Consider the following 57,671-nt stretch of genomic DNA (forward strand, 5'->3'; position numbering starts at 1 on the left):
GCGGAGGCATGCCGCCATTGCCCTCGTCGTCGTCATCTTCGTCCGCAGGGCCCGCAGCATCACCGGCCTGGACCATCTGCGGGGGCATACCGCCATTGCCTTCGTCGTCGTCATCTTCTTCGGCCGGAGGCGCACCAGCTTCACCCGCCTGGGTCAGCTGCGGGGGCATACCGCCACCATTGCCCTCGTCATCGTCATCTTCTTCGGCCGGGGGCGCACCAGCTTCACCCGCCTGGGTCAGCTGCGGGGGCATACCGCCACCATTGCCCTCGTCGTCGTCATCTTCTTCGGCCGGGGGCGCACCAGCTTCACCCGCCTGGGTCAGCTGCGGGGGCATGCCGCCGTTGCCCTCATCTTCGTCGTCGTCATCGGCCGGCGGTGCGGCAGGCTCGCCCGCCTGGACCATCATCTGGGGCGGCATACCACCCTGTTCTTCCTGTTCATCCTCGTCCGGTGCCTCGGCACCTTCGCCCATGCCCTGGGCTTGCGCGGCGCTCAGGCCACCGAGGGCGAACAGGGAACTCATGGCGATGGCAAGAGCAGATTTACGGAAAGTCGACATAGTGCTTCTCTCCTTCATTTGAAGTTTCAGCACAGTCAACGGAATGGGCTCGATTGGCTTTCGGTTGACTGCACCCAAGGAGATAGCAGGGCCCGTGCCAACAACGGCCAAAGAACTCGAGATCGTTTTTGTTCAGATACTTACAAATACACACGCTTTCACGGTGCGGACCTGGGTCACGGGGAAGCCCGGGTCAAAATGACACATGGGTCAGGGCGACCCGGGTCAGTACGGCCCATCGAGGGCAAGGGTCAGTCTGACAGGACGCACGACCACAAACACAGGCGCTCATTCCCGGGGAGAATCTGCCTCGCTCTCGCCGAGCTTGCGATAGAGCGTCTTGCGGCCGATCCCCAGTATGCGTGCAGCGCGCTGCTTGTTGCCCTCCACATGCTCCAGGACCCGGCGTACATAGGCCTGTTCGACCTCGGCCAAACTGGGCCAGTGACTGTCATCGCCGGTTCCGGGTACCGGCAGACCGGCGCCGGAAACAACCCCGGACGATTCATGCGATCCGCTCGTGGCCTCTGACTGGCGCACACGCTCGGGCAGATCCCGCAGCTCGATCACCTCGCCGGTTGCGAGGGTCGCCGCACGCTCCATCAGGCTGGCCAGCTCGCGGACGTTCCCGGGAAAGCTGTAGCGCAGCAAGGCGCGCATCGCCTCGGGACTCAGCTCACGCGCGGGTAGCCCGCGCGCCAGCGCCTGTTCGCGCAGGAACTGCTGCGCCAGGCGCTCGATGTCATCCCCCCGTTCGCGCAGGGGCGGTATCTCGATGCGAAAGGTTTCGAGGCGGTAATAGAGGTCCTCGCGGAATTGTTCCTGGCGGATCCGTTCCTGCAGGTCCTGGTGTGTGGCGGCCACGATGCGCACGTCCGTCTCGATCTCCTCGTTCGAGCCCACCGGGCGGACCCGCCCGTCCTGCAGCAGCCGCAGCAGCTTGCTCTGCATCGCCACCGGCATCTCGGCGATCTCGTCCAGGAACAGCGTGCCACCATCGGCTTCCGTGAAAAGACCCCGGCGCGCGCCCTTGGCCCCACTGAAGGCCCCGGCGACATGCCCCAGCAGCTCCGACTCCAGCAGGGTCTCCGGGATCCCCGCGCAGTTCAGCGCAATGAACGGCCCGTTGGCGCGGTCACTTTCCGCATGCAGGGCGCGGGCAACCAGCTCCTTGCCGGTCCCCGATTCGCCGGTAATGAGCACGCTGCCATCGGCCGCGGCGATCCGCCGAATCAGGTCGTGCAACTTGAGCATGGCCGGGCTCTTGCCCTGCATTCCATGGAAGCTCTCGTCGGCAGCGAGGACCTCGCGATACTGGCGCACCTCCGCCCGCAGGCGGCGGGCCTCGGCGACCCGCTCGGCCGCCAGGCGCAGGTGGTCCAGATCGACCGGCTTGGTCAGGAAGTCATCCGCACCCGCCTTCAGTGCCGTCACGGCCTGATCGATGGTGCCGAAGCCAGTGAGCATGATGAACCCGGGTACCGGCACCGTGTCGCGCGCCACCTCCAGAACGCGGAAGCCATCGGCACCGGGCAGACGCAGATCACTGACCACCAGCGAAACGGTTTGCTGGCGCAGGACCTGCTCGGCCTCCTCGGCCGACTCCACCGCGGTGACCGTATAACCCACCTCGGCCAGTTCCTCGGCCAGGAGCTCGCGATGGCCCCGGTCGTCCTCGACGATCAGCACGCGATCGTTCAGTTCGTCACCCCGGGACATGCTCATGCCGCTCCTCCACCTGTTGCCTGCGCGTCCTGGACCGACTCCGACCCGGACGGTTCCGACTCCCCTTCGCGACAGGCGCCGGAAGCGAGCGGCAGCGTGACTACAAAGCGCGTGAGTTGCGGGTCGTCGCGATCCAGCCTTACCTGACCGCCATGATCCTCCAGCGCCACCTGTGCGACCGCCAGCCCCAGGCCAGTCCCCTCGCCCGTCGGCTTGGTCGTAAAGAAGGGTTCGAAAAGGCGTTCGGCCTGCTCATCCGAGATGCCGCGCCCCACGCGCGGGCCGTCGTCGGCCACCACGAATTCGAGCGTGTCGCCCTGGCAAGACCAGCTCACCCGTACGCATTCGGCAGCGGCCTGCGCGGCGTTGTCGATCAGGTTCTCCAGGGCCTGCCCCAGACGCAGCCGGTCGGCCGCCACGGTCAGCGGCCCTCCATCCAGATCAAAGCGTACCCGCTCGCGGCCCTTGCCACGCTCCTGCACGCGCGCCACGATCTCGCGCACCAGCCCTTCCAGTTCCAGCGGGCGCTGCTGCAGTGGATTGCGTCGCGCGAAATCCAGGAGCTGGCGCACGATAATCTCCACGCGCTCGAGTTCGGTCTGCAGTTCCTTCATCTCCTTGTGCGCGGGTTCGCCCTCGGGAAGTCGTCGCGCGGCGCGCTGGGCGCGCCCGGCGATAATCCCCAGGGGCGTGCCCAGTTCGTGCGCGACCCCGGCCGCCAGCTGGCCGATGGCCGCCAGCTTTTCCGAGTGACGCAGTTTTTCCTCCAGCCGCGCCTGCTCCTCACGCTGGGCCTGCAACGCGGCCTCGGAGGCCTCGCGGCGCTCCAGCATCCCGTTCATCGTGATCGCCAGACGGCGCAGTTCCCAGGGGCCCTTCTCCGGGGCTCGCAGCCCGCGCTGGCCCTCGCCGATATCCCGCATGGCGCCGATCAGGCGCGCCACATGACGCCCGACCGCACGATGGTGGCCAATCAGCACCACCAGCAGGAACAGCACGCTGACCGCCAGCATCACCATGCCTCCCTGCCAGCGCAGCTGCGAGACATAGGCGCGGAACGGCGAGACGTCGCGGGTCACCTGCAACAGACCGACGATGCGCCCGGCGGAGTCCGACAGCGGCAGGAAGAACGAGAACACCTCGCGTCCCTGGTGCTCGTCGAACGCACCGAGGCTGCCGGTCTCGCTGATCGCCTGGGCCTCGCCCGGGTGGCGGATCGTGGGGCTGGGCGGTCCGCTGGTAGCGACCATGTCGCCCTGGGCGTCATAGACGTAGACGCCAAACACCTGGTCGATCTGGAACAGCGAGTCCAGTGACTGCTGCACCGTGGTCACGTCCTGATCCATCATCGCGGTGGCTACCGGCAGGCGAATGGAGCGTGCGACCAGCTCGATATCGGCCTGCATGCGGTTTTCCATCTGGGTCTGGAACTCCTGCAGCCCGAGCGTCACCGTACCCCCGACCACCAGCAGCAGGGGCAGCAGGACAAACAGCAACACCGCATTGCGCAGACTGTTCAGGCGTGTGGGCATCGGACGTTCGGGGGCCAGGACATCGCTGCCATGTTAGGCAGGGCTTTGGCGGGATGCGAATTCCGGGCAAAAAAAAAGCGCGGGTCGAAGCCCGCGCCAAGAAAACCACCAAAGGAGGATGGAGGAGTCCGCTGATGCTGACAGGGGGTCAACAAACAGCGTATGCAAATCTTCTAATATAGCGATCTTCTTGTCAAGCGGCCTCGTACGCAGGGGGTCGTACTCGTGGGCCACTCCGCTCGACCGCTTTTTTCAAGACCTGCACACCCTTAAGGACGCAGAGGCGCGCGTTCTATTCCCGGATTCTCGTCACGAACTGAAAAAAGGCACAATCGTGTTCTCACTACGGATTGATGCAGCCCTATGCTCCGCCACTTGAGCCATCCCGTGACCGCGCTGGCCCAGAACGCCACCCTGATCTGGTGCGACCGGACACTTGCCGCCGCCTGGGTGGACCCCGGGGCCGAAGCCGACACGTTGATCGAGATCGCAAGGCGAGAAGAAGTACGGCTGGACTGCATCCTGCTAACCCATGGCCACCTCGACCACGTTGGTGCGGCTGCCGAGATGGCCCGGCGCTGCAACATCCCGATCCTGGGCCCACAGGCCGAGGATGCCTTCTGGCTGGATCAGCTGCCGATGCAGTGCCAGATGTTCGGTTTTCCCGAGATGCCTGCGCTGGTACCCGACCGCTGGCTGCACGATGGCGAGAAACTATCGCTGGGCGAGACAACGCTGGAGGTACTCCACTGCCCGGGGCACACCCCGGGTCATATCGTGTTCTTCGATCGCGAAAGCCGCCTCGCCCTGGTGGGTGACGTGCTGTTTCATGGTGCCATCGGGCGCAGCGACTTCCCGCGCGGCAACGGACCGCAACTGATCGAATCCATCACCCAGCGCCTCTGGCCGCTGGGCGACGATGTGCGCTTCGTCCCCGGACACGGTCCGGAGTCGACCTTCGGGGAGGAGCGCCGCAGCAACCCGTTTGTCGGGGATGCGGCTCTCGCCGCTGGCGGCCAGCCTGGCCGCGGACGCTATTATTGATGCGTTTCGCTTCGCTCAACGCATCCTACGAGCGGACCCGCCCCCAAACGAAGAAGGCCGCCCTGTGGGCGGCCTTGCCGATTCCTGCCTGACGACCCGATACGGATCAGCTGTTTGCCCGCAGCGCCGCGATGCGCTGCTCGATCGGCGGGTGGCTCATGAACAGCTTCTTCAGCCCCTGGGCCATGCCCCCACGGATGCCGAAGGCGGCCATCTGATCGGGCATGTCCACCGGACGTCCCGACGCGCGCGCCAGCGACTCCAGCGCACCGATCATCTTGTCGCGACCGGCGAGCTTCGCGCCCGCCTCGTCGGCCCGGAACTCGCGCTGACGGGAGAACCACATGACGATAATCGAGGCGAGGATCGCCAGGATGATCTCGGTGACGATGGTCGTGATCCAGAACGCCGGGCCATGGCCCGCCTCGTTCTTGAACACCACGCGGTCGACGAAATGACCGGCCACACGTGCCAGGAAGATCACGAAGGTGTTCACCACGCCCTGGATCAGCGCCAGCGTGACCATGTCGCCATTGGCCACGTGCCCGACCTCGTGGCCCAGCACAGCCTCGACCTCGCCCTGGCTCATGTTCTGCATCAGCCCGGTGCTGACCGCGACCAGCGCGTTGTTCTTGCTCATGCCGGTAGCGAAGGCGTTCGGGTCCGGGGAGTCGTAGATGCCCACCTCCGGCATGCCGATCCCGGACTCGCGGGCCTGGCGCTGCACCGTCTCCACCAGCCACTGCTCGGTCGCATTGCGCGGCTTGTCGATCACATGGACCTTCATGGTCTTCTTCGCCATCCACTTGGAGATGGCCAGCGAGATGAAGGAGCCGCCAAAGCCGAACACCGCGGCAAAGATCAGCAGCGCATTGAGGTCGAGGTGGACCCCCTCCTCGTCGAGGATGCGCTCCACACCCAGCAGGCGCAGGGTGATGCTGAGCACGATAATGATGGCGAAGTTCGTCGCCAGAAACAGCGCAATACGTTTCATGAAGCCTTCCTGTACTCCATCAATTAAATCTTCGGGATGTGCTTATAGTCGGGGCATGGCCGCAAAATTCAAGCCCGACCCCCTCCACAGACCACGGTTGGTCCCCGCGGTTCAGGCCGGACGCACCTCCATCCAGTCGGCGTTCTGGTAGCCGCGCGGCAGCTGGCGCCCGCGCCGGGCGCGCTCGCCAACGTACTCCGCCCACTCGGCCGGGGCCAGCGCCTTGAAGCGCTTGCCGGCGTGCACGACCAGGGTGTCCTGCGGCCCCAGCACGGCCACGTCGAGCACCCGTTCGGAGCTATCCTTGAGGGCCGCGGACGGGATGCCGATCAGCTTGTTGCCCTTGCCGCGCGCCAGCTCCGGCAGCTCGGTGGCCGGGAACAGCAGCAGATAACCACGCGTGGTGACGACGGCGATGTGATCCTCGTGCGGGTTGCGCACCGGCGCCGGCTGCAGCACGGCGGCCCCGTCGGGCACCGTGAGCACGTTCTTGCCGGCCTTCTGCCGCCCCAGCAGATCGCCCAGCTTCGCGACGAAGCCGTAGCCGTGATCCGAGCCCAGCAGCCAGCGGTCTTCCTCCGCCCCGGTGGCCATGCCGACAAACCGCGCGCCCTCCGGCGGATTCACGCGGCCGGACAGTGGCTCGCCCTGCCCGCGCGCGGACGGCAGGGTATGGGCGGGGATGGTATAGGTGCGGCCGGTGGAGTCGATGAACACGACCGGCTGGTTGCTGCGCCCGGTGACTGCGGCCTGGAAGGCATCCCCGGCCTTGTAGTTCAGGCCGCGGGCGTCCACGTCGTGGCCCTTGGCTGCGCGCGCCCAGCCCTTCTCCGACAGCACGATGGTCAGCGGCTCGGTGGGCACCAGCGCGGATTCGTCCAGCGCCTGCGCGGCGGCGCGCTGGACCAGCGGCGAGCGGCGTTCGTCGCCGTAGTCCGCGGCGTCCTTCTCGATCTCGCGGCGCACCTGGGTGCGCAGGCGACGCTCCGACCCCAGGGTCTTCTCCAGCTGGTCGCGCTCCTGCGCCAGTTCATCCTGCTCGCCACGGATCTTCATCTCCTCGAGCTTCGCCAGGTGGCGCAGCTTCAGCTCCAGGATCGCCTCGGCCTGGATGTCGGACAGGCCAAAGCGGCTCATCAGCTCGGGCTTCGGTTGGTCGTACTCGCGGATGATCGCGATTACCTCGTCGATGTTGAGATAGGCGATCAGCAGGCCTTCCAGCACATGCAGTCGCGCCTGCACCTTCTCCAGGCGCCACTGCAGGCGCCGGCGCACGGTCTCGATGCGGAAGTCCAGCCACTCCGACAGCAGCCCGGCCAGGTCGCGCACCTGCGGGCGCCCGTCAAGGCCGATCACGTTCATGTTCACGCGGTAGGTCTTTTCCAGGTCCGTGGTCGCGAACAGGTGCGCCATCAGCGCCTCGACATCGACGCGGTTCGAGCGCGGGGTGATCACCAGGCGGGTCGGGTGCTCGTGGTCGGACTCGTCGCGCAGGTCCTCGACCATTGGCAGCTTCTTCGCGCGGATCTGGCTGGCGATCTGCTCCAGCAGCTTCGCCCCGGAGACCTGGTGCGGCAGCGCGGTGACCACGAGGTCGTCGCCTTCGCGTTCATAGCGTGCCCGCGCGCGGATCGAGCCCTGCCCGGTCTCGTAGACCCGGCTCAGCTCGGCGGGCGGGGAAATGATCTCGGCCTCGGTGGGAAAGTCCGGCGCGGGCAGGTGCTCGCACAGCTCCGCGACCGTCGCCCTGGGGTTTTCCAACAGGTGCACGCAGGCCGCGGCCACCTCGCGCAGATTGTGCGGCGGGATGTCGGTGGCCATGCCCACCGCGATCCCGGAGCCGCCGTTCAGCAGCACGTTCGGCAGCCGCGCCGGGAGCATCTTCGGCTCCTCCAGCGCGCCGTCGAAGTTCGGCACCCAGTCCACCGTGCCCTGCCCCAGCTCCGAGAGCAGCAGCTGTGCGTAGCGCGACAGGCGTGACTCGGTGTAGCGCATCGCGGCGAAGGACTTGGGATCGTCCGGCGAGCCCCAGTTGCCCTGCCCGTCGACGAACGGGTAGCGGTAGGAGAAGGGCTGCGCCATCAGCACCATCGCCTCGTAGCACGCCGAGTCGCCGTGCGGATGGAACTTGCCGAGCACGTCACCGACGGTGCGCGCCGACTTCTTGTACTTGGCCGTGGCCGAGAGCCCCAGCTCGCTCATCGCGTAGATGATGCGGCGCTGCACGGGCTTGAGTCCGTCGCCGATGTGCGGCAGCGCACGGTCCAGGATCACGTACATGGAGTAGTCCAGGTACGCCTTCTCGGTAAAATCCTTCAGCGGCAGCTGCTCGCCACTGTTGGCGAACAGGCTGGGGGTCTCGATATCGGTCATCGGCTCTCTCGAAGGGCGGATGGATCACCATGGCGGCCTTTTACCGCACGCCCGGCCCGCGTACTGTAGCGATCACGCCGCCACCGTTCCATTCCCGGGGAGAATGCCGTGCTGGGTACCGGCTGGACCGCCAGTATCACTGCCTTTGCCGCTTTTGCACTGGCCGCCGCCAGTGTGATGCACGCACTGCTCCAGCGCCGCGAGACCGGCACTGTCATCGCGTGGGTGGGCCTGATCGTTCTGCTGCCGGTGGCAGGATCGATCCTGTACTGGATGTTCGGGGTCAACCGCATCCGGCGCCGCGCCCACGCCCTGCGCGAGGGCCATCTGCTGGTCGACCCCGCGGCGCACAACACCAACGAGACGGGCATTCCGCCACGCTGGTCACGACTGCTCGGCTGTGGCGATCGGCTCGCGCCGTTTCGCGCCAGCACAGGCAATTCGGTACGCCCGCTGCTCAGCGGAGACCAGGCCTACGCGGCGATGCTCGAGGCGATCGATGGCGCGTCACAGAGCATCACCCTGGCGACCTACATCTTTGATTACGACGTGGTCGGACAACGCTTCGTGCGCCACCTCAAAGCGGCCCGCGACCGCGGTGTCGAGGTGCGTGTGCTGATCGACGGTATCGGTGCCCGCTACAGCCGCCGCAATACCCTGCGTTTTCTCAGGCGGGCCGGCATCCCGGCCGCCGCCTTCATGCCCGTGCATCACCTGCCGCGCACCCTCGCCGCATTCAATCTGCGCAATCACCGCAAGATGCTGCTGGTGGATGGCGAACACGGCTTCACCGGCGGCATGAATATCCGCCGCGGGCACAGCGCGAGCGATCCGGGACCGCACCCTATACAGGATCTGCACTTCGAGGTTCGCGGACCGATCTGCCTGCAGCTCCAGCGGATATTCGCGGAAGACTGGCAATTCAGCACCCAGGAGAAACTGGAAGGTGCACCCTGGTTCCCGGAGATGTCGCGCCCGGCCGGTGCGCTCTTGTGCCGCGCCCTGCCGGACGGCCCCGATGAGGACTTCGAGGTCATCAAGTTCACCCTGCTGGCCGCAATCGCGGAGGCGCGCGAACGCATCACCGTGGTCACGCCCTACTTCCTGCCCGACCTGGAGCTGCTGGGGGCCCTCAAGGCCGCAGCGTTACGGGGTATCGAGGTTGATCTGCTCCTGCCCGCACGCAACAACCTGCGCCTGGTCGAATGGGCCGGCCGCCCGCTGCACGGAGAGATCCTCACGCGCGGGTGCCGCATCTGGCTAACGCCCCCTCCGTTCAACCACTCCAAGCTGATGCTGGTCGACCGTGAATGGATCCTGGTGGGATCGGCCAACTGGGACCCGCGCAGCCTGCGGCTCAACTTCGAGTGCAACCTCGAATGCCTGGACCGCGAGCTGGCACAACAGCTGGCCGACTGGGCGGAGGACCTGCGTTCGCGTTCCCACCCGCTGACGCTGGACGATGTTCACGCCCGCAGCCTGCCCGCCCGACTGCGCGACGGCGCCGCACGCCTGCTGACCCCGTACTTGTAAGTCGCCCCCGCGGCGCGCAAACCGGCCCCGGCTGTGCTTAACTCTCAAGAGAGTATGGGTTTTCGCCGCTAACACTAAAGGGAAAACCCTGACCCAGGGGGTCGATCATGGACGGTCCACTGATCGCAGCGCTGTACCTGCTCGCCGGGCTATGCGTATACGCCACGGCGACCCACCTGCTGCACGCCACCCAAAGCCTGCGCCGCGCGGAACACCTGCTGTTTGCCGCGATGTGCCTGCTGGTTGCAGGTGCCGCGATCAGCGTTGCCCTGTCGTACCAGGCAGCAACCATTGAGGCCTATACCGGCCCCATCAAGGCGTATTACGCCCTGATCGCGCCTCTGTATGTGCTGTTCGCTGCCTTCATCGCCCGCTATACCGGCACCCCCGCGCGCGGCCTGCTCGTAATCCTGGGGGCCCTGGTGGTCGTCGTCTGGGTCGTCAATGTCCAACAGCCCTATGGGTTGCAGCTGGGCGAGGCCGCGGAGCTGCGCACGGTGACCCTGCCCTGGGGCGAGACGGTATCGCTCGCGGCAGGCCCCTCGAGCCCGTGGTTTCTGCTGGGGCTGTCCGGTCTGCTGCTGGTGTTCGGCTTCGCCCTGTGGGCACTGTTGCATCGGTGGCTGCGCGAGGGTGGCACGAGCCCCCTGGTCCTGCTGGGAGCGATCGTGCTGTTCCTGCTGGGGACGGCCCAGGGCGCCCTGGTACGGCTTGGTGCCATCGATTCCATTCCCCTCGCGGTGTTCGGCTATCTGGGTATGATCCTGGTCATGAGCCTGGCGCTGCACCGGGAGACCCAGGAACGCGTGCGTGAATCGGAACACCGCTTTCGCGACCTGGTGCAGCAAGCCCCCGTCGCGGTAGAGGTGCTGACGCCCGAGGGCCGAGTGCGCCAGGTGAACGCCGCCTGGGAAGCGATGCACGGGCGCGATGGCGAACGCGTGCGGGATTCCAGCGTGTTGCACTGCCCTGATCCCATCGACGGACGCATCACCGAGGCGGTCCGCGCAGCGGCTCGGGGCGAACGGCAGTACATCGGGCCGTTTGCTGATCGAACGGGGCTCGACCCTGTCACCCAACAGGCGGGGAACCGCTGGTTGAAGGGTTGCGTTTACCCCCTGAAGGACCACCGGGGCGAGGTGCAGGACGTCATCGTGATGCAGGAGGACATCACGCTCGCCCGGCGTGGCGAAGAGGCCCTGCGCGTGATCGCCCAGGGTTTTCGCGCCCACGACCGGGAGAGCTTCTTCCAGAATCTGGTACTGCGGCTGCGCGAGGTCTTTCGTGCCGACTATGCCCTGGTGGGTGTCAATGTCCCGGACATGCCTGGCCATATCGAGACAAAGGCACTTTGTCAGGGTGGCGAGCTGGTGGACAACATCCGCTACGCCCTGACCGGAACCCCCTGTGACGAAGTGCTCGCGCGCGGCCTGTGCGTCTACCCCGACCACGTTCAGGAGCTATTTCCGCAAGACGGGCTCCTGGTGGAGATGGGGGCTCGCAGCTATCTCGGGGCTCCCATGCTCGACAGCCAAGGGCGCGAGCTCGGACACATCGCCATCGTCAATCGCTACCCGCTGGACGAGACCGAGCAGGCAGCCGGCATCCTCGAGATCTTTGCCGACCGGGCCGCGGCCGAACTCGAACGACTGGAAGGCGAGGAACATATCCGCCGACTTGCCTATCACGACCCGCTAACCGGCCTGGCCAATCGCACCCAGCTGCACGATGCGCTGACCCGGGATCTGGATCTGGCCTATCACGGGGGCCTGCATGGCGGGCTCATCCTGATCGATCTGGACCACTTCAAGACCATCAACGATGCCCTGGGGCACGCGGTCGGTGACACCGTGCTGGCCGCGGTCGCCGACCGCCTGCGCCAGAACGCACCCGAAAAGGCGCTGGTGGTACGCCTGGGCGGAGACGAGTTCGCCACCCTGATCCATCCCCGACGCGCATCACGTCAGGCGACCGAGGCCACGGTCAACGCCGCGGCCCACCGGCTGCTGGACGCCCTGCAGCACCCGATTGTGGTGGGGGAACGCACCTTCAGCGTCGGCGCCAGCCTGGGCTGCGTGCTGTTCCCGGACGCAGGTCAGACCTCCTCGGATGCCTTGCGCCATGCCGACATCGCGCTGTATCAGGCGAAGCGGGCGGGACGCGGTGGAGTGCAGTTCTACCGCCATGCCCTGCAGGACGAGGCTCACGCCCGCCTGCAGATCGAGGAGGGGTTGCGCCAGGCCCTGGCGAACCGGGAGATGCATCTGGACTACCAGGCCCAGTTCGATGCCCAGGGGCATTTGATCGGTGTCGAGGCACTGTTGCGCTGGACACACCCGGGACTGGGCCCGGTCAGCCCGGCACTGTTCATCCCCATCGCCGAGGAGACCGGGCTGATCCACTCCATCGGCACCTGGGTCATCGAACACGCCCTGGATAACCTTCGGGGCTGGCACGCCCGGGGCCTGCCGCTGCCGCCTCGCGTGGCCATCAACATCTCGCCCTGGCAGCTGGCCCGCCCCGATTTCGTCGAACAGCTCAGGGAGCGCGTGGAGGCTACCGAGCTGGACCCCGGCCGGATCACCCTGGAGGTGACCGAGTCGGGTCTGCTGCGCGACCTGTCCGACGCCATCGCCAAGCTGCGGGCCCTGCGCAAGTTCGGTGTCCAGGTGGCACTGGACGATTTCGGCACGGGGTATTCGTCGCTGGCCTATCTGCGCGATCTGCCGCTGGACGAGCTCAAGATCGACAAGTCGTTCATCGACGAGCTGGTGCACAAGGGCGAACAGATGCTGATCGAAAATATCCTCGATATCGGCCACAACATGGGCCTGCGGGTGATCGCCGAGGGCGTGGCGCAGGAGGCCCAGCGCCAGCGCCTGCTGGCCCTGGGCTGCACACGTTTCCAGGGGTTCCTCTACGGCGAACCGATCGCGGAAGACGAATTCGCGGCCTGGCTGGAACGTAACGTCACCCCGGCCGTGCACCGCCAAGGCTGATTAGCGAGTCTCCAGACCAAGGCCACAGCCCAGTGGCCCGCGCCGGCGATGCCGCGTACCCGCCTGGCTGACGCGGCTGACATCGACCTGTTCGTGCAGCACGATTCCACCGCCCCCGGCCTCCTTGGCCGCATACATCGCACGATCCGCCTGCAACATCAGGCCCTCCGGGTCCGCACTGTCATGCGGGTACAGGGCCGCGCCCATGCTGAGCCCCACGTGCACCGCCTCGCGATTGACCTCGATGGGCTCGGCAAAGCGTTCAATCAGTTTCAGCCCGACCCCGAGCAGGGCATCCGGGTCGTCCATGTTCTCCAGCAGGATCACAAACTCGTCACCGCCCATGCGGGCCACCACATCGCTCTCGCGCACCCCTTCGCGCAGGCGCCCGGCCACCGTCACCAGCACCACATCGCCCGCGTCGTGACCCAGGCGGTCGTTGATTGGCTTAAAGCCGTCCAGGTCGCAGACCACCAGGGCCAGCCCCGTCTCGTTGCGCTGGGCACGGCGCATGGCCTGGCGCAGGTGTTCCTGGAACAGGCTGCGGTTGGCAAGCCCGGTCAGCGAATCGTGATGGGCCTGATGCCAGAGGCGTTCCTCGGAGGCCTTCTCGAGGGTGACATCCCGCACCATTCCCAGGACCTGCAATGGCCGGCCCGTGTCGTCACGGGCGATCTCGCCTTCCACGCGCACATGACGCACCCCACCATCCGGACGCACGACCCGGTGATCGACGCGATACACCGCCTCGCTGGCCAGCGCCTGGTTGATGGTGCGCCGTGCGCGCGCGCGGTCATCGGGATGCACCGCATGGATGTAGGACTCGAAGCCCGCCTCGTTCAGTCTGGGATCCAGCCCGAAGAGTTCGAACACATGGGCGGACCAGTTCAACTGACCGTTGCGGATATCCCAGTCCCAGAACCCCGCACCTGCGCTGCGTTGTGCCTCTTCCAGGCGCGCCGTGGTCTCCTCGAGCTCCGCCGTGCGGCGCGCCACTGCCGCCTCCAGCCCCCCCTGGGTCTCGCGCAGGCGCGCCTCCACTCGCGCACGCTCGCGCAACTCTTCCTGCAGCGCCTGGTGGTTGCGCCGCAGGCGATAACGCACACGCCCCCCGAGCAGAACGATCAGAACGGCCGCCAGAACAGTCGCCCAGAGCATCCATTCCTGGCTTTGTTCATGGCGTTGCGCCATGGCCTCGATCGCCTGGGCGTTGTCGCGGTGAAAGTTCTCCAGGATGCGTTCCATCTGCCCCAGGACTTCCTCCTGGATCGGCATCAGATCGGCGTACAGCATGCCCAGGGCCTCGTTACGGTCCCCGACCAGCGCGAGATCGACAATATCTTCGAGCAGCGGGGCGCCGATCGAAGTCAGCTCGCGCAACTCCTGCATGCGCTGGCGATCCGCGGCCCCTTCCGCCTGCGCCTCGGCCGCCGCCAGCGTCTCGACGAACTGGGGCGCGAGATCGCGAAACTCCCGGTGATAGCGCTCCTGCAGCGCGGTGTCCTCCGCGCTCACCACCAGCGAGGCGCGCAGCACTCGCTCGCGCACCAGGCTGCGCATGCGGTGGACATGGTCGACTTTCTGGATGTGTTCCTCGGTGAGGGTCTGGATGTCCTGCTGCAGGTGTTGCACCCGCAACCAGCTGAAGACCGCGATTGCCGCGACCAGCAGCAGCACCAGCGCAAACACGCTGGTGATTCCCGGGACGCGCAGGCGATCAACGGACACGATCAGCCCGCCGGCCTTCCGGCCCCCGGGGCATGCGCCCGCGCAATCGTCGGGTCGTCACCGACCGCCCGGCAGGTCTGAGTCCAATCCTTGACGCGCATGCTGTCCCCCTGTGTGATCGTGAATCCACACGACCACACGCGAGAGTGCCCCGGGATGGCGTCAAACTCAAGAGGGGACGGGACACCGATCGACACGCCCGAGACAAAGGTGGCGCTGACCCGGGCCTACGCCGCCACGCACTACCGGATCGAGGCCCCCGGGCAGACGTTGTTCCTGCGCATCGGCCAGCGCGACCCGCGTCTCGAGGCCGCCCTGCAGGCACAGGGGGTGAGCCGGGCCAGCCTGCTGACCGCATGGAACCCGCGCAGCCACCTTGTACCGGAGCCGGAGAACCGCGCGCGACAGGCCCGCCTCGAACGCGATCTCGCGCAGGCCGGCTGGCACTGCTGGCCCACGGTCCACCGGGACCCGGCCGGCCACTGGCCCGACGAGCCCGGCTACTGCGTGCTGGGGATGGGCGCCTCCGAGCTGGATGCCTGGCTGGTCGGATTCGACCAGAACGCGGCCGTAACGGTCGAACCGCCCAGCGTGCCACAACTGGTCTGGCATCCGGCCCTGCGGACAACGGATTGAGAGGACGCAACGCGGGCAACGCTGCGCCGGACAGCCGGCTGCCCGGCGCAGGCCTTATTGCGGCATCAGCGGACCACCGGAGGCCACGATGATGGTGACCAGCCCGATCAGGGTGTTGATGCCCACCAGCCGGCGGATCTGTCCCAGACGGCGCAGGCCCTCCGCGGTGTCATTGGCCGCGATCGCCTGGCGCATACGGCGGTACGGGGCGAATACCACATGGGCGAAGATCGCCATCATGATCAGGCCCAGCGCCAGCATGGTGTGCACGCTGGGATGCACGCTGTCCATGCCGCCAAACACCAGGAAGATCATGTGGAAGCCGGTGATCAGCAGCGCCACGACCGCCGCCCACACCCAGGGGAAGAAGCGCTGGAACACCTCTTCCCACAGGCGCAGCCGCGCCATGTCGTCGAGCTGCCGTGCCGCCGTCGGCCGCAGGAACATCCAGGCGAAGAACATCCCGCCCACCCAGATCACGACCGCCAGCACGTGCACCACGGTGGCCAGTGCATACCCTTCCATATTCCGCTCCTTGTCCGTTTCGGATGATTCCGTGGCGCAGTGTAGCCGGGCACAGCGGACTCTGCCGACCCCTGTCTCGCCAGCCACCATCCGTCGCTGCCCTCGAGGACTCTTGCAGCGGCGACGTCCCGAGACGACGATCGACCAATGATCGCCGCGATCCTGAGCGCTACGCTGGAACTCGCCCTGACGGCCGCCCCGTGGCTGCTGCTGGGCCTGGCCGCGGCCGGACTGGTCAAGGCCTTCCTGCCAGAGGCGGCGCTGCAGCGCTGGCTGGGCGGCACGGGTCTGGCACCGACCGCCCGCGCCGCCATTGCCGGGGCACCCTTGCCGCTTTGCTCCTGCGGGGCGATCCCGACCGCCCTGGCACTGCACCGGGGCGGCGCCGGACGGGGCCCGACCACGGCATTCCTGATCGGCACCCCGGGCGTGGGCGTCGACTCGGTGGCGATCAGCTATGCCCTGCTCGGCCCCCTGATGACCGTCGCCCGGGTCGCCGGCGCCGTGGTGACGGCCATCGCCACGGGCCTGCTGGTCGGGCGCACGCGCGCTCCCGCGGCGCATGCGGACGATACCCGGACGCCACAAGACTGCTGCACCGCGGCTTCCTGCGATGGAGGGGGAGCAGCATCCGCCACGGCGCCGGGCCCATGGACGCGCCTGCTGGAGGGCCAGCGCTACGCGTTTGGCGACGTGCTGGATGACATCCGTCTCTGGCTGGTGATCGGACTGTTCGTTGCCGGGGCGTTGCTGGCCCTGGTGCCACCGGCCGCACTGGCGGAATATGGCAGCGGGCTGCCGGCCATGCTGCTGCTCGCCGTGATCGGCATCCCGATGTACCTGTGTGCGACCGCGGCCACCCCCATCGCGGTCGCCCTGCTGGCGGCCGGGGTTTCTCCTGGCGCCGTGCTGGTATTCCTGCTGGCCGCCCCGATCACCAGCCTGGCGACCCTGGGCGTGTTCCGGCGGGAACTGGGCAACGCTGCGCTGAGTCTTTACTTACTGGGCATTGGCGCCAGCACCATCGCGCTGGGTCTGATACTGGATGCCGGGCTGAGCGCGACCGGGCTGAGCCCCGGGATCACCCCGGGACAGGCCACCGAATGGATCCCGCCCGCTGTCGAGTGGGCCGCACTGGTCGTGCTGATGGTGCTCGCCCTGCATCCACTACGCTGGCCATTGATAAGGAACCGTGATGTCCAACCGTTCGATCGGACTCGATGACCGCCTCCAGGCCTATGTGCTGGACCGCTCGCTGCGCGAGTCCAGCCTGCTCGCGGAGCTGCGTGCGGAAACCGCGGGGATGCCAGAGCACAACATGCAGATCGCCCCCGAACAGGGGCAGTTCATGGCCCTGCTGGCGCGTCTGATCGGGGCCCGGCGCTATCTGGAAGTCGGCACCTTTACCGGCTACAGCGCACTGGCCGTAGGGCAGGCCCTTCTCGAAGGCGGCGAGGTCGTCTGCCTGGACAACAGCGAGGCCTGGACCGCGATCGCCCGGCGTTACTGGGACCGGGCCGGCCTGGACGCGCGCATGGACCTGCGCCTGGGCGATGCACGCGCAAGCCTGCAGCAACTGGAGGCCGAAGGGCAGAGCGAGCGCTTCGATCTTGCATTCATCGACGCGGACAAGACCGGTTATCCGGCGTATTTCGAGGCCTGCCTGCGACTGGTCCGCCCGGGCGGACTGATCATGGTGGACAACACGCTCTGGCATGGCCAGGTGGCCGACCGGGACTGCGATGACGAAGACACCCGGGCCATCCGCGACTTCAATCAGGCGCTGCATCGCGACGAGCGCATCGACCTCTCGCTGGTACCGATTGGTGACGGCCTGTCCCTGGCGCGCCGCCGCTAGCGACCGGTCGCGAAACGACAGATCAGCGGCAAAGCCCGTCGCCGGACAGTCCTCGGCGGCAGATCACGCGCCGCTCCACCCCGGTCACCGCCCAGCCGTCCTCGCGTTCACGGAGGGTCAGCCGGTATTCGTGATCGCGCACGGCATCGTCGCGCAGGTTCTTGACGAAGACCTCGGCCCGCTCCCGCCGCTCGTAGCGGATTTCGAGGCTGGAATAGTCCGTGCCCAGACCCTCGCGCCAGCCGCTGGCATCCACCCAGTCCATCACCGCCGCCCCCGGCGTCGCGGCCGGTTCGAGTTCCGGGATCTCGAGTGGCTTGCGTTCGGTCGGCTGCGGCTGGAACACGTCGGTCGCGCCCTTCTGCTCCGAGGGAAATGGCGCACACCCCGCCAGCAGGCCCATTACCAGCACCGCCCCGATAACCCGTTTGTCGCCCATCGCGTGCCTCCGGTCGCAAATCCATCGCCGATTGCAACAAATTGCACGGCGCAAACGTCCTATCATCACATGACCACAAGCCCATTCCCACGGGGGATACGATGATGGACCACATCCGCACAACAGGACTCGCCCTGGTGGCCGCTGCCGCACTGGCGCTCAGCGCACCACTCGTGCTGGCCGAGGAGCAGGCCGCCGAGGACGAAACCGCGACCGAAATGGAGGAGCTGCGCGAAGACTGGGCGCAGACACGCGAAGAGATTCAGGCCGATGCCGAACAGGACCGCGAAGCGGCCCGCTCGCGCTCCCGCGAAACCCTGGACACAATGGACCAGCAGCTTACGACCCTGCGCGAACGCACCCGCGAGGGCTGGGACGATCTGAGCGATGCCACCCGCGAGCGCCGCGAACAGGCCTATGACGCCCTGGTACGCGAACGCGACAACCTGGCCGAATGGTCCGCCGAGACCCGCGATCGCTCCGCCGGTGCATGGGAGGGAGTGCGCGAAGGGGCCCGCGATGCCTGGGGCGGCGTACGCGACGGTTCACGCCAGGCCTGGGATTCGGTACGCGACGCCTTCCGCGGCGAACGCGCGCCAGCCGAACAGGACGACCCGGACGCTGTGGAGGCCCCGCAAGAACCGGCCGACACCGACGATCCGGCACTGGAGGGCGAATGAGCCCAAGCCGACACGGACGCCGGCTACCCTCGCTCCTCCCTTCCCTGGCCGCGCTGTTCGCCAGCGCGGCCCTGGTCGGGTGCGACGGTCTGCCAGGCCTAGACACCACCCCAGAACACCATAAGCAGGACTGGGACGAAGAAACCCTGCAATTCGGTGAACGGCTGTACATGCAGCACTGCGCGGTCTGCCACGGCGAGAATCGCGAGGGGGCGGAGAACTGGCGCCACCGCGACGAAGACGGCTACCTCCCGCCCCCGCCCCTGGACGGCAGCGCCCATACCTGGCACCACCCCTACTGGCAACTCCGGGACATGATCCGCTACGGCGCCGAACCGCGGGGCGGGGCCATGCCCAGCTTCGAAGACACGCTCTCCTACGACGACGTGGAGGCCATCATCGCCTACCTGCAAGCGCAGTGGCCCGACGAGATCTTTGAGGCGTGGACCCAGTACGACCGCAACCACCCGACCCAGGAGGCCTGGGAGGAAGAAATGGGCGAACCCTGGATCACCCACGAGTCGGATCCGCGCAGTCATTCCACGGGACACGAACATCCCTGAAGGGTTGTCTGGCAGGGATTGCCCGCACCCAACTGCGGCTCGCGAGGGCCATAGCCACCTCCAGGCAGGGGAATAGCGGCTTGCGCCACGGCGTCTCCCGAGATGTAACGCCCGGAAAGGGTTATGATCCGCCGCGTTCACACCCAGGGTATGGAAACACCAGGGACGCCCATGCACGATGCAGCCAGTGGCCGCCGCGAACACGGAAACCGCCCATGAATCGCCGCCGTAGCGACGTAATCCCGGAGGATGAGCGGTTACGTCTGGAAGACCTGGTCCGGGAGGAGCGCGAGGCCCGTCGACGGGCCGAATCGCTGGCGGAGACCCGCCTGCAGGACCTCTATGCGAAGCAGCAGCAGATCGAGCTGCTCAACACCATTGCGTCCGCCGCCAATCAGTCCGACTCCATCGCCGAAGTCCTGCGTACGGCGTTGTCCGCAATCGGCCAATTCCTCGACTGGCCGGTGGGCCATGCCTACCTCGCGCGCAAGGCCGCGAACGGCGAACTGGAACTCAGCCCTACCGGCATCTGGCACCTGCACACGCCCGACCCCGTCGAGGCTTTCCGCGAATGCACGGAGGAGACGAACTTCGCGCCTGGACAGGGCCTGCCCGGACGGGTCCTCGAACAGCGTGCCCCGGTCTGGGTCGAGAACCTGGAACGCGACCCCGATTTCCGCCGGCACGCGGCGGCGGCCCTGAGCGGCCTGCGCTCCGGCTTCGCCTTTCCGGTCCTGATCGGACACGAGATCGCCTGTGTGCTGGAGTTCTTCGCCGCCGAGACCGAACCCGAGCAGCCGGAGGTGCTGGCCTTGCTGGCTCAGACCGGTGTGCAGCTGGGCCGGGTCGTCGAGCGCAACCGCCACGCCGAGCGGCTGATCCACCATGCCTCGCATGACCCGCTGACAGGACTGCCCAACCGGCGGCTGTTCCACGATCGTCTGGAGCACACCATCGCCCGTTACACGCGGGAGCCGGAATCCCTGTTTGCTGTACTGTTCGTCGACCTCGACCGCTTCAAACTCGTTAACGACAGCCTCGGGCACACGGCCGGCGACGAACTGCTGACCCAAGTGGGGCAGCGCCTGCTGACAGCCCTGCGCCAGAACGACACCGTCTCGCGTCCCGGCAGCGACCACAACACCCGGCCCGACGACACCCTCGCGCGCCTGGGCGGCGACGAGTTCACCATCCTGCTGGAGGGGCTGCACGATCCGGTGGATGCGCTGCGCGTCGCCGAGCGCCTGCAGGCGGTACTGCACGAACCTTTTTCGGTGGCCGGCCAGACGGTCTATGTGACGGTCAGCATCGGTATCGCAACGCGCCCCTACGGCCGCGCGTGCCCGGTCGCCGGAACGGATGGGGAAGGCCCGACCCGCGCCGAGGACCTGATGCGCGAGGCGGACATGGCCATGTACCGTGCCAAGTCGCTCGGCAAGGCCCGTTGCGAATTCTGCGACCCCGGCATGCAAACCGAGGCCCTGGAGAGCCTGCGCCTGGAAACCCATCTGCGCGAATCGGTGGAACGCAACGCCTTTGTCGTGCACTACCAGCCGATCATGTCCCTGGCGAACAACCGCATTACCGGGTTCGAGGCCCTGGTGCGCTGGCAGCGAGACGGCGAACTCCTGTTCCCGGACCGCTTCATCCCGATCGCGGAGGATGCCGGGCTGGTCCATCTGATCGACATGCAGGTGCTGTACGCGGCCTGCGCCCAGCTACAGACCTGGAATGCGCAACGCAGCGGTCCGCCGCTCACGATCAGCACCAACCTCTCGGCGCGCCAGCTCACCCGCCCCGAGCTGGTGGACGAGGTCGCGATGATTCTGCGCGGAACGGATACGCCACCGGAGCAACTGCGCCTGGAAATCACCGAGACCGCGACGCTGGGCAACCTCGACGAACTCATCGCAACCCTGAAAGGCCTGAAGGCCCTGGGCGTCAGCCTCGCCATGGACGATTTCGGGACTGGCTATTCGTCGCTCAGCTATCTTCACCGCCTGCCACTGGACATCCTGAAGATCGATCGTGCCTTCGTGGCCGGACTGGACCGCGACGAATACAGCCAGCGCCTCGTGCAAACCGTGATCAACATGGCGCGCAATCTCGGCCTGGAGGCGGTGGCCGAAGGGGTCGAGAGCAATACCCATGCGGCCACCTTGCGGGCGCTCGGATGCGCGCGTGCCCAAGGATACTATTACTCCCGCCCCGTCCCTGCCGCAAAGGCCGACGCACTCCTGGCGGCCGACCAGCTTCCACTGGATGCCACCTGAGGTTATCGACGGGCCAGACCGGGGCTACACCGCCGTCGGGGCGATCCCCCGACGGCGGGCCAGCACCTGACGCACGACCAGTTTCTCCAGCTCCACGATCACGAACACTGCGAGACCAAAGGCCAGGATTCGCAGCCAGTCGGCCAGGTCGATCGTGGTCGTGCCGAACAGGGCGTGCATCACCGGGACGTAGGTAAAGGCCAGCTGGAGCAGGACCAGGACCCCGATCGCGATCCACATGCTGTGCGAGCGCAACAGCTCGAGCCCCGGCAGCACCGGCTGGTGGATCAGGCGCAGATTGAGGAGGTAAAAGGCCTGCCCGGCCACCAGGGTATTGATCGCAATGGTACGCGCCAGCTCCTCGTCTACGCCGAGTACCGTCTCCATGTAGACGAAATGCCCGAAGGTCCCGAGCCACAGCAGGATCGCAACAAACGGGATGCGCCACAGCAGAAAACCGGACAAGAGCGGCGTATCGGGGTCTCGGGGCGGGCGCTGCATCACCCCCGGCTCGGCCCGTTCGAAGGCCAGGGCCATGGCCAGGGTCACCGAGGTCACCATGTTCACCCACAGCACCTGCACCGGCGTCAGCGGCAGGGCCAGCCCCATCAGGATCGCCATCATGATGGTCAGTGACTGCCCGGCGTTGGTCGGCAGCATGTGCAGGATGGCCTTGCGGATGTTGTCGTAGACAGTGCGCCCTTCCTCGACCGCATGGGCAATCGAGGCGAAATTGTCGTCCGCCAGCACCATCTCCGAGGCCTCCTTGGCGGCTTCGGTCCCCTTGCCACCCATCGCGACGCCAACATCGGCCCGCTTGAGCGCCGGGGCGTCGTTCACTCCGTCCCCGGTCATGGCGACGATCCGGCCGCGACCCTGCAGGGCCCGCACCAGCCGCAACTTGTGCTCGGGCGAGGTACGCGCGAACACGTCGGTGGCCTCGGCCATCTGCGCCAGGCGGTCGTCGTCCACGTCATCCAGCTCGTGCCCCGCATGCGCCTCGGCATCGTGTCCCAGCCCCAGCTGCTCGCCAATAGCGCGCGCGGTCGCCAGATGATCGCCGGTGATCATCTTCACGCGGATGCCGGCCTCGCGGCATTCGGCCACTGCCTGAATCGCCTCGTCCCGCGGCGGGTCGATAATCCCCACCAGGGCGAGCAGGGCAAACCCGCCCTCGTCGACGTGTTCGAAATGGAGCTCGCGCTGACCGGGCTCAACATGGCGGGTCGCAATGGCCAGCAGCCGCTGCCCCCGAGCCGCAATGCCCTCCATTGCCTGGTACCAGGCATCGCGGTCGAGGTCACCAATCCCCTTGCGCGTACGGATCCGATCGCATAGCTCCAGCACGCGTTCCGGGGCCCCTTTCAGATAAATCCATGCATGCCCCTCGTGGTCATGATGCAGGGTCGCCATGTAGCGGTGATCGGACTCGAACGGGATCACGTCGGTACGCGGCAACCGCTCCGACTCCAGATGCGGATCGAGTCCCCCCTTGCGCGCGGCCACCACCAGCGCCCCCTCGGTCGGGTCGCCCTCCATCACCCACTCGCCCTCGCGCTCGAAGACCTGCGCGTCGTTGCACAGAAGGCCCGCGCGCAACACCTCCTGCAGCACCGGCTGTTCGTCGGCCTCCACCTCCTGCTGATCCAGGGAGAAACAGCCCTGCGGGACATACCCCACCCCGGAGACCTGATACTCCGCGTCCGCCGTGCACACGGTCTGCACCGTCATCTCGTTGCGTGTCAGCGTGCCGGTCTTGTCGGAGCAGATCGCGGAAACCGAACCCAGCGTCTCCACTGCGGGCAGACGGCGGATAATGGCATTGCGCCGCGCCATTTTCTGTACACCGATGGCCAGCGCGATGGTCATGATCGCCGGCAGCCCCTCGGGAATGGAGGAGACCGCCAGACTGGCCGCCGCCAGGAACATCTCGTCCAGCGGGTAGCTGCGCACCCAGTAGCCGAAGGCAAAGGTCGCAGCGGAGATCACCACGACGACCGCCGCCAGCCAGCGCCCGAACTGCTCCATCTGCCGTACCAGCGGAGTCTGCAGGCTCTCGACCTCGCCCAGCATCGACGAGATACGACCGATCTCGGTGAACTCTCCGGTGGCCACCACCACCCCGTGCCCGCGCCCGAAGGCAACCAGCGTGCCCGAGAAGGCCATGCAGGTACGGTCCCCCAGGTCTGCCTCGCGTTCGGTCGCATCGGGGGTCTTGTCCACTGCGACCGATTCCCCGGTCAGCACCGCCTCCTCGATGCGCAGATTCTTGGCCTCCAGCAGGCGCAGGTCCGCCGGCACACGGTCGCCCGCCTGCAGGTACACGACATCGCCCGGGACCAGCTCCTCGGCCGGGACCTCGCGTCGATGGCCATCGCGCAGCGCCAGCGCGCGCGGTGAAAGCATCTTGCGGATCGCATCCAGCGCCTTCTCCGCCTTACCCTCCTGGACAAAGCCGATCAGGGTGTTGATCAGCACTACGGCCAGGATCACGCCGGTATCGACCCAGTGGCCGAGCAGTGCCGTCCCGGCCGCGGCGGCCAGGAGGATGTAGATCAGGATGTTGTGGAAGTGACGGAAAAAGCGCCGGACCAGCCCCGCCTGCTCCGGCGGACGCAGCTGGTTCTTGCCATAGCGCTCCAGCCGCTCGCGGGCCACGTCACTGGAGAGCCCCTCACGGGAGCTGTCGCGCTCGCGCAGGGCCGCATCGGGATCCAGGGCGTGCCACGCGGTGGGCCCGCTTTGCGGGGCCTGCACGTCTTGTGAATCGTCCATACGATATCGATGCCGGGAGGCCAGCCTCTCTCTGTGGAGACGCCGGTCAATGTACACGTTCCAGGACCGGGCGGGTCGCGCAGCGGATCGTGGTTCTACCGGCCGCCCGACGCAGGATCGATGGCAGGGGCACCCCCCAGCTTCTTGCGCAAGAGGCTCGCACGCCCACACCTGATGGCAACGGGCCAACGCGCGCGGCTGCAGTTCCCTTGTACAGGGTGACTGCACGGCAGTCACCGCGCCTTGTTCCCACGCAAAAGCGACTCGAGCGCGGACGCGCGATTAAATCAGCGTCTCCCTAGAGCGCCGAAGCGGGCGTCTCCCTAGAAGTTGACGCCCACCTTGGCCATCACCCGGAAGTTGTCGACATCCTCGCGACCATTGCGAAAGCGATCGCTTTCGGTGAACTGATGGCGTGCCTCCAGGCCGAGGAACATGCGGTTATCCATGTTGTACTTCAGACTGGCCCCCAGCTGCGCCGCCCAGACGCCGTTGGTTTCGTCGCCCAGCTTGGCGCGTACGTAGCCGATCCCGGGACCAAAACCGATCTGCAGGTTCGATGTCGCATCGAACATCCAGTGGCTGTTGAGCTCGGCGCTGGTCATGCGCAGCGGATCCTCGCTGTAGCGGCTGACGCTGAGATTATGCCGAAGCACCCCGACCTGCGGCTGCAGCAGTCGGCAGTTGTGCCCGAACTCGACGCCATAGCCCCAGTCCGAGCTGGTCCCGGAGGGGTCGGGCGAGACCGAGCCGGCCATCACCGCCAGGCTTGGCTGCGCACCCCGTTCCTGTGCCTGCGCCACACCGGTGGTGCCCAGTGCAACGGCACCTGCCGCAAGCACCACCCAGAACGAACGACTCTTCAACATAGCCCACCTCCGCGTCTTTCCATCCAGGATTCCCTTCGGGCGGGCTCGATCCTCGGATCGCCACCACCCGACGGCACGACTTGAATCCTAGATCATCCATCCATAGCCGGGAACCTTCGCGGAACCCTGAGCGACGGATTCCGCCCACGATGGAATTTTTCGTGACGCCGATGCATCTTCCGGGGCGGAGTCGAACCGGGGCCCATTTGTCCGGGAACACCCGTGCAGTCCCGCACTCAAACGGACAGATCCGCTGGTATTCCGCGTACCCCGGATCGGTTTCAGACTCAATTCAAATGTTTTACGGAGGTCACTCCATGTCCGATCAACCGAACGCGAATCGTCGAGCCTTTCTCCGCCGCGCTTCCGTGGCCGTGGCAGCCATCCCGCTCGCCAGTTTGACCACCTTCGGCGTCGCCTATGCCAAACCGAAGGCCGAGGATGGCCACGCGCACGACTACGTGAACGATGCCGCCGACGCGGCCGACCACGACGCCTACGAAGACGGAGCGATCTGCGAAAACTGCGCGTTCTGGGCGGGTGAAGAAGAGAACGGCTGGGGCGGCTGCCACCATCAGGCATTCCAGGACGTCCTGGTCAACGCCGAGGGCTGGTGCGATGCCCATGTCCGTGGTGGCTGATCACCACACCGCCTGACGGCGTTTGTGAACACCGCCTTCGGGCGGTGTTCACGCTTCTGGCACCCCGGCTGGCCCACAAACTTGCGCACCGGGTCACAAACAGGCCAGTCTTGGGCCGGAATTACTCAACTTCTCCCCTGGCTGGACGTTATCGGACGATGAACCGCCCGTACAAGGACTTCTGCGTGTCCAATCCCCGTCGGCTATCAACCGCACCGGTCGTTCCAGACACCACTGCAATCAGGGCCTCTCGCTAGCCAATGGCTCTGGACACCGCCCAGCTAACGCTGCTGTACGCACTCAACGGGCTCGCCTTTTTCACCCTCGGCATCGTGGCGCTGATGCTGCCGCGCCGCGAACGCTTTCTGCCCTTCACCGCTCATGCCGGATGGCTGGTGCCCTTCGGCCTGCTGCACGGGGCCTACGGCTTCCTCAATGCCATCGGGCTGCACCATGCATACGGCATTCTCGCCGATCGCTGGTTCATGGCAGCCTGGTTGGCGATCGCCTATCTGCCCCTGCTGGAGTTCGGCCGCCGCGCACTGCTGGATGTCCGCCCCAACCTGCATCTACCGGGCTGGGCCGTATACGGACCCGTAGCCGTCGGTCTGGGCGCGGTGTTCCTGGCCGCCAGTGAACCGGCGCTGGCACTCGCCAACGGCGCCCGCTATCTGATCGGGTTCCCCGGAGCAGCCCTTGCGGGATTCGCCTTCCTGCTGCACTTTCGCTACCCGGGATCACAACCCGGGGTGCAGCGGCATGTCCCGGCGCTGGGCATCGCCGCCATCGCGTTTCTCGCCTATGCTGCGTTCCTGCCCTTCCCGGCACAGGTCGATTTTGGACTCCCTGCCTGGCTGCCCGCCCAGGGGGATTTCCTGTCCGCCACCGGGGTGCCCATCCAGGTGCTTCGTACGGCAGCCGCGGTGCTCTTTGCCCTGGCACTGATCAGCCTGACCCGCAGCATCGGTGCGCAGCACAGCGATGACCTGCTGCGGGTACTGGAGACGGTCAATGGCTTCGTCTATCGCTGCCGCAACAACCCGCAGTGGGACGTGATCTTCGTCGATGGCGGCGTCCGCGAATTGACCGGTTACGACGCCCGCGACTTCTACCGTGGTGACATCACCTTCGCGGCCTGGGTCCACCCGGAAGACACCGACCACGTCTGGCAGGGCGTGCAGGAAGGGCTTGGACGCGACGGCACCTACCAGATCCAGTACCGCGCCGTCAGTCGAGACGGGGCCGTGCGCTGGGTATTCGAACGTGGTGCCGGCATCTACGATGCACACGGGCGCCTTGCCTACCTGCAGGGCCATGTCTTCGACGCAAACGAACTGGTCACCACCTCCCGCGAGCTCGAACGCCGCAGCGACGAGCTCGAGGCCTTCCGCAGCACGCTGGACCTGACGCTGGACGGCGTCTTCCTGTTCGATGTGGACAACCTGCAGTTCATCTATGTAAACCAGGGTGCGATGGACCAGACCGGGCGCAGCCGCGAGGAACTGCTGCAACTGCACCCCTACGACATCAAGCCGGAATTCCCGGAGACCCGCTTTCGCAGCCTGCTGGAACCCTTGCGCCGGGGCGAGCGTGACCAGTTGCTGTTCGAGACCACGCACCAGCATGCGGCCGGCCACGAGGTACCCGTGCACATCTCGCTGCAGCTGGTCGCGCCCAAGGGCGAGCGTCCGCGCTATGTCGCGATCGTCCACGACATCACCCAGCGCAAGCGTAACGAAACCGCACTGCTGGAGGCGCTGGCAGACCTCGAGGCCTCGCGCGACGAACAGGCGCGTCTGCTGGAACTCACGCGGCGCGAGCAAGGCCGCATGGCGTCGCTGCTTTCGGCCATGAGTATCGGCATCCTGTTCGAGGACCGCGAAGGGCGCATCGAGTACGTAAACCCGGCCTTTCGGCGCATGTGGGCGATCTCCGACGAAATCGAACTCGTCGGACAACCCTCGCGGGCCGTGCTGGAGCACTCCACCCATCGCTTCGCCCGGCCCGACCACGCCTCGCGCCATGTGCTGCACGTACTCGACACCCACGAGATCAGCGAACGTTTCGAAGTGGACCTCTACGACGGCCGCATACTGACCCAGCTGTCCTATCCGGTACACGACACCGACGAGCGTTCCATTGGCCGGCTCTGGCTGTACGAAGACGTCACCCACGAACGCCAGACGGCCCAGCAGCTGGTCTACCTGGCCGAGCACGACCCGCTGACCGGCCTGTACAACCGCCACCGTTTCCAGCGTCAGCTGGAACGGGCGATCCAGACCGCCCGCCGTCGCGGGACCCACCTCGCGCTGATCTACTTCGACCTGGACGAGTTCAAGACCATCAACGACACCTTCGGCCACCGAGCGGGGGACACGGTACTCGTACGTGCAGCCGGGGAGATTGCCAGCCTGGTACGCAGCGAGGAGATTCTGGCCCGCCTCGGCGGCGACGAGTTCGCCATCCTGATCGACCACGCATCCGAACGCGAACCGGAGGCACTGGCCGAACGCGTGGCACGCACGATTTCCGCAATCCCGTTCCGTTTCCGTGGTCAGAACTACCGCCTGACCGCGAGCATCGGGATCGCCTACTATCCCGAGCACGGTGACAATGTCGAGGACCTGGTGGCACATGCCGATGCCGCGATGTATCAGGCCAAGGATGCGGGCAAGAACACCTGGGCCGTATTCGATCCGACCCGCAACACCGCCGAGCGCATGCTGGAACGCATGAGCTGGAGCCAGCGCATCGACAATGCCCTGGAGAAGGGGCAGTTCGAACTGCACTTCCAGGGGATCTACCACCTGGACAGCGGGGCACTCAATCACATGGAGGCCCTGGTGCGCATGCGCGATCCGCTCGCACCCGACGAGGTGGTGATGCCGGGACAGTTCATTCCCGTGGCCGAAAAGACGGGGCAGATCCTGGACATCGACCGCTGGGTGATCCGCGAAAGCATCGCGCGCCTGGCCGCCCACCCCGAGCTCCCGGGAATCGCGATCAACATCTCCGGGCGCAGCTTCGACGAACCTGGGCTGCCGCAGTACATCGAACGCGAATTGAGCCAACAGCAGGTTGATCCACAGCGCCTGATCATCGAACTCACCGAGACGGCGGCGGTATCCGAGATGCAGGATGCCCAGCGCTTTATCGAGGCCCTGCAGCACACCGGCTGCCTCGTATGCCTGGATGACTTTGGCTCCGGGTTTTCCACCTTTGCCTACCTCAAGTACCTGGGCGTCCAGGTGCTCAAGATCGACGGCATGTTCGTGCGCGATCTGCCGCACAATCGTGACAACCAGGCATTCATCCGTGCGATGGTCGATGTCGGTCGCGGCCTGGATAAATGGACCGTGGCCGAGTGCGTGGAGGACGCCGCCACCCTCGCGATGCTGGCCGAACTGGGCGTCGACATGGTCCAGGGCTACCACCTGCACCGCCCCTCGCCGGAGTTCCCGCCGGATCACGCCCCGTAAGGTGTGAGATCCGCACCCCGCATCCTGCTGCTGTCCGCCTACCGCGCGGACAGCCATGCCGCCTGGGCCGACTGGCTGACCCGGCAGTTTCCCGCGTTCGACTGGGGGCGCCTCGAGCTGCCCGGCCGCCACTTTCGCTGGCGCATCCGGGGCAACCCGCTCTCCTGGCTCGAGACCCTCCGCGATGCCCGCCCCGATGCCATCATCGCGACCTCGATGGTCGACCTCGCTACACTGCGCGGCCTGCACCCGGCGCTCGCGCAAACGCCCGCGCTGTACTACTTCCACGAGAACCAGTTCGCCTACCCCACAAGCCCCCGCCAGACCCGCTCCGTGGACCCGCAGATGGTACAGCTCTACGGCGCCCTCGCCGCCGACCGCATCGCGTTCAACTCTTGCTACAACCGTGATTCCTTCCTCGATGGCGTCGACGCCCTGCTCGCGCGCATGCCGGACCAGGTGCCCCCGGGACTGCGCACGACGCTCGGCGGGAACAGCGAGATCCTTCCCGTACCGATCAAGGCCATCGCGACCCGGGGCCGCGTGGAGCGCGATCCCAACCTGATCCTGTGGAACCACCGCTGGGAATACGACAAGGCCCCCGAAGACTTCGCGGAGGCCACGCTGCAACTGGCCGGCGAGGGGGTCGATTTCCGGCTGGCACTGCTCGGCCCTCGGCCCGCCAGGGTCCCGGATGCCCTCGCTCGACTCCGCACCCATCTGGCGGACCGCATCGCAGTGGACGCCCGATGCTCGCGCGAGGAATACGAATACTGGCTTTGCCGGGCGGGGATCGTGGTCAGCACGGCCCGCCACGAGTTCCAGGGTCTGTCGCTACTGGAGGCCACCCGCGCCGGGGTATTGCCGCTGGTGCCCGACGCCCTGGTATACCCCGAGCAGTACCCGGACAGCTGCCGCTACCCCTGCGGTGACACCGGGGCACTGGCTGCCCGCCTGGGCGCATGGCTGACCGGCCAGCGCCCGCCCGTGCCCGATGTCGGCTACTGGGACACCCAACAGGTGGAACCGCAATGGCGGCGTCAGATCGAAGGCCTGCTGGAGACCCGACGGGGCGTTGACCGAGGGAGAGGCTGAGCGGATTCGCTCAGGGAAGGAAGTCGCCGCAGTCGAGAAAGTGCAACGTCTCGCGGGCCACCGTGGTATCGAACAGCATTCCCGTATGCGAGATCGGCAGCGTCAGGTGGCGCGTGACATCCGGGCCGCGCGTCTCGTCGACGGCAACGAAACCATCGTGCGGGGGCGGCATGTGCGCGAACAGCGGTGCCGGCCCAAGCGCACGGCTGCCGGCAATCATCCCGATTTCGCGCCCGCGCAGGACGGGGCTGCCGCCCAGCAGCCCCCGGTCCAGCGCCGCCCCCAGCCACCAGCGGCCGAGCCGGTTCCGAGCCAGGCGCGCGGCCACCCGGCTACCGGCCAGCGGCGAGCCCAGCATCACGATGCGGCCGGGCCGCTGGACCGGGGCGACGGTAAACAGATGACGCACGATGATGCCGCCGAGGCTGTGGGCGACCAGATGGACCAGGTCTCCGGGGACTTCCTCGAGGAACGCGGCCAGGGCGCGCGCGGCCTGTTCCGGCGTCTGCCGGCGCGAGGCGTAATGAAAACGATGGACGTTCAGGCCGGCCGCGCGGAGCCGCCTTTCCAGCAGGGCCATCTCCAGGCCCGGCATGTGCCAGCCATGGACTGTGACGACACTGGCGTGCATACCGGTCATGGCGAGCGACCGGCGCCTGCCCTACCCCGCCTGCTGGGCCGCACTGGCGCGCAGACGGATACCCAGCTCCCGCAGCTGTTTCTCGCCGACCGGCGCCGGGGCATCGGTGAGCAGGCAGGCCGCCGTCTGGGTCTTGGGGAAGGCCATCACGTCGCGGATGGAGTGTGCGCCGCTCATCAGCATCACCAGACGGTCCAGACCGAAGGCCAGGCCGCCATGCGGCGGGGCGCCGAATTCCAGCGCATCCAGCAGGAAGCCGAACTTCTCGCGCGCCTCGTCCTCGCCAATGCCCAGGGCCTCGAATGCGGCCCACTGCATCTCGGGGTTGTGGATACGGATGGAGCCACCACCGACCTCGGTGCCGTTGAGGACCATGTCATAGGCGCGGGACAGGGCCTCGCGCGGGTTGTTGCGCAGATCGTCCGGGCGGTCCACCGCCGGGGCGGTGAACGGGTGATGCAGGGCGTACAGACGCTTGTCCCCGTCGTCGTACTCGAACATCGGGAAGTCGACGATCCACAGTGGCTGCCAGCCCGCCTCGACCATGTCCAGGTCGTGGCCGATCTTCACGCGCAGCGCACCGATGGCCTCGTTGACCACCGAGGCCTTGTCCGCGCCGAAGAAGATCAGGTCGCCGGCGGCGGCCGCGGTCTTGTCCAGGATCTGCCGGGTCACGTCCTCCGGCAGGAACTTCAGGATCGGCGACTGCAGCCCGCCCTCGAGGTCCGCCGGGTCGTTGACCTTGATGTAGGCCAGGCCCTTCGCGCCGTAGCGACCGACGTACTCGGTGTAGACGTCAATCTCCTTGCGCGTCAGTTTCGCCCCGCCCGGCACGCGCAGCGCGGCCACGCGGCCCTCGGGGTCGTTCGCCGGGCCGTTGAACACCTTGAACTCCACCGCCTGCATCACCTCGGTCAGCTCGGTGAACTCCAGCGGGATGCGCAAATCGGGCTTGTCCGACCCGAAGCGGGCCATCGCCTCGGCGTAGGCCATGCGCGGGAACGGATCGGGCAACTCGACACCCTGCACCTCGCGGAACAGGTGGCGGATCAGGCCCTCGGTCACGTCCATCACGTCGGCCTCGTCGACAAAGGCCATCTCCATATCCAGCTGGGTGAACTCCGGCTGGCGATCGGCGCGCAGGTCCTCGTCGCGGAAGCAGCGGGTGATCTGGTAGTAGCGGTCCATGCCGGACATCATCAGCAGCTGCTTGAACAGCTGCGGCGACTGCGGCAGGGCAAAGAAGCTGCCCGGATGCGTACGGCTGGGCACCAGGTAGTCGCGTGCGCCCTCCGGCGTGGCCTTGGTCAGCATCGGGGTTTCGAGGTCGAGGAAGTCGCGCTCCTCGAGGAAGCGGCGCATGGCCGCGGAGACCTTCGCGCGCAGCCGCAGGCGCTCCTGCATAACCGGGCGGCGCAGGTCCACGTAGCGATAGCGCAGGCGGGTGTCCTCGCCAACGTCCTCGTCGTCCAGGGGGAACGGCGGGGTCTTGGCGGCGTTCAGGACCTCCAGCTCCAGACCCAGGATCTCCACCGCGCCGGTGGACAGGTCGGGGTTCTCGGTGCCCTCGGGGCGGCGGCGCACGCGGCCGGTCATGCGGATCACGAACTCGCTACGCAGCTGCTCGGCGCGGGCGAAGACGTCCTCGCGGTCGGGGTCGAACACCACCTGCACCCGCCCCGTGTGGTCGCGCAGGTCGACGAATATCACGCCCCCGTGGTCACGCCGGCGATTCACCCAGCCGCAAAGGGTCACCTCCGAGTCGAGTTCGTTCTCGGTGACACGTCCACACAGATGAGTTCGCATTGCGCTGTTCCAGCCGAAGGGCACGCCCGCAAGGGCCTGCACGGTTAGTCGGGAAAACGGGGCAAACGTCGCGCCTGCGCCCGCGAAAAGGCCGGAAATCTTACGATTTGCCCTGCTCTCGCGCAACCGGAGCCGGCGCCTCGGACGGGCTCGACAGCGGCGTGACCACACCCATGGACATCACGAACTTGAGCCCGTCCTCCACCGTCATGTCGAGCTCGACCGCCTCCTCGCGCGGAACCAGCAGCACAAAGCCGGAGGTAGGGTTGGGGGTGGTGGGGACGAACACGGTAATCACCTCGCGCTCGGTACGCTCCTGCACCTCGCCGTAACCAACGCCGGTCATGAAACCGACCGACCACAGCCCGCGACGCGGGTACTCGATCATCACGACCTTGCGAAAGGCCTGGCCGCCATCGGTCAGCACCGTCTCGGTGACCTTCTTCACCGCCCCGTAGATCGAGCTGACCAGCGGGATGCGGTGCACGATGGATTCGCCCACCGAGACCAGCTTGCGCCCGACAATATTGGCCACGATCACGCCGGTGACGAACACAACCACGATCGCGACCACGATCCCGGCACCGGGGATCGAGAAGCCGAGCAAGGCCTCCGGCCGCCAGGCCGGCGGCAGGAGGAGGATGGTGAAGTCCAGCAGGTCGACCAGCAGCTTGATGACGAAGCCGGTGACGATCAGCGGCAGCCAGACCAGCAGCCCTGCAATCAGGTAGCGGCGCAGGGAGACCAGCATCGATCAGGTGCCGGTCGCCGCCGCCGTGGGGGTTGCTTCGGACTTGCCGGACGCCGCGGAATCACCCTTGCCGGCCCCGCCGCCATCCTTCAGATTGCGCTTGCCGTCCTTCTTGAAGTCGGTCTCGTACCAGCCGCCCCCCGCCAGACGAAAGCCGGCGGCAGAGACCTGCTTGGTCAGGGCCTCGGCGCCACATTCGGGACAGGTGGTGGCCGGCGGATCGGAGATCTTCTGCAGGATCTCGGAAATCTCGCCACAGTCCTTGCACTGATACTCGTAAATGGGCATGCGTCTATTCCTCAGGCTTCGCGTCCGCGACAACGGCCGCAACAAAACGGTTCGAGGCGTATTATGCGGGCGTTTCACGGGAATAAAAGGCTTTCCCCGGTGGCAATCCGTGTTTGCGCCGCGAGGCCGCAGCGCCGATCATTCGCCCCATACCCGAACGTACTGCCCGCAAGGACCCGTCATGGCCGAAAAGATCGTGATCATGCTGCTGAACCTGGACCTGGACCGCCCCGGCACGCTGGGGGCCCCGTTCTTCCAGGCGACCGTCGCCGCCGCGATGGATCTGGAAGTCGAGATGTACTTTGCCGCCGGCACCACGCGCCTGCTGCGCCAGGGCGTGGCGGACAAGATCTACCCCGGCGAGGCGCAGGAGAAATCGGTCTACAGCTTCATGCAGGATGCCCACGAGGCCGGCTGCCGCTTCTACGCCTGCGCCGGCGCGATGGACGAAAACGGCCTGACCCTGGACAACGCGATCCCCGAACTGGACGGCATGCGCGGCGGGGGCGCCTTTATCGGCGAGGTGGTCGAGGACGACGTGGCCACCCTGACCTACTGAGCCGCGACCGGTGAGCGAGGCCCAGCCCCGTGCCGTCCTGATTACCGGCTGCTCCAGCGGGATCGGGCTGCACGCCGCCCGTGCGCTGCGCGAACGCGGCTACCGCGTGTTCCCTACCGCCCGTCGCGGCGAGGATGTTGCGCGCCTGAAGAAGGAGGGCTTCGAGGCCCTGCAGCTGGATCTGGACGACTCCGCCAGCATCCACAGCGCGGTCACCGAGATCCTGCACCGCACCGACGGCCATCTCTACGGCCTGTTCAACAACGGCGCCTATGGCCAGCCCGGCGCGGTGGAGGACCTCTCGCGCGCCACCCTGCGCGCCCAGCTCGAGACCAACCTACTCGGCTGGCTGGAGCTGACCAATGCGGTACTGCCCGCGATGCGCCGTGCCGGGGAGGGCCGCATCATCCAGAACTCCTCGGTGCTGGGCTTTGCCGCCCTGCGCCTGCGCGGGGCCTATGTGACGTCCAAGTTCGCGATCGAGGGCATGAGCGACACCCTGCGCCAGGAGCTGCACGGCACGGGCATCCATGTGAGCCTGGTCGAGCCCGGCCCGATCCGCAGTGCCTTCCGCGCCAACGCCCTGAAGGCCTTCCGCCGCCACATCCACCGCGAGCACAGCCCCTGGGCCGAGACCTACCGCGCGGCCGAGGCGCGCATGGCCAATGCCGAGTCCGATGCCCCGTTCACCCTCGGCCCGGAGGCCGTCACCCGCTGCGTGATGCATGCCCTGGAGGCCCGCCGCCCGCGGGTGCGCTACCGCATCACCTTCCCGACCAAGCTGTTCGCCTTCCTCAAGTGGCTGCTGCCGGCGCGCGCGATGGACGCCGTGCTGCGCGGGGTATCGCGCGGGGAGAACCGCTGATGCGCGCGCGGCCAGGGGCGGGCGCCGCATGAATCTGATCTTTCTCGCGCTGATCGTGATCGCCGTGGCCACGGCCGCGATCCGCGAGTTCCAGTCCACCGACCCCGACGAACAGCCAATGCAGGCCCTGTCCGAGGGCGCGATCGACGCCGCCGGCTCGGCAGTCGAACTGGCGCTCGGGCTAGTCGGGGTAATGGCGCTGTTCCTCGGGCTGATGAAGATCGCCGAGGCCGGCGGCCTGCTGACCGTCCTCGCCCGCCTGCTGCGCCCGCTGATGACCCGCCTGTTCCCGTCGGTCCCGCCGGAGCACCCGGCGATGGGCGCGATGATCCTGAACTTCTCCGCCAACATCCTGGGGCTGGGCAACGCCGCGACCCCGTTCGGCATCCGCGCGATGCAGGAGCTGGAGAAGCTGAACCCGCACCCGGGCACCGCGACCAATGCGATGGCGCTGTTCCTGGCGATCAACACCTCCAGCATTACGCTGCTGCCCACCGGGGTGATCGCGCTGCGTGCCTCGCTGGGTTCCGAGGCCCCGGCGGCGATCCTGCCGACCACGCTGTTCGCCACCCTGTTCGCGACCATCGCCGGCATCACCAGTGCCCTGATCCTGCAGCGCTATTTCCGCAGTCCGGCCCCCACCCGCTCGATCGACGCGGATGCCTCCGCCGGCTCCGACGAACTGGAAGACACGATCCGGGAAGCGAGCCAGGACAGCACCGAACCGGCGAAGGCCGAGAATCGCGAGCAGGACAGCGCCCAACCCGATCAGCAGCCGATGAACATCGAGGTCCCCACCGAGGGCTACCCGGCCTGGGTCTCGATCCTGGTCCTGCTGGGGGTGCTGGCGATCATCCCGCTGACGATCGTGTACGGCCAGGCAATCGCCCCCTGGATCATCCCCGGGCTGGTAGTGGGGTTCCTGTCCTACGGGGTGATCCGCGGGGTGCCGGTCTACGAGGTCTTCGTCGAGGGGGCCAAGGAGGGCTTCAACGTGGCCCTGCGCATCATCCCCTATCTGGTGGCGATCCTGGTCGCGGTGGGGATGCTGCGCGAGAGCGGCGCTCTAGGCATGTTCGTCGGGCTGGTCGGGCCACTGACGACCCCGTTCGGCCTGCCGGCCGAGGCCCTGCCGATGGCCCTGCTGCGTCCGCTGTCCGGCTCCGGCGCCTACGGCATCATGGCCGGCATCATGCAGGACCCGGCCACCGGCCCGGACACCCATGTCGGCATCCTGGTCTCCACCCTGCAGGGCTCGACCGAGACGACCTTCTACGTGCTCGCCGTGTACTTCGGCGCGATCGGCGTCAAGCGCGTACGCCACACCCTGGCCGCGGCGCTGACGGCGGACGCCGTCGCGGTGATCGCGGCCGTGACCATCGTAGCCATCCTGTTCCTGTAACGCGTCTCCCGCGCAGCGCGGTCAGTTCGGCGGACCGCCGGGATTGATGTCCTTGTCCTTGACGATGAAGTAGACACCGATCGCGGCCAGCGCCATCCACAGCACCAGCGCGATCACCCCGAGGTATTCCCACAGGGTGACAAAGAAGAACAGCATCAGCGCGGCCGCGCCGAGGAAGATATTGCCGATCACGAAGTTCGAGGGACGGCGGGATCCGTTGTCGGACATTCCAGGCTCCTGAGGGAACAGCGCGCGAGTCGCTACTGCTTCTTGTAGGGGGCGAAGTCGAACTGTCCGGCGGTCATGTCGTCCCACAGTTCGCTCTGCAGCACGGCCAGCAGCTTGAACAGCTTGCGTAGTTCCGGGTCGTCCATGAACCGCTGGTCCTCGCTGGCCTTAAGCGCCTCGACCAATGTTGCACACTGCTCGCGGCTGATCCCGAGGACATTCAGGCCCTCTTCTCCCATCTCGACATCCATCGGGTAACTCCGGTTCGGTCAAGGCGACGATTGTAGCGGCTCGCACGCCGGCAGCGAAAACGCCGGACCCGTGCTCCGGCATTGCGCCCGCAGGCGCAATGCCGGGTGACACCTACGCCGCCTGGGCGCGGATGAGCTCGACCCGGTTGCGCACGTACAGGTAGTACAGCACCGGGATGATCACCAGCGTCAGCAGGGTGGAGACGAACACGCCGAAGATCAGCGAGATCGCCAGGCCGGAGAAGATCGGGTCGTCGAGGATGAACCCGGCGCCGACCATCGCCGCCAGCCCGGTCAGGATGATCGGCTTGGCGCGCACCGCACCCGCGTGCACCACCGCCTCGATCACCTCCACGCCGCGGCGGATCTCCTCGTTGATGAAGTCCACCAGCAGGATCGAGTTGCGCACGATGATCCCGGCCAGCGCGATCATCCCGATCATCGAGGTCGCGGTGAACTTGGCGTCCATAAAGAACGCATCCATGAACGCATGCCCCGGCATCACCCCGATCACGGTCAGCGGGATCGGCGCCATGATGATCAGCGGCACCATGTAGGAGCGGAACTGCGCCACCACCAGCAGGTAGATCAGGATCAGGCCCACCGAGTAGGCGATGCCCATGTCGCGGAAGGTCTCGTAGGTCACCTGCCACTCGCCGTCCCACTTCAGCGAAAAGTTGTACGGGTTGTCCGGCTGGCTGATGAACAGCTGCTCCAGCGGCTCGCCGTAGGCCATCGGCGTGTCGCGCAGGCCGAAGAACATGTCGAACATGCCGTACAGCGGGCTGTCCAGCCCGCCGGCCAGGTCGCCCATCACGTACACTACCGGCAGCAGGTTCTTGTGGTGGATCGAGTGCTCGAGGGTCGAGTCCACCACGTTGACGACCTCGGACAGCGGCACCAGGGTGCCGTCGCGCGAGCGCACCTTGAGCCCCAGCACCGGGTCCAGGCTGCCCTTCTCGGCCTGCTCGAACTCGAGCCGCACGGGCACCGCGTACTTCACGTTGGAGCCATAGAGGTAGGTCACGTCCTCGCCGGACAACGCGGTCTCGATGGCCTTGACCACCGCCTGCTGCGACACGCCCAGGCGCGCGGCCCGTTCGCGATCCACCTGCAGGATCTTCTTCGGCCCCGGGTATTCCACCGAGTCGTCGATGTCGGTGATGCCCTCGGTGTTCTCGAATACCTCGCGCACCTTTTTGGCGACCTCGATCTGGCCCGCATAGTCCGGGCCGTAGATCTCGGCCACGATCGGCGACATCACCGGCGGCCCCGGCGGGACCTCGACCACCTTCACCGCCGCCTCGTGGCGGTCGGCGATCGCGTTAATCGCCTCGCGCACGCCGAGGGCGATGTCGTGGCTCTTGCGCGAGCGCTCGGACTCGTGGGTCAGGTTCACCTGGATGTCCCCGACATGGCTGCCCTCGCGCAGGTAGTACTGCCGCACCAGGCCGTTGAAGTTGATCGGCGCGGCCGTGCCCGCATAGGTCTGCACGTTGTCGACCTCCGGCACGGTCTTCAGGTAGTCGGCCATCTCGGACAGCACCATCGAGGTGCGCTCCAGGCTGGTCCCCTCCGGCATGTCCAGCACCACCTGGAACTCCGACTTGTCGTCGAACGGCAGCATCTTCATCACCACCAGCTGGAAGTAGGCCAGCGAGACGGAGCCCAGGATCAGCACCAGCGTGCCGACCCACAGCGCGAGACGGTTGGCCTTCTTGCGCCCGCCGGTCCCGAGGAACGGCAACAGCAGGGTATTGAAGATCTTCATCAGCCCGGCGGAGGCGCTCTCGCCCTCCGGGCCATGACCGCCAACCGCCGGGGCCGCGTGCTCGTGCTGCTCGGCCTGACGCCGCAGGACCTTGTAGGTCAGCCACGGCGTGACCACATAGGCCACCGCCAGCGAGATGATCATCCCCATCGAGGCATTGATCGGGATCGGGCTCATATACGGCCCCATCAGGCCGGTGACGAAGGCCATCGGCAGCAGCGCCGCGATCACGGTGAAGGTCGCCAGGATCGTCGGCCCGCCGACCTCGTCGACCGCATGGGGGATGGCCTCGAGGAACTTCTTGCCCCCCTGGACCATGTGCCGGTGGATGTTCTCCACCACCACGATCGCATCGTCCACCAGGATCCCGATGGAGAAGATCAGCGCAAACAGGGACACGCGGTTGAGCGTGAAGCCGTAGGCCCAGGAGGCAAACAGCGTGATCGCCAGCGTAATCACCACCGCCACGCCGACGATGAAGGCCTCGCGCCAGCCCAGCGCGATCCAGACCAGGATCACCACCGAGGCGGTCGCGAGGATCAGCTTCTGAATCAGGGTATTCGCCTTGTCGTCGGCGGTCGCCCCGTAGTTGCGGGTGATCGTGGTCTCGATACCGTCCGGGATATAGGTGCCGCGCAGCTGCTCCAGCCGCTCGATCAGGGCATCGGCGATGTCCGGGGCGTTGGTGCCCGGCTGCTTGGCGATCGCCACGGTAACCGCCGGGTGGCTCTCGCCGACACGCGCGTGATCCCCGGCCGCTGCGCCATGGGCAAAGCGCACATGCTCGGTCGCATACGCCGGGCCCTGGATCACCTCGGCGACATCGGACAGGTAGATCGGGCGGTCGTCGTGCATGCCGACCACGAGGCCGGCAAAGGCCTCCGGTTCGGTGATGAAATCGCCGGCCTGGATCAGGACCTCCTGGTCGTCCTGGTAGAGCCGGCCGGCATCGCGCGAGAAGTTCGAGGCCTGCAGGCTGTCGCGCAGGTCATCCACCGACAGGTTGTAGGCGGACAGCGTCTCCGGCTTGAAGCGCACATGCACCACATGATCCGGACCACCGACGGTATAGATGTCACGGGTGCCGGGGACACGCTTGAGTTCGGATTCCAGCGCATGCGCCACCCGCAGCAGGTCATGACCGCCGCGATCCTCATCCTCGGTCCACAGCGTCACGTTGACGATCGGCACGTCGTCGATACCCATCGGCTTGATGATCGGCTCGCCAACCCCCAGGCCCTCGGGCAGCCAGTCCTGGTTGGAGAACACCTGGTTGTACAGGCGCACGAGCGCCGCGGTGCGGTCCTCGCCGACCTCGAACTGGATGGTGACCTGCGCCATGTTCGGGCGCGAGGTCGAATAGATGTCGTCGATGCCCTCGATCTCCGAGAGCACCTGCTCGGCCGGTGTCGCCACCAGTTGCGCGACCTCCTCGGCGCTCGCCCCGGGGAACGGGATGAACACATCGGCCATGGTCACGTTGATCTGCGGCTCTTCCTCGCGCGGGGTCACGAGGATCGCGAACAGCCCCAGCAGCAGGCCCAGCAGGGCCAGCAGAGGCGTGATCTGGGTCGTCAGGAAGGCCTGGGCGATGCGCCCGGAGATCCCCATGCGGCCGGATGCCGCGTCCGTGCTGGCATCACTCATCGGCGCCCACCTGCTGATGCTCCTTCAGGTAGATCGCCGCATGCACCGGGTCCAGCGCCACGCGCTCGCCCTCGCTCAGGCCTCCAAGGATCTCGATGTACCCGTCGTGCGTGCGCCCGACACGGACCTGACGGAAACGCACCCGGTCCTCGTCGTCGATCACGTACACAGCGGTGACCTCGCTGCGATAGACGACGGCATCGCGCGGGACGGTCAGGCGCTCGACCTCGTCCAGGAAGAACGCCGTCTTCACGAACATGCCGGGGAACAGACCCAGGTCCTCCTGCTCCGGCAGGTTCACGCGGATACGGAAGGTGGAACTCGCCGGATCGGCATAGGGGAAGATAGTCAGGCTCTCGGCCGCGAGCCGCTGGTCGTCATTCAGCAGCACCTCGGCCTCGCGGCGCTCGCGCACCGCGTGGATCAGGCGCTGCGGGATATCCACCTCCACGCGCAGACGGTCCAGGCTAATCCCCGAGAGCAGCGGCGAGCCGGGGCTGACCGACTCCCCGAACTCCACGTGGCGCTCGGTAACGATTCCGGAAAACGGCGCGAACACTTCGGTGTAACCAAGCTGCTCGCGGGCCTCCTCGACGCGGGCCTCGGCCGAGCGCAAACGCGCCCGGGCCGATTCCAGCTCGGCCTCCGCGCGCTCGAATTCCGAACGCGATACCACACCCCGCTCGAATACGTCCTGGATGCGGTTGAACTCGGAGCGTGCCTCGCCAAAGCGGGCACGGGCTTCGGCCAGATCGCCCTCGGCCTGGCTCACACGCGCCTGCTGCTCGGAATCGCTAATGCGCAACAGCAGCTCGTCCGCCTCGACGAAGTCGTCTACGTCGACGTAGATCTCGCGCACCCGGCCGGAGGTCTGCGCCGAGATCGTGGAACGCTGCACGGCCTCGACTCGGCCATCCAGAATGCGCTCCTGCGCGAGCGTCTGACGCTCTGCGGTCGCGGTCTCGAACGGGAAATCCGCCTGGGCGGAGAAGGGCAACAACAACAGGCCCCAGAGGGCCGGGCGCATCCACTTGAGTGTCATCGGCTTCGTTCCTTGCGTGCTATCGAGCCCCTTGGGTCGAGATAAAGTGGGGTCGACATATATTAGCGTTTTCTAATTTATACGCCGATTGTGCGCCGACGGCAACGCCGACGCCCGGAAATACCTTGCCGTGAGTATAGCTATATCGTCAGGCAGCGCACCCCGGACTGCACGGCCCGTCCGCTGGCCGTATCATGTGGCGCCGTAGCCAACCGAAGGGGAACCGAGATGCCGCTGCTGCGAGTCGAGACCAACACCGTCCTGCCCGACGATCCCGCGGGCCTGTGCCAGCGCCTGTCTGCGCAGGTCGCCGACTGGCTGGGCAAGCCCGAGGGCTACGTGATGGTCGCCTGCACGCACAACCCGGCGATGTGCTTCGCCGGCAGCAGCGACCCGCTCGCCTACTGCGAGCTGAAGAGCATCGGTCTGCCCGAAGGCCTGACCCGCGAGCTGTCGCGCAAGCTGTGCGACGCCCTGCAGGCCGAACTGGGCCTGGACCCGGCCCGCGTCTACATCGAATTCGCCGACGCCCCGCGCCATTTCTGGGGCACCAACGGCACCACGTTCTGATCCTGCCCGGCACCGCCGGGCCCGACTCCACCCCTCAACCCGACAAGGCACTGCCCCGATGCGCGTCTCGCAATTCCCGCTGAACACCCTGAAGGAAACCCCGGCCGACGCCGAGATCGTCTCCCACCAGCTGATGCTGCGCGCCGGCTATGTCCGCCGCCTGGCCGCCGGGCTGTACACCTGGCTGCCGCTGGGGCTGCGCGTGCTCCGCCGGGTGGAGAACATCGTGCGCGAGGAGATGGACCGCGCGGGCGCGCTGGAGGTGCTGATGCCGGCCGTGCAGCCAGCCGAGCTGTGGCAGGAGTCCGGTCGCTGGGACTTCTACGGCGCCGAGCTGCTGCGCCTGAAGGATCGCCACGAGCGCGACTTCTGCTTCGGCCCGACCCACGAGGAGGTCATCACCGATCTGGTGCGCCGCGAGATCCGCAGCTACCGCCAGCTGCCGGTCAACTACTACCAGATCCAGACCAAGTTCCGCGACGAGCGCCGCCCGCGCTTCGGCGTGATGCGCGCGCGCGAGTTCCTGATGAAGGATGCCTACTCCTTCCACCTGGATGCCGAGTCGCTGGCGCAGACCTACCAGCAGATGCACGACGCCTACTGCCGCATCTTCGAGCGCTGCGGCCTGGACTTCCGCGCGGTGGAGGCCGACACCGGCGCGATCGGCGGCAACGCCTCGCACGAATTCCACGTGCTCGCCAGCTCCGGCGAGGACGCGATCGCCTTCTCCCCCGGTGGCTATGCCGCCAACGTCGAGCTGGCCATGTGCCCGCAGCCGGCCCAGGCCCCGCCCCCCAGCGGTGACATGGAGAAGATCGCCACCCCCGGGGTGCATACCATCGAGGACCTGGCGAACTTCCTCGACATCCCGGCCGCACAGACCGTCAAGACCCTGGTCGTCGCCGCCTCCGACGCGATCGATGCCGATCTGGTCGCGCTGGTCCTGCGAGGCGACCACGAACTCAATGCGGTAAAGGCCGAGAAACACCCGTGGGTCGCCGAACCGCTGCGCATGGCCGAGGCAGCCGAGATCCGTGCCGCCTTCGGCGCCGAGCCCGGCTCCCTGGGGCCAGTGGGCAGCCCGATCCCGGTGCTGGCCGATCAGGCCGTGCTGGGCATGGCCGACATGGTTGTGGGGGCCAACGAGGACGGCCACCACCTGAAGCACGTGAACTGGGAACGCGACCTGCCGCAGCCGGAGAGCGCCGATCTGCGCAACATCACCGAGGGCGAGCCGGCCCCGGACGGCTCCGGCCCGATCGAGATCCGCCGCGGTATCGAGGTCGGCCATATCTTCCAGCTCGGCGACAAGTATTCGCAGGCACTGGGCGCCCGCGTGCTGGACGAAGACGGCCGCGAACAGGTCGTGACCATGGGCTGCTACGGCATCGGCGTCTCGCGTGTGGTCGCCGCCGCGATCGAGCAGAACTCCGACGAGCGTGGCATCTGCTGGCCCACGGCGATCGCCCCCTTCGACATCGCCCTGTGCCCGATCGGCGCCAAGAAGTCGCAGCGCGTGCGCGAGGCCGCGGAGCAGCTGCACGACGAGCTGGAGGCCGCCGGCTTCCAGGTCCTGCTGGATGACCGCGAACAGCGCCCCGGCGTGATGTTCGCCGACATGGAGCTGATCGGCATCCCGCATCGCCTGGTGATCGGCGAACGCGGCCTTGATGCCGGCGAGCTCGAATATCAGGCGCGCACCGCCAGCGAGGCCGAACACCTCCCGATGGACGGCCTGCTCGACGCCCTGCGCGAACACCTGCGCGACTGAACCCGGGGCGACCACGATGGAGGAGGTCGCCTTTACCCTGGAGATGGGGATCGTGTTCGGCCTGCTGGGGCTGACGATCCTGCTGTTCGTCACCGAGGTCATCCGGATCGACCTGGCGGCGCTGAGCGTGCTGTTCCTGCTCGGCATGGTGGCGCTGGTACCGGGCGTGGCGCCGATCGTCGAGGGCGACGAGCTGTTCTCGGGCTTCGCCTCGAACGCGGTGATCGCGATCATCGCGGTGATGATCATCGGCACGGGCCTGGACCGCTCCGGAGTGATGAACCGCCTGGCCGACCTGATCCTGCGCTTTGGCGGGCACACCGAACGCCGGGTGATGGCCACGACCTCGGGTGCCGTGGGCATCGTCACCAGCTTCATGCAGAACATCGGGGCCGCCGCTCTGTTCATGCCGGTGATCAACCGCATCGGCGCGGCCGCGCGCATCCCGCGCTCGCGGCTGCTGATGCCGATGGGCTTTGCCGCGATCGTCGGCGGCACCCTGACGCTGGTCGCCTCCAGCCCCCTGATCCTGCTCAATGACCTGATGCCCGGGCACCTGGACGACTTCGGGCTGTTCGACGTGACCCCGATCGGGCTGGCGCTGCTGGCCACCCTGATCCTCTACTTTGCGATCCTCGGGCACTGGGTTCTGCCAGCCCGCGAACCACACGACGAGGACCCGGACGAGAGCCGGGTGCAGACCACCTCGGCCTGGTTCCGCGATGTCTACGGGATGGACTTCGGCGTGCGCGAGGCGCGCCTGGGCGAGGAGAGCTCGCTGGTCGGGATGCGGGTGGGCGATTTCGAGGCGGCCTTCGGGGTGCATGTGGTGGGGGTAACCACGGGTGACGAGACGCGCATCGAGCCGAACCGCGACATCGAGCTGGAGCGCGGCGCCCACCTGGCCATCCTGGGCCCGGTCACCACCATCGAGAAGACCTGCGACAGCACCGGGACAATCCTCAAGGACCAACTCGACGTGTTTGCCAGGGCGATGTCCGCCCGCTACGCCGGCATCGCCGAGGTGATCGTGCCCCCCGGCTCCGACCTGATCGGCCAGAGCGTGCGCGACAAGGGGATGCGCCGGACCTACGGCATCTCGGTCCTGCGCATCCAGCGTGGGGACGACCGCATCGTCGACGAGGTCCCGGACACCCCGCTCAAGGCCGGCGACACCCTGGTCGTGCATACCCCGTGGGAGAACCTGCAGGCGCTGGAGGACGACCGCGACTTCGTCGTGGTCACCAGCCGCTACCCGCGCCGCCGCCGCGAAGCACCCGCCAGCCATCGGCCGCTGGCCGCGCTCGGCTCGCTGGCGCTGGGCCTGGGGCTGGTGCTGTTCACCGACCTGCCACTGGCACTGGCCCTGCTGGGGGGTGCGCTGGGGATGATCTTCACCGGCGTGATCGCGATGGACGAGGCCTACCGCGGCATCAGCTGGAAGACGGTGTTTCTGCTGGCCTCGCTGATCCCGCTGGGGCTCGCGGTGGAGAACTCCGGCGCCGGCGAGTGGATCGCGACCAACGGCATGGCGCAGCTGGAGGGGATGCCGGTCTGGGTCCTGCAGGTCGCCGTGTTCCTGCTGGCCACCTTCTTCACGCTGGTGATGTCGAACGTGGGGGCCACGGTACTGCTGGTGCCGCTGGCGGCCAGCTTCGCCACTGTCGCCCAGGGCGTGGGCATCGACGCCGATCCGCGGGTGTTCGCGCTGATCGTCGCGATTGCCGCATCCAACTCCTTCCTGCTGCCCACCCACCAGGTGAATGCCCTGATTATGGACCCGGGCGGCTACCGCGTAGCCGACTACCTGCGCGCCGGCTCGCTGATGACCTTGCTGTTCATGGTCGTCTCGCTGATGGTCATCAACCTGATCTTCTGACCGCGATCGGACGCGCCGCGACGTCCGCCGTCAGGAGGTGGTCGCACGCCAGCGGCAGGCGCCGCCCGCGGCCTCGTCCAGCGTGCGCAGCAGGGCCTCGTGCGCGGCCTGCTCGTCGGCGTCCGGCTCGATCACCGGCAGGGGCTTGCCGGAGCGCTGCGCACGCACCGGGGCGCCGGTCTCCATGCCGCCCTCGCCCCCGGCATCCAGCCCCAGGGCGACCTGCCCCCCGGTCATCGCCAGATAGACATCCGCCAGCAACTCGGCATCAAGCAGCGCGCCATGCAGCGTGCGCCCGGAGGCATCGATCTCGTAGCGCTTGCACAAGGCGTCCAGTGAATTGCGTGTGCCCGGGTGCATGCGTCGCGCCATCACCAGCGAATCGAGCACGGTACAGGCCTGTGCGAGCTCCGCTACCGGTGCGGCATCGCCCAGCAGCCGCAGCTCGTGATTGATGAAACCGACATCGAACGGCGCGTTGTGGATAACCAGCTCGGCCCCGCGCACGAAATCGATGAACTCTCCGGCAATGTCGGCAAAGCGCGGCTTGTCAACGAGGAACTCGTTGGTGATCCCGTGGACCTCGATGGCCCCGGCATCGATCTCGCGGTCCGGCTGCAGGTACTCGTGCAGCTTGCGTCCGGTCGGACGCCGGTTGTCCAGCTCCAGGCAGCCGATCTCGATGATGCGATGGCCCTCGGCCGGCTCCAGGCCGGTGGTCTCGGTGTCCAGCACGATCTGTCGCATGCTAAAGGTCTCAGTTCTCGATAGGTTGGCCGGCGAGCAGGGCATCGATCCCCGCATTGGCCAGCTGGTCGGCACGCTCGTTCTCCGGGTGACCGCTGTGACCGCGCACCCAGTACCACTCGATGTCGTGGCGCGCGGCCTGGGCGTCCAGCGCCTCCCACAGGTCGCGGTTCTTCACCGGGGAACCGCTGGCGGATTTCCAGTTACGACGCTTCCAGCCGGGCAGCCATTCGGTCACGCCCTGCTTCACGTACTTCGAATCCGTGACCAGTTCCACCTTGCAGGGGCGCTTGAGCGTCTCCAGGGCGCGGATCGCGGCCGTCAGTTCCATCCGGTTGTTGGTGGTCTCGGCCTCCGCCCCGTGCAGCTCGCGCTCGGTCCCGCGATAGCGCAGGATCGCGCCCCAGCCGCCGGGGCCCGGGTTGCCACGACAGGCGCCGTCGGTATAGATGTACACACGCTCTTCATCCATGGACTGACTTTGATTCGCTGCGGCTCGAGGTGCGCGAGGATACCAGCCCCGGCCGCAGGCGGGGGCCCGGAGTGGCAAAGCGATACTGCGTAGCCGGACGCAATGGCAGATCCACCCGCTTGTGCGCGACCGTAAGGATCACGCTGGCCAGTGGCGGCAGGCCCCGCCGGGTCCAGGCGTCCACCGGGGCCAGCCGTTGCTGCCAGGTCTCGGACAGACCGGGCGGCAGCAGGCTGAGACTCCACTGCTCCAGCACCTCCAGGTCGGCCGACTCCACGAACTCGCGGTACTGTCGACGTCTGAGCCCCTCGGGCAGCGGCGAGACCCGCACTCCGCCCTGATCCCCCAGTTGCAGGCGATTACCCTCCAGCATGAAGACCATACCCTCCGGCTCCAGCACACGCGCCGCTTCCGCCACCACGGCGGCGGGAAGGTCACTGTAGGCGCAGGGGTGGGCCAGCACGATGCGGCGCGCACAGTCCGATTCCAGCGGCCAGAACTCCGGCTCCATCAATAGCCCGGGCCGCGAGGAGTCCATGCGCACGATCGGCCCCCCCAGGGTATCGGACTCCTCCAGCATCGGGACCGGTGAGAGCTCGATCGCCACCTCTCCGGGGCCGGGTGCCGCATGTTGCCGAATGCGTTGCAAAAGCCGCTCGCGCACCCGCCGACCCTGCGGCTTCTCGTACCAGTGAGAAAGCCAGCGCAGAAAAGGGTCTTGGTGATATTCCGCGTGTGGTTTATCCTTCAGCGCCATGATGATCCGACCCCGCTCCCGACTGCCGCTTGGCATAACCCTGGGCCTGACAACCCTGCTGGCCTCAGCCTGTAGCCTACACGACTCCGACCGCGCGCTGGATACCTCCCAGGTCGACAAACCCGTCGTGGAGGGGCCGAGCCAGGCCGACGTCCAGGCCGCCATGGAACGCCAGGCGCGCGAGGCCGCCGACCAGGCCGCGGAGACCGACGACCTCTGGGAACGCACCCGCCTGGGCTTCGGCTTTACGGACGATCTGCGCCACGAGCGGGTGGAACAGTACATCGAGCACTACCGCAACAACCCGCGCATCGTCCAGCTATCGACCGAACGAGCCGAGCCATTCGCCTATTTCATACTCTCCGAGATCGAGAAGCGCGACATGCCGGCCGAGCTCCTGCTGCTGCCGATCGTGGAAAGCGGCTTTGCCGCCGAGGCGACCTCCAGCGGCCGCGCGGCCGGGATCTGGCAGTTCATCCCCGCAACCGGCGACCATTTCGACCTGGCACGCGACGACTGGTACGACGGCCGCCGCGACGTCTACCAGTCCACCCTCGCTGCGCTGGACTACCTGGAGGCGCTTTATCACCGCTTCGATGACTGGTACCTGGCCCTGGCCGCCTACAACTTCGGTCAGGGCAACGTGACCCGAGCGATGGAGCGCAACGCCGCACGCGGGGAACCCACCGACTACTGGAGCCTGGAGCTCTCGGCCGAGGCGACCGCCTATGTGCCACGCCTGCTGGCCCTGCGCGAGCTGTTCCTGAACCCCGACGAACACGGGACGCAGATCACGCCGATCGCCAATGAGCCGGCCCTGGAGCGGATCGAACCCGGCCGCCAGGCCGATCTCGCCCTGATCGCCGAGATGGTCGGACTCGAGGCGGACGACCTGAAGCGCCTGAACCCGGGCTATCAGCGCCACGCGACCCACCCGTCCAGTGCCCAGCACCTGTTCGTTCCGCACGACGCGGCCGAGGCCCTGGAAGTGGCGCTGGCCGAACACGGTGACGATCCGCTGATCCGCTTCCGGGAATACACAGTGGCCAGCGGCGACAACCTTGGCTCCATTGCCCAGCGGGCCGGCACTCGCGTGGCCGTGCTGCGCGAGATGAACGAGCTCAATGGCGACAACATCCGTGCCGGACAGACCCTGAAGCTGCCGGTGACCGGGCAGGAAGACGCCGAGATCCAGGTCGCGGCCGCCGCCGAGGCAGGCGAGCTCGACAGCTACGAAATCCAGGAAGGCGACAGCCTGTGGACGATCAGCGAGCGCACGGGCATGACCATCAGCGAGCTGCGCGCGGCCAACGAGCTGGAGCGCGATGCCATCCTGCGTCCGGGCGATACGTTGCAGGTCGCCCAGGCCGATGCGGGGAGTTCGTCGGATAACGGCCGCAGCGTGGCCTACGAGATCCAGCCCGGGGACTCCCTGTCCAGCATCGCCCGCCAGTTCCAGGTCTCGGTGAGCGACCTGCGCCGCTGGAATTCGCTCAACGGCGACGGCATCCGTGCAGGAGAGACCCTGACGCTCTACGTCGCCGAGGGCGACGACGAGGCCCTTGCACGGGCCCGCGATACCTGAGCTGCACCCACGCGGCTCACAGCCCCCCGGCCGCAGTCCTACTGACCCACCGCGGTCGAAGGGGTCTCGTCGAACGCGATCTCGATCTGCTCCGGGTTCAGACCGGCATCACTCACCAGCTGCCGGAAACGCCGCTGCGGCAGGCTCAGGCGTAGCTGGATCTGACCGTCCGCGGTGGTCTGCTCCGCCTCCACGGCCTTCTCCTCGTACAGCTGGGCCCGCAGGCGACCGGCGGCGGCCGGAAGCTCTACCCAGCCCCGCATCATCGACTCGGTAAAGGTCTCGGCCAGGCGCTCTTCCAGTGTGACAATGCCCTCGCCCGTATATGCGGACACCCAGAAGACGTCATCGCTGGAGCCGAAACGGGATGCGTCCGCATCGGGAGTCGATTCCAGCCGGTCAATCTTGTTGTAGACCCGCCAGCAGGGGACATCCTGCGCACCGATCTCCTCCAGCACGGCCTCGACCTGGCGGATGCGCGCCTCGCGCTCGGGGTCGGCGGCGTCGATCACGTGCAGCAGCAACGCGGCCTCGCGGGTCTCGGTCAGCGTCGCCTTGAAGGCCGCCACCAGTTCGTGTGGCAGGTCACGCACGAACCCGACGGTGTCCGCCAGGATCAGCGACTGGTGCGGGGCCAGGTCCAGCCGCCGCAGGGTCGGATCCAGGGTCGCGAACAGCTGATCCGCCTCGTACACATCCGAATGCGTCAGGCGGTTGAACAGCGTGGACTTGCCGGCGTTGGTATAGCCCACCAGGGACACGGTCGGGATCTCGTTGCGCAGGCGCGCCTGACGGCCCTGCTCGCGGGTGCGCTCGACCTTCTCCAGACGCCGTTCGATGTGCTTGATGCGCGCGGCCAGCAGGCGGCGGTCGGTTTCCAGCTGGGTTTCCCCCGGCCCGCGCAGACCAATGCCGCCCTTCTGGCGCTCCAGGTGAGTCCAGCCGCGCACCAGCCGGGTGGCCATGTGCCGCAACTGGGCCAGCTCGACCTGCAGCTTGCCTTCGTGCGAACGTGCGCGCTGGGCAAAGATGTCGAGGATCAGCCCCGCACGGTCCAGCACCCGGCATTGCAGGTGCCGTTCGAGGTTGCGTTCCTGACTGGGCGAGAGGGCGTGGTTGAAGATGACCACATCGGCGCCGTGGGCCTCGACCGCGGCACGAATCTCGTCGGCCTTGCCGGCGCCCACGAACAGGCGCGGATGCGGGCGGTCTCTTGAACCCCGCACGAGCTCGAGCACATCCGCGCCGGCGGAACGGACCAGCTCGTCGAATTCCTGGACCTGGGCCTCGATGTCGGGGTTTTCGCCGATGGCCAGGGCCACCAGCACGGCGCGATCGCCGGCGCTGTCGGGGCGCTCAAACAAGAAGGATGAACCTCCCGCGCATAATCACTGGCTGCTCACGCCTCCGCCTCAGCGGTGGCGGTCGCTTCACCTTCGTTATTCATGCGCACCTGACGGGACGGGACGATGGTCGAGATCGCGTGCTTGTACACCATCTGCGAGACCGTGCTGCGCAACAGGACCACGAACTGATCGAAGGACTCGATCTGCCCCTGCAACTTGATGCCGTTGACCAGATAGATCGAAACGGGAATACGGTCTCGACGCAGCGCGTTCAGGAAGGGTTCCTGCAGCATTTGCCCTTTGGCCATCAGTGCATTCCTTGGTTGTTATTCTTCAATCTCGCCACACGCCAGAGGCTCCTCCACCAAACCCTGACGGGGCCTCTTCAGAGAGTAGCACATCAGCGGTCGAAGTCCGCGGAGCGAATCGCGCTCAGTACCTCCGACCAATCGACCGTGGACGCGTTCAATCGGGCATGCAGGGGGAACCGCCGCAGGCCCGTCAGCTGGCGCTTGGCCAGTTGCCGGGTAGCGGCGATCGCCCGCTCGCGGAACTGCGCAAAATCGAGCTCTCCCGCCAGCCACTGCCAGCCCTGACGGTAGCCCACCGCACGCTGGGAGGGATGCTCCGCCGTCAGCCCCGGGCGCTGTTGCAGGGCCACCAGTTCGTCGACAAACCCGGCCTCCAGCATCGCGTCGAAGCGGCGGGCGATGCGGTCGCGCAACGCCTCGCGATCCTCCGGCCACAGAGCCAGTGACACCCAGCCCTCCGGCACACGGGCCGCTGCACCCTGCTGGAAGCTCGACAACGGACGCCCGGTCGCCTCGAAGACCTCCAGGGCCCGCAGGATGCGTTGCGGGTCATTCGGGTGGATGCGCGCCGCGGCCGCGGGATCCACCCTGGCCAGTTCGCGATGCAGGCCCTGCCCACCCTCCACGTCCAGGCGTGCACGCACCCGTTCGCGCACCGCATCCGGTACCTCGGGGATCGCGTCGAAGCCATCCAGCAGTGCACGCAGGTACAACAGGGTGCCACCCGCCAGCAGGGCCACCCGGCCACGCGCGTGGATACCGGCGATCGCCTCCCGGGCGTCGCGCGCGAAGTCGGCGGCGCTGTAGGTGTCCTCCGGGTCGCGGATATCCAGCAGATGATGTGGTACGCGGGCACGTTCCTCCGCGGTCGGCTTCGCGGTGCCGATATCCATGCCGCGATAGACCAGCGCGGAATCAACGCTGACGATCTCGGCTTCCAGCGCCTCGGCCAGTGCCAGCGACAGCGCGGTCTTCCCCGAGGCCGTCGGTCCGGCCAGGATCACCACCGGCGGGCGGCCGGACTCGACTGCACCCATTACCGGCCTCGCAGGAACAAGCGATCCAGCGCCTGGTGATCGAGCTCCACCCAGGTCGGGCGGCCGTGGTTGCACTGGCCGGAGCGTTCGGTCGCCTCCATGTCGCGCAACAGCTGGTTCATCTCCGGGAGCGTCAGACGCCGGCCGGAACGCACCGAACCGTGGCAGGCCATGGTGCCCAGCACCGCATTCATCGCGCCCTCGGCGCGGTGGCTGTAGCCGACGGCCGCGAGGTCCGCGAGCACATCGCGCACCAACTGCGCGGTGTCACGCCCGCGCAGCAGCGCCGGGACCGCCCGCAGGGTCAGCGCCTCTGGCCCCGACCGATCCAGTTCGAAACCCAAAGCACCCAGTACACCGGCATGCTCCTCGGCCAGTGCGGCCTCGGCGGGCGTCACCTCCACCGTCTCCGGGACCAGCAGGGGCTGCGAGGTAATGCCCTGTGCACCCCATTCCCGCTTGAGGCGCTCGTAGGTAATGCGCTCGTGCGCCGCATGCATGTCGACCACGATCAGGCCGCGCGCATTCTCCGCGAGGATAAAGGTCTCCGCGACCTGCCCCAGCGCGAAGCCCAGCGGTGGCATACCTTCCACACCATCACTTTCACTCGCACCGACTGCCGCCGCGAACGAACGGGGTGCGGGCTCGGCCACCGCGGCTGGCCCGCGGAACTCGGCCCAGGCCGCCGCATAATCTGATGATGTGCCAGGCGCATACTCGCGGCGATCACCCAATCCGGCCGCAGGCGACCGGTCTTCGGCCCGGGACTCGGGCACCCCCAGCCCGCTCAGGGCGCGTTCGCGCGGGAACCCCGGCGCAGCCTGCTTCTGCGGCGACCGGGCAGCACCGGGCTCGGCCGGGAGATGCCCGGGCATCCCGCCGTCGCCGGGACGCACATCGGCCAGCGCCTTGTGCAGGGCGTGAAAGATGAAGTCGTGCACCATGCGCGACTCGCGGAAACGCACCTCCTGCTTGGTGGGATGGGCGTTCACGTCCACCTGCACCGGGTCCAGTTCGAGCTCCAGCACGAACATCGGGTGACGGCCGTGGTAGAGCACGTCCTGGTAGGCCTTGCGCACGGCTGCCGCCAGCACACGGTCGCGAATCGCGCGGCCATTGACGAAGAAATACTGCTGGTCGGGCTGGGCCCGGGACTGGGTCGGCGCCCCCAGCCAGCCGGAGAGCTTGAGGCCGGCACGCTGCTCGTCCACCGGCGTCGCCGCGTCCATGAAGGCCTCGCCCAGCAGGGCACGCACACGTTCGGCGGGGTCCGCCGCGGCGGGCAGGTCCAGTACCACGCGATCGTTGTGGCGCAGGGTGAAGGCCACCTCCGGGCAGGCCGCCGCCTGGGTGCGGATGACCGTCTCGCAGTGATTGAACTCGGTGCGCTCGGTGCGCACGAACTTGCGCCTTGCGGGGACATTGAAGAACAGGTCGCGCACCTCGACCGTCGTGCCCACCGGGTGCGCGGCCGGGGCCGCCTCGCGAAAGACATCCGAGCCGTCCCCGGTCAACCGCCAGCCATTGCGCTCACCTTCCACCGTCGAGGTCATGGACAGGCGCGAGACGGATGCGATCGACGGCAATGCCTCGCCGCGAAAGCCCAGGGTGTGCAGGGCCTCCAGATCCTCCATCGAACGGATCTTGCTGGTCGCGTGGCGTGACAACGCCAGCGGTAGCTGGTCGCGATGGATGCCGCAACCGTTATCGCTGATCTGGATCAGACGAATGCCGCCCTGCTCCAGACGGATCTCGATGCGGGTCGAGCCCGCGTCCAGGGCATTCTCCACAAGCTCCTTGACCACTGAGGCCGGGCGCTCGACCACCTCGCCCGCCGCGATCTGGTTGATCAGTTGCTCGGAGAGTTTCTCGATGGACACGCGCGAATCCGTGGGCCGGAATGGGCCCACAAGCCTAGGGAAACACGGTCCGATTTGCACGCTTTGGGGCCCCAATGGCGTTACCAGTGGGATACGGTGGCCTGAAACCGTGAATGCCTGCGTATCAGGAGTCGCGCGGGATCTGCAGAACCTGACCGGCGTAGATGCGATCGTCCCTGACATCGTTCGCCGAACGCAGATCGGTCAGCGACAGGCTGTAGCGGTCGGCGATCCCCGAGAGCGTCTCCCCAGGGCGAATGATGTGCTGATCCGGCTGGCCGTCGGCGATCAGCGTGCCCGGACGCGCGTGGGTCGAGAAGTACGACCGCAGCCCGGTCAGCAGCGCGTCCGCCAGCGAGTTCTGGAAGTCCGTACTGCGCAGCTTGCGCTCCTCGGACGGATTGGAGATAAACGCCGCCTCGACCAGGATGGACGGGACATCGGGCGAGCGCAGCACCGCGAAGTTGGCCCGCTCGACCTCCGGCTTGCGCACCTTGCCCACCCGGTGCAGTTCGGAGATCATGCGCTCGGCCAGGGTATTGCTCGCCTCGAGACTGCCGCTCTGAGCGAGGTCCAGCAGCACGTTGGTCAGGGAGTCATCCTTGCCGTTGATCGGCACACCACCCAGCCGCAGGTCGGCCTGGTTCTCGCGCTGCGCCAGGAACCGGGCGGCCTCGCTGGAGGCCCCGCGTTCGGAGAGCATGTATACCGAGGAGCCCTGCACGTTGCGGTTGGCGATCGCGTCGGCGTGGATCGACATGAACACGTCGGCATCCGCCTCGCGCGCGCGCTCGATGCGCTCGCGCAGGGGCAGGAAGTAGTCCCCGGTACGGATCATCACCGCCTTCATGCCGCGTTCGTCATCGACGCGTTCGGCCAGACGCCTGGAGATCTGCAGCACCACGTCCTTCTCGCGGGTCCCGCCGGGACCGATCGCCCCCGGGTCATGCCCGCCATGGCCGGCGTCGATCGCGACCACGACATCACGCAGGTCCTCCTGCGAACGACCGCGGCGCGGTTCGCCGTTGTCGCCGGACTCCTCGCGGGCCGACTGTGTGGGGGCACCCTCGCGGCTGGTCAGATCCAGCACCAGACGGTGCGGGGAATCCTGGGCCGGCATCAGCTTGAAACTGCGCGGCTCGATCGGCTTGCGCAGGTCGAACACCACCCGCAGATCGCCGCCATCCCGCGGGGCGTGACGAATCGACTCCACGACCGAACGTGGATTGGAGCTGAGCTTCAGCTCGTCCACCGCGCGGGCGTTCTTGATGTCCACCACCAGGCGATCGGGCGACTCGAGCTTGAACATCGAGTACTCGGCATCGCCGTCCATGTCGAAGACCAGGCGCGTGGTGTCGCCATCCACGGACATGCGCACCCGCTCGACACCCGTGCGCGCGAGCGCGGGCAGCGGCAGCCCGACCAGCCCCAGGGCAGTCAGGGCGCGCAGCACCTGGCGGCGGCGCATATCCGGAATCGTGCTTTGGCCCACGGCGAATCCCTTTTTAATTCAGGGGGTCTGACTCCATTGTGGACGCTTTTTCTGGAAAAGCAATAGCAAAATTCGTTCTTTATGAGCGAGATATCGCGGTTTTTGCGTGTGCCATTGCAACTGAGACCTCGCCCGACAAGAACCGAAGCCCCTCTCAGAAACTCGATTTTTTACGTTTTTTCATTGGGTTATAAGGATGGGGAGTGTCGCTCGAGGCGCGTGCGATACTCGCCGGCGGCCGGGCCGGAGACATAAAGCATGCGCCCGTCCGGCTCGCACGGCTCCAGCCGCACCCGCAGATCCGGTTCCGGCAGCCAGCCCGCCCCGCGCTCCGGCCATTCCACCAGCCAGAGTGCCTGCCCGCCAAAGGCCTCGCGCACCCCCAGATACTCCAGCTCCTCCGGGTCCGCCAGGCGATACAGGTCGAAGTGCAGCACGTGGCGCCCCTGGAGTTCGTAGGGCTCCACCAGCGTGTAGGTGGGGCTGCGCACGCTGCCCGCATGCCCCAGTGCCTGCAGGAGACCGCGCGCCCAGGTGGTCTTGCCCGCGCCGAGATCCCCCTCCAGGTAGACGATCCGCAGGCCTTCCATCCCCGCCAGGGCTGCACCGGCCCGCTCCGTGGCCGCGGCGTCCGGCAGCCGGATCCCTTCGTTCACGCCCCTTCCTCCCCGGCGGCGGCCGGCAGGGCATCCGCCAGCTCGCCCGCCAGCAGCCCGCGCCAGCTGCCCAGCCGCGCGCGCAGGACCTGGCCCGCGGCACAATGCCAGGCTGCCCCGATCTCGGCCGCGGCACGCGCCTCGAGCCCCTGCGCCCGCAGCGCGACGATAATCCCCGTGAGCACATCCCCGCTCCCGGGGACCGCCATGCCGGCATGGCCTCCGGTCACACAGGTCAGCGGCCCGCCCCCAACATCGGGATCGGCGTCGGCGTCGGCGTCGGCGTCGGCGTCGGCGACCAGCGTCCCGGCCCCCTTGAGCAGCGACACGCCGCCGAAGCGCTGCGCCAGCTCGAGCACGGCCGCCGGTCGATCGGCCTCGACCTCCGACGCCGGGCGGTTCAACAGGCGACCGGCCTCGCCCGGATGCGGCGTCAGGACCCAGGAGTCCATCTGACGGGGTGTCGCGGCCAGCAGATTGAGGGCATCGGCATCCACCACCAGGGGCACACCGGCATCCGCGACTGCGTGCCACAGGCGGCGCCCCCATTCCTCGGTACCCAGACCCGGACCTGCCGCGATCACATCCACCTGACGGGCCAGACGCAACAGATCGGCCGGCGCGCGCACCGCCCGCACCATGATCTCGGGCCGGTCGGCATTGGCCCAGGCCGCATGGTCCTCGTGCGTGGCCAGCGTCACGCGCCCGGCCCCGGCGCGCAGGGCCGCCAGCGCCGTCAGACGGGCCGCCCCGGAGAACCCCGGCGCGCCCCCGACCACCAGCACATGCCCGGCGTCGCCCTTGTGCGCCCCCGGCCGGCGGGCCGGCAGGCGGGCCCGCCAGCCCTCCGGGCCCAGATGCCGGGCCCGCGGCATCACGCCCCGGGCGATCTGCTCGGGCAGATCCAGCCGTGCCACCTCCACGCTACCCGCGCAGTCCACGCCTGCGCCGGTGCGCAGGCCCAGCTTGTCGGCAATCATGGTCACGGTAAGCCGGGCGCGCACCGCGGGTCCCGGCACCGCGCCCGTATCGGCATTGACGCCCGAGGGGATGTCCGCGGCCAGCACGGGTCGTCCGGAGGCATTCAGGCGCTCGACCACCTCGCCGTAGGCATCATGCAGCGGTCGCTCCAGCCCGATACCGAACAGGCAGTCGACCCACAGCTCGGCGTCCGCCGGGTCGAAGGCCTCGAGCGGCGCCGTCGCACCCCCGTGCTCGATCCAGCGCCGATGTGCCTGACGTCCGTCCGACTCCGGGCGCGCACGCGACGGGCCGCCGTGGAGCCGCACATCCAGGCCGGCCTGTGCCGCCAGTCGCGCCAGCACATAGCCGTCGCCCCCGTTGTTGCCGGGGCCGCAGAGGATGCCGAGCCGGCGCACAGCGGGCCAGTGGGCCCTGACGGCCGCCAGCAGGGCCGCCCCGGCCCGCTCCATCAATTCCCCGGGCACGATCTCCGGCAGGGCCATACCGGCCGCATCCAGGGCCCGCATGCCCTCGCTGTCGTAGAGCGCGCTGGTCAGGGGGATCACCCCGGGTCCATCATTCACGTTTCTTGCCCCGATCGTAATGATTGCCGAAATCGTGCCTGAGCCTCT

48 protein-coding genes (1 of these 48 running past the window's edge) are annotated in these 57,671 nt (G+C 67.3%); 20 read left to right on the forward strand and 28 right to left on the reverse strand.

Going from position 1 to position 57,671, the window contains the following annotated elements:
• From G372_RS0104620 to G372_RS0104630, 3 genes are all read right to left on the reverse strand, one after another.
• Positions 1-562: hypothetical protein (locus tag G372_RS0104620; protein WP_020008833.1), on the reverse strand; the 562-nt coding region annotated here is incomplete at its 3' end.
• A 288-nt stretch (positions 563-850) separates the two neighbouring features.
• The gene (locus G372_RS0104625) at positions 851-2,287 is read right to left on the reverse strand and encodes a sigma-54-dependent transcriptional regulator (protein ID WP_019623679.1); all 1,437 of its coding nucleotides are present in this window, start codon (positions 2,285-2,287) and stop codon (positions 851-853) included.
• Positions 2,284-3,819 carry a sensor histidine kinase gene (locus G372_RS0104630; RefSeq protein WP_019623680.1) on the reverse strand — a complete coding sequence of 512 codons (1,536 nt, stop codon included), beginning with the start codon at positions 3,817-3,819 and terminating at the stop codon, positions 2,284-2,286. Before G372_RS0104630 ends, G372_RS0104625 begins: the two co-directional genes overlap by 4 nt.
• 363 nt (positions 3,820-4,182) lie before the next feature.
• Here G372_RS0104630 and G372_RS0104635 point away from each other — a divergent pair, with 363 nt between their 5' ends.
• Positions 4,183-4,863: an MBL fold metallo-hydrolase gene (locus G372_RS0104635; protein WP_019623681.1), complete on the forward strand. Its 681-nt coding sequence runs from the start codon at positions 4,183-4,185 to the stop codon at positions 4,861-4,863.
• A 106-nt stretch (positions 4,864-4,969) separates the two neighbouring features.
• Here the strand turns inward: G372_RS0104635 and htpX are convergent, their stop codons facing one another.
• Positions 4,970-5,857 (reverse strand): protease HtpX, encoded by an 888-nt coding sequence (gene htpX, locus G372_RS0104640; protein WP_018865324.1) that lies wholly within the window; start codon positions 5,855-5,857, stop codon positions 4,970-4,972.
• Positions 5,858-5,968: 111 nt separating this feature from the next.
• Positions 5,969-8,230, reverse strand: a complete 2,262-nt coding sequence (parC, locus tag G372_RS0104645; protein WP_019623682.1) for a DNA topoisomerase IV subunit A — start codon at positions 8,228-8,230, stop codon at positions 5,969-5,971.
• A gap of 108 nt (positions 8,231-8,338) precedes the next feature.
• Here parC and G372_RS0104650 point away from each other — a divergent pair, with 108 nt between their 5' ends.
• Both G372_RS0104650 and G372_RS0104655 read left to right on the forward strand, forming a co-directional pair.
• Complete coding sequence (locus G372_RS0104650; RefSeq protein ID WP_019623683.1) at positions 8,339-9,763, forward strand: phospholipase D-like domain-containing protein; 1,425 nt, start codon at positions 8,339-8,341, stop codon at positions 9,761-9,763.
• A gap of 107 nt (positions 9,764-9,870) precedes the next feature.
• The gene (locus G372_RS0104655) at positions 9,871-12,762 is read left to right on the forward strand and encodes an EAL domain-containing protein (RefSeq protein ID WP_019623684.1); all 2,892 of its coding nucleotides are present in this window, start codon (positions 9,871-9,873) and stop codon (positions 12,760-12,762) included.
• Here G372_RS0104655 and G372_RS0104660 read toward each other — a convergent pair whose 3' ends face one another.
• Positions 12,763-14,490: a diguanylate cyclase domain-containing protein gene (locus tag G372_RS0104660; protein ID WP_019623685.1), complete on the reverse strand. Its 1,728-nt coding sequence runs from the start codon at positions 14,488-14,490 to the stop codon at positions 12,763-12,765.
• Positions 14,491-14,646: 156 nt separating this feature from the next.
• On the opposite strand from G372_RS0104660, the gene G372_RS0104665 reads away from it, so the two are divergent.
• Positions 14,647-15,126, forward strand: coding sequence for a DUF3293 domain-containing protein (locus G372_RS0104665; protein ID WP_244263184.1), 480 nt, complete (start codon positions 14,647-14,649; stop codon positions 15,124-15,126).
• A gap of 54 nt (positions 15,127-15,180) precedes the next feature.
• Here G372_RS0104665 and G372_RS0104670 read toward each other — a convergent pair whose 3' ends face one another.
• Positions 15,181-15,651, reverse strand: a complete 471-nt coding sequence (locus tag G372_RS0104670) for a DUF4149 domain-containing protein (RefSeq protein ID WP_018860563.1) — start codon at positions 15,649-15,651, stop codon at positions 15,181-15,183.
• Between the two features lie 147 nt (positions 15,652-15,798).
• On the opposite strand from G372_RS0104670, the gene G372_RS0104675 reads away from it, so the two are divergent.
• Both G372_RS0104675 and G372_RS0104680 read left to right on the forward strand, forming a co-directional pair.
• Complete coding sequence (locus tag G372_RS0104675) at positions 15,799-16,875, forward strand: SO_0444 family Cu/Zn efflux transporter (protein ID WP_019623687.1); 1,077 nt, start codon at positions 15,799-15,801, stop codon at positions 16,873-16,875.
• On the forward strand, positions 16,847-17,509 hold the full coding sequence (locus tag G372_RS0104680) for an O-methyltransferase (protein ID WP_018865316.1): 663 nt from the start codon (positions 16,847-16,849) through the stop codon (positions 17,507-17,509). The genes G372_RS0104675 and G372_RS0104680 overlap by 29 nt, the downstream gene beginning before the upstream one ends.
• Positions 17,510-17,531: 22 nt before the next feature.
• Here G372_RS0104680 and G372_RS13485 read toward each other — a convergent pair whose 3' ends face one another.
• Complete coding sequence (locus tag G372_RS13485; RefSeq protein WP_018865315.1) at positions 17,532-17,948, reverse strand: hypothetical protein; 417 nt, start codon at positions 17,946-17,948, stop codon at positions 17,532-17,534.
• A gap of 101 nt (positions 17,949-18,049) precedes the next feature.
• Between G372_RS13485 and G372_RS0104690 the strand changes: the two genes are divergently transcribed.
• The 3 genes from G372_RS0104690 to G372_RS0104700 all read left to right on the forward strand — a co-directional run bounded on the left by G372_RS0104690 (position 18,050) and on the right by G372_RS0104700 (position 21,464).
• Positions 18,050-18,628 (forward strand): hypothetical protein, encoded by a 579-nt coding sequence (locus tag G372_RS0104690; protein ID WP_019623688.1) that lies wholly within the window; start codon positions 18,050-18,052, stop codon positions 18,626-18,628.
• Positions 18,625-19,191, forward strand: coding sequence for a c-type cytochrome (locus tag G372_RS0104695; protein WP_018865313.1), 567 nt, complete (start codon positions 18,625-18,627; stop codon positions 19,189-19,191). The genes G372_RS0104690 and G372_RS0104695 overlap by 4 nt, the downstream gene beginning before the upstream one ends.
• 215 nt (positions 19,192-19,406) lie before the next feature.
• Complete coding sequence (locus G372_RS0104700) at positions 19,407-21,464, forward strand: putative bifunctional diguanylate cyclase/phosphodiesterase (RefSeq protein ID WP_019623689.1); 2,058 nt, start codon at positions 19,407-19,409, stop codon at positions 21,462-21,464.
• A 24-nt stretch (positions 21,465-21,488) separates the two neighbouring features.
• Here the strand turns inward: G372_RS0104700 and G372_RS0104705 are convergent, their stop codons facing one another.
• A complete protein-coding gene (locus tag G372_RS0104705) occupies positions 21,489-24,239 on the reverse strand; it encodes a cation-transporting P-type ATPase (RefSeq protein WP_019623690.1) in 2,751 nt (916 codons plus the stop codon).
• 323 nt (positions 24,240-24,562) lie between these two features.
• Positions 24,563-25,108, reverse strand: coding sequence for an outer membrane beta-barrel protein (locus G372_RS0104710; protein ID WP_018865310.1), 546 nt, complete (start codon positions 25,106-25,108; stop codon positions 24,563-24,565).
• Between the two features lie 317 nt (positions 25,109-25,425).
• Here G372_RS0104710 and G372_RS0104715 point away from each other — a divergent pair, with 317 nt between their 5' ends.
• The 3 genes from G372_RS0104715 (at position 25,426) to G372_RS0104725 (ending at position 30,323) form a co-directional block, all read left to right on the forward strand.
• Positions 25,426-25,749, forward strand: coding sequence for a high-potential iron-sulfur protein (locus G372_RS0104715; RefSeq protein WP_018865309.1), 324 nt, complete (start codon positions 25,426-25,428; stop codon positions 25,747-25,749).
• Positions 25,750-26,009: 260 nt separating this feature from the next.
• Entirely contained in the window at positions 26,010-29,228 is a 3,219-nt protein-coding gene (locus tag G372_RS0104720; protein WP_019623691.1) for a sensor domain-containing protein, read from the forward strand.
• Between the two features lie 3 nt (positions 29,229-29,231).
• Complete coding sequence (locus G372_RS0104725) at positions 29,232-30,323, forward strand: tRNA-queuosine alpha-mannosyltransferase domain-containing protein (protein WP_019623692.1); 1,092 nt, start codon at positions 29,232-29,234, stop codon at positions 30,321-30,323.
• Between the two features lie 10 nt (positions 30,324-30,333).
• Here G372_RS0104725 and G372_RS0104730 read toward each other — a convergent pair whose 3' ends face one another.
• From G372_RS0104730 to G372_RS0104745, 4 genes are all read right to left on the reverse strand, one after another.
• Positions 30,334-30,963 carry an esterase/lipase family protein gene (locus G372_RS0104730; protein WP_019623693.1) on the reverse strand — a complete coding sequence of 210 codons (630 nt, stop codon included), beginning with the start codon at positions 30,961-30,963 and terminating at the stop codon, positions 30,334-30,336.
• A gap of 21 nt (positions 30,964-30,984) precedes the next feature.
• The gene (gene aspS, locus G372_RS0104735; protein WP_019623694.1) at positions 30,985-32,769 is read right to left on the reverse strand and encodes an aspartate--tRNA ligase; all 1,785 of its coding nucleotides are present in this window, start codon (positions 32,767-32,769) and stop codon (positions 30,985-30,987) included.
• Positions 32,770-32,869: 100 nt separating this feature from the next.
• Entirely contained in the window at positions 32,870-33,520 is a 651-nt protein-coding gene (locus G372_RS0104740) for a DUF502 domain-containing protein (protein ID WP_019623695.1), read from the reverse strand.
• 3 nt (positions 33,521-33,523) lie between these two features.
• On the reverse strand, positions 33,524-33,808 hold the full coding sequence (locus G372_RS0104745; protein ID WP_018865303.1) for an FmdB family zinc ribbon protein: 285 nt from the start codon (positions 33,806-33,808) through the stop codon (positions 33,524-33,526).
• Between the two features lie 181 nt (positions 33,809-33,989).
• Here G372_RS0104745 and G372_RS0104750 point away from each other — a divergent pair, with 181 nt between their 5' ends.
• The 3 genes from G372_RS0104750 to G372_RS0104760 are packed head-to-tail and all read left to right on the forward strand — an operon-like array spanning position 33,990 to position 36,634.
• Positions 33,990-34,367: a DsrE family protein gene (locus G372_RS0104750; RefSeq protein WP_018865302.1), complete on the forward strand. Its 378-nt coding sequence runs from the start codon at positions 33,990-33,992 to the stop codon at positions 34,365-34,367.
• Positions 34,368-34,377: 10 nt separating this feature from the next.
• The gene (locus G372_RS0104755; RefSeq protein WP_019623696.1) at positions 34,378-35,232 is read left to right on the forward strand and encodes an SDR family oxidoreductase; all 855 of its coding nucleotides are present in this window, start codon (positions 34,378-34,380) and stop codon (positions 35,230-35,232) included.
• A gap of 28 nt (positions 35,233-35,260) precedes the next feature.
• A complete protein-coding gene (locus tag G372_RS0104760; RefSeq protein WP_018865300.1) occupies positions 35,261-36,634 on the forward strand; it encodes a nucleoside recognition domain-containing protein in 1,374 nt (457 codons plus the stop codon).
• 21 nt (positions 36,635-36,655) lie between these two features.
• Here the strand turns inward: G372_RS0104760 and G372_RS0104765 are convergent, their stop codons facing one another.
• The 4 genes from G372_RS0104765 to G372_RS0104780 all read right to left on the reverse strand — a co-directional run bounded on the left by G372_RS0104765 (position 36,656) and on the right by G372_RS0104780 (position 41,573).
• Positions 36,656-36,862 (reverse strand): hypothetical protein, encoded by a 207-nt coding sequence (locus G372_RS0104765; protein ID WP_019623697.1) that lies wholly within the window; start codon positions 36,860-36,862, stop codon positions 36,656-36,658.
• Between the two features lie 32 nt (positions 36,863-36,894).
• On the reverse strand, positions 36,895-37,113 hold the full coding sequence (locus G372_RS0104770; protein WP_019623698.1) for a hypothetical protein: 219 nt from the start codon (positions 37,111-37,113) through the stop codon (positions 36,895-36,897).
• Between the two features lie 112 nt (positions 37,114-37,225).
• On the reverse strand, positions 37,226-40,531 hold the full coding sequence (locus G372_RS0104775) for an efflux RND transporter permease subunit (protein WP_019623699.1): 3,306 nt from the start codon (positions 40,529-40,531) through the stop codon (positions 37,226-37,228).
• Positions 40,524-41,573, reverse strand: coding sequence for an efflux RND transporter periplasmic adaptor subunit (locus tag G372_RS0104780; RefSeq protein WP_018865296.1), 1,050 nt, complete (start codon positions 41,571-41,573; stop codon positions 40,524-40,526). The genes G372_RS0104775 and G372_RS0104780 overlap by 8 nt, the downstream gene beginning before the upstream one ends.
• Before the next feature lie 228 nt (positions 41,574-41,801).
• On the opposite strand from G372_RS0104780, the gene G372_RS0104785 reads away from it, so the two are divergent.
• The 3 genes from G372_RS0104785 to G372_RS0104795 are packed head-to-tail and all read left to right on the forward strand — an operon-like array spanning position 41,802 to position 45,793.
• The gene (locus G372_RS0104785; RefSeq protein WP_018865295.1) at positions 41,802-42,143 is read left to right on the forward strand and encodes a phenylpyruvate tautomerase MIF-related protein; all 342 of its coding nucleotides are present in this window, start codon (positions 41,802-41,804) and stop codon (positions 42,141-42,143) included.
• Positions 42,144-42,201: 58 nt separating this feature from the next.
• Positions 42,202-43,914, forward strand: coding sequence for a proline--tRNA ligase (locus tag G372_RS0104790; protein ID WP_019623700.1), 1,713 nt, complete (start codon positions 42,202-42,204; stop codon positions 43,912-43,914).
• A 16-nt stretch (positions 43,915-43,930) separates the two neighbouring features.
• Positions 43,931-45,793, forward strand: a complete 1,863-nt coding sequence (locus G372_RS0104795; RefSeq protein WP_018865293.1) for an SLC13 family permease — start codon at positions 43,931-43,933, stop codon at positions 45,791-45,793.
• Between the two features lie 30 nt (positions 45,794-45,823).
• Here G372_RS0104795 and dnaQ read toward each other — a convergent pair whose 3' ends face one another.
• Genes dnaQ through G372_RS0104810 form a run of 3 tightly spaced genes read right to left on the reverse strand, consistent with a single transcriptional unit; the run spans position 45,824 to position 47,769 of the window.
• Positions 45,824-46,540: a DNA polymerase III subunit epsilon gene (gene dnaQ, locus G372_RS0104800; protein ID WP_018865292.1), complete on the reverse strand. Its 717-nt coding sequence runs from the start codon at positions 46,538-46,540 to the stop codon at positions 45,824-45,826.
• A gap of 10 nt (positions 46,541-46,550) precedes the next feature.
• Positions 46,551-47,012 carry a ribonuclease HI gene (gene rnhA, locus G372_RS0104805; protein WP_018865291.1) on the reverse strand — a complete coding sequence of 154 codons (462 nt, stop codon included), beginning with the start codon at positions 47,010-47,012 and terminating at the stop codon, positions 46,551-46,553.
• Positions 47,005-47,769 carry a hypothetical protein gene (locus G372_RS0104810; protein WP_020008834.1) on the reverse strand — a complete coding sequence of 255 codons (765 nt, stop codon included), beginning with the start codon at positions 47,767-47,769 and terminating at the stop codon, positions 47,005-47,007. Before G372_RS0104810 ends, rnhA begins: the two co-directional genes overlap by 8 nt.
• Here G372_RS0104810 and G372_RS0104815 point away from each other — a divergent pair.
• Complete coding sequence (locus G372_RS0104815) at positions 47,768-49,354, forward strand: LysM peptidoglycan-binding domain-containing protein (RefSeq protein WP_018865289.1); 1,587 nt, start codon at positions 47,768-47,770, stop codon at positions 49,352-49,354. The two genes, G372_RS0104810 and G372_RS0104815, sit on opposite strands and share 2 nt — an antisense overlap.
• A gap of 38 nt (positions 49,355-49,392) precedes the next feature.
• On the opposite strand, the gene hflX is transcribed toward G372_RS0104815, so the two are convergent.
• The 7 genes from hflX to G372_RS0104850 form a co-directional block, all read right to left on the reverse strand.
• A complete protein-coding gene (gene hflX, locus G372_RS0104820; protein ID WP_019623701.1) occupies positions 49,393-50,718 on the reverse strand; it encodes a ribosome rescue GTPase HflX in 1,326 nt (441 codons plus the stop codon).
• Between the two features lie 35 nt (positions 50,719-50,753).
• Positions 50,754-51,008, reverse strand: coding sequence for an RNA chaperone Hfq (gene hfq, locus G372_RS0104825; RefSeq protein ID WP_018865287.1), 255 nt, complete (start codon positions 51,006-51,008; stop codon positions 50,754-50,756).
• A 92-nt stretch (positions 51,009-51,100) separates the two neighbouring features.
• On the reverse strand, positions 51,101-52,048 hold the full coding sequence (miaA, locus tag G372_RS0104830) for a tRNA (adenosine(37)-N6)-dimethylallyltransferase MiaA (protein WP_019623702.1): 948 nt from the start codon (positions 52,046-52,048) through the stop codon (positions 51,101-51,103).
• Complete coding sequence (mutL, locus tag G372_RS0104835; RefSeq protein ID WP_019623703.1) at positions 52,048-53,928, reverse strand: DNA mismatch repair endonuclease MutL; 1,881 nt, start codon at positions 53,926-53,928, stop codon at positions 52,048-52,050. Before mutL ends, miaA begins: the two co-directional genes overlap by 1 nt.
• A gap of 124 nt (positions 53,929-54,052) precedes the next feature.
• A complete protein-coding gene (locus G372_RS0104840) occupies positions 54,053-55,396 on the reverse strand; it encodes an N-acetylmuramoyl-L-alanine amidase (protein WP_018865284.1) in 1,344 nt (447 codons plus the stop codon).
• 212 nt (positions 55,397-55,608) lie between these two features.
• Positions 55,609-56,076, reverse strand: coding sequence for a tRNA (adenosine(37)-N6)-threonylcarbamoyltransferase complex ATPase subunit type 1 TsaE (tsaE, locus tag G372_RS0104845; RefSeq protein WP_019623704.1), 468 nt, complete (start codon positions 56,074-56,076; stop codon positions 55,609-55,611).
• Complete coding sequence (locus tag G372_RS0104850) at positions 56,073-57,623, reverse strand: NAD(P)H-hydrate dehydratase (RefSeq protein WP_026340322.1); 1,551 nt, start codon at positions 57,621-57,623, stop codon at positions 56,073-56,075. Before G372_RS0104850 ends, tsaE begins: the two co-directional genes overlap by 4 nt.
• 19 nt (positions 57,624-57,642) lie before the next feature.
• Here G372_RS0104850 and queG point away from each other — a divergent pair, with 19 nt between their 5' ends.
• Positions 57,643-57,671: the start of a tRNA epoxyqueuosine(34) reductase QueG gene (gene queG, locus G372_RS0104855; RefSeq protein WP_019623706.1), read on the forward strand. It continues 1,114 nt past the right edge of the window; 29 of the gene's 1,143 nt are visible here — the first part of the coding sequence; its start codon is at positions 57,643-57,645; the stop codon falls past the right edge of the window.

The sequence above is a fragment of the Thioalkalivibrio thiocyanoxidans ARh2 genome (genome assembly GCF_000385215.1).
GTDB lineage: Bacteria > Pseudomonadota > Gammaproteobacteria > Ectothiorhodospirales > Ectothiorhodospiraceae > Thioalkalivibrio > Thioalkalivibrio thiocyanoxidans.

What these genes read in the sequence shown, in the direction of transcription:
- htpX (WP_018865324.1), bottom strand. Translation starts at nt 5,857, where the DNA reads ATGAAACGTATTGCGCTGTTTCTGGCGACGAACTTCGCCATCATTATC.
- G372_RS0104810 (WP_020008834.1), bottom strand. Translation starts at nt 47,769, where the DNA reads ATGGCGCTGAAGGATAAACCACACGCGGAATATCACCAAGACCCTTTT.
- G372_RS0104815 (WP_018865289.1), top strand. Translation starts at nt 47,768, where the DNA reads ATGATGATCCGACCCCGCTCCCGACTGCCGCTTGGCATAACCCTGGGC.
- G372_RS0104680 (WP_018865316.1), top strand. Translation starts at nt 16,847, where the DNA reads ATGTCCAACCGTTCGATCGGACTCGATGACCGCCTCCAGGCCTATGTG.
- G372_RS0104745 (WP_018865303.1), bottom strand. Translation starts at nt 33,808, where the DNA reads ATGCCCATTTACGAGTATCAGTGCAAGGACTGTGGCGAGATTTCCGAG.
- G372_RS0104840 (WP_018865284.1), bottom strand. Translation starts at nt 55,396, where the DNA reads ATGCGCCGCCGCCAGGTGCTGCGCGCCCTGACTGCCCTGGGGCTGGTC.
- G372_RS0104705 (WP_019623690.1), bottom strand. Translation starts at nt 24,239, where the DNA reads ATGGACGATTCACAAGACGTGCAGGCCCCGCAAAGCGGGCCCACCGCG.
- G372_RS0104775 (WP_019623699.1), bottom strand. Translation starts at nt 40,531, where the DNA reads ATGAGTGATGCCAGCACGGACGCGGCATCCGGCCGCATGGGGATCTCC.
- G372_RS0104785 (WP_018865295.1), top strand. Translation starts at nt 41,802, where the DNA reads ATGCCGCTGCTGCGAGTCGAGACCAACACCGTCCTGCCCGACGATCCC.
- G372_RS0104670 (WP_018860563.1), bottom strand. Translation starts at nt 15,651, where the DNA reads ATGGAAGGGTATGCACTGGCCACCGTGGTGCACGTGCTGGCGGTCGTG.
- G372_RS0104710 (WP_018865310.1), bottom strand. Translation starts at nt 25,108, where the DNA reads ATGTTGAAGAGTCGTTCGTTCTGGGTGGTGCTTGCGGCAGGTGCCGTT.
- dnaQ (WP_018865292.1), bottom strand. Translation starts at nt 46,540, where the DNA reads ATGCGACAGATCGTGCTGGACACCGAGACCACCGGCCTGGAGCCGGCC.
- G372_RS0104675 (WP_019623687.1), top strand. Translation starts at nt 15,799, where the DNA reads ATGATCGCCGCGATCCTGAGCGCTACGCTGGAACTCGCCCTGACGGCC.
- G372_RS13485 (WP_018865315.1), bottom strand. Translation starts at nt 17,948, where the DNA reads ATGGGCGACAAACGGGTTATCGGGGCGGTGCTGGTAATGGGCCTGCTG.
- G372_RS0104750 (WP_018865302.1), top strand. Translation starts at nt 33,990, where the DNA reads ATGGCCGAAAAGATCGTGATCATGCTGCTGAACCTGGACCTGGACCGC.
- rnhA (WP_018865291.1), bottom strand. Translation starts at nt 47,012, where the DNA reads ATGGATGAAGAGCGTGTGTACATCTATACCGACGGCGCCTGTCGTGGC.
- G372_RS0104730 (WP_019623693.1), bottom strand. Translation starts at nt 30,963, where the DNA reads ATGACCGGTATGCACGCCAGTGTCGTCACAGTCCATGGCTGGCACATG.
- G372_RS0104770 (WP_019623698.1), bottom strand. Translation starts at nt 37,113, where the DNA reads ATGGATGTCGAGATGGGAGAAGAGGGCCTGAATGTCCTCGGGATCAGC.
- G372_RS0104795 (WP_018865293.1), top strand. Translation starts at nt 43,931, where the DNA reads ATGGAGGAGGTCGCCTTTACCCTGGAGATGGGGATCGTGTTCGGCCTG.
- G372_RS0104740 (WP_019623695.1), bottom strand. Translation starts at nt 33,520, where the DNA reads ATGCTGGTCTCCCTGCGCCGCTACCTGATTGCAGGGCTGCTGGTCTGG.
- G372_RS0104715 (WP_018865309.1), top strand. Translation starts at nt 25,426, where the DNA reads ATGTCCGATCAACCGAACGCGAATCGTCGAGCCTTTCTCCGCCGCGCT.
- G372_RS0104765 (WP_019623697.1), bottom strand. Translation starts at nt 36,862, where the DNA reads ATGTCCGACAACGGATCCCGCCGTCCCTCGAACTTCGTGATCGGCAAT.
- G372_RS0104790 (WP_019623700.1), top strand. Translation starts at nt 42,202, where the DNA reads ATGCGCGTCTCGCAATTCCCGCTGAACACCCTGAAGGAAACCCCGGCC.
- G372_RS0104665 (WP_244263184.1), top strand. Translation starts at nt 14,647, where the DNA reads ATGGCGTCAAACTCAAGAGGGGACGGGACACCGATCGACACGCCCGAG.
- G372_RS0104700 (WP_019623689.1), top strand. Translation starts at nt 19,407, where the DNA reads ATGAATCGCCGCCGTAGCGACGTAATCCCGGAGGATGAGCGGTTACGT.
- G372_RS0104625 (WP_019623679.1), bottom strand. Translation starts at nt 2,287, where the DNA reads ATGAGCATGTCCCGGGGTGACGAACTGAACGATCGCGTGCTGATCGTC.
- aspS (WP_019623694.1), bottom strand. Translation starts at nt 32,769, where the DNA reads ATGCGAACTCATCTGTGTGGACGTGTCACCGAGAACGAACTCGACTCG.
- G372_RS0104655 (WP_019623684.1), top strand. Translation starts at nt 9,871, where the DNA reads ATGGACGGTCCACTGATCGCAGCGCTGTACCTGCTCGCCGGGCTATGC.
- G372_RS0104760 (WP_018865300.1), top strand. Translation starts at nt 35,261, where the DNA reads ATGAATCTGATCTTTCTCGCGCTGATCGTGATCGCCGTGGCCACGGCC.
- G372_RS0104635 (WP_019623681.1), top strand. Translation starts at nt 4,183, where the DNA reads ATGCTCCGCCACTTGAGCCATCCCGTGACCGCGCTGGCCCAGAACGCC.
- parC (WP_019623682.1), bottom strand. Translation starts at nt 8,230, where the DNA reads ATGACCGATATCGAGACCCCCAGCCTGTTCGCCAACAGTGGCGAGCAG.
- G372_RS0104630 (WP_019623680.1), bottom strand. Translation starts at nt 3,819, where the DNA reads ATGCCCACACGCCTGAACAGTCTGCGCAATGCGGTGTTGCTGTTTGTC.
- G372_RS0104695 (WP_018865313.1), top strand. Translation starts at nt 18,625, where the DNA reads ATGAGCCCAAGCCGACACGGACGCCGGCTACCCTCGCTCCTCCCTTCC.
- G372_RS0104720 (WP_019623691.1), top strand. Translation starts at nt 26,010, where the DNA reads ATGGCTCTGGACACCGCCCAGCTAACGCTGCTGTACGCACTCAACGGG.
- hfq (WP_018865287.1), bottom strand. Translation starts at nt 51,008, where the DNA reads ATGGCCAAAGGGCAAATGCTGCAGGAACCCTTCCTGAACGCGCTGCGT.
- G372_RS0104780 (WP_018865296.1), bottom strand. Translation starts at nt 41,573, where the DNA reads ATGACACTCAAGTGGATGCGCCCGGCCCTCTGGGGCCTGTTGTTGTTG.
- G372_RS0104690 (WP_019623688.1), top strand. Translation starts at nt 18,050, where the DNA reads ATGATGGACCACATCCGCACAACAGGACTCGCCCTGGTGGCCGCTGCC.
- miaA (WP_019623702.1), bottom strand. Translation starts at nt 52,048, where the DNA reads ATGGGTGCAGTCGAGTCCGGCCGCCCGCCGGTGGTGATCCTGGCCGGA.